At 42.9% G+C, this 48,595-nt stretch carries 46 protein-coding genes and 2 pseudogenes; 5 read left to right on the top strand and 43 right to left on the bottom strand.

What is annotated here, in order from left to right; translation table 11 throughout:
* Window positions 1–72: 72 nt before the first annotated feature.
* The 19 genes and pseudogenes from OCV99_RS14600 to OCV99_RS14510 all read right to left on the bottom strand — a co-directional run bounded on the left by OCV99_RS14600 (window position 73) and on the right by OCV99_RS14510 (window position 15,812).
* Window positions 73–672 (bottom strand): hypothetical protein, encoded by a 600-nt coding sequence (locus OCV99_RS14600; RefSeq protein ID WP_158371522.1) that lies wholly within the window; start codon window positions 670–672, stop codon window positions 73–75.
* A gap of 84 nt (window positions 673–756) precedes the next feature.
* Window positions 757–1,683: a sensor histidine kinase gene (locus tag OCV99_RS14595; protein WP_158371520.1), complete on the bottom strand. Its 927-nt coding sequence runs from the start codon at window positions 1,681–1,683 to the stop codon at window positions 757–759.
* Window positions 1,674–2,336 carry a response regulator transcription factor gene (locus OCV99_RS14590; RefSeq protein WP_009319962.1) on the bottom strand — a complete coding sequence of 221 codons (663 nt, stop codon included), beginning with the start codon at window positions 2,334–2,336 and terminating at the stop codon, window positions 1,674–1,676. The genes OCV99_RS14595 and OCV99_RS14590 overlap by 10 nt, the downstream gene beginning before the upstream one ends.
* 200 nt (window positions 2,337–2,536) lie before the next feature.
* A pseudogene (locus tag OCV99_RS14585) lies at window positions 2,537–2,683 on the bottom strand (peptidase P60); the annotation flags it as partial.
* A gap of 43 nt (window positions 2,684–2,726) precedes the next feature.
* Window positions 2,727–3,356, bottom strand: coding sequence for a DUF6040 family protein (locus OCV99_RS14580; protein ID WP_262575817.1), 630 nt, complete (start codon window positions 3,354–3,356; stop codon window positions 2,727–2,729).
* A gap of 13 nt (window positions 3,357–3,369) precedes the next feature.
* Window positions 3,370–4,611, bottom strand: a complete 1,242-nt coding sequence (locus tag OCV99_RS14575; RefSeq protein ID WP_262575816.1) for a relaxase/mobilization nuclease domain-containing protein — start codon at window positions 4,609–4,611, stop codon at window positions 3,370–3,372.
* Window positions 4,560–4,940: a plasmid mobilization protein gene (locus tag OCV99_RS14570; protein WP_158371518.1), complete on the bottom strand. Its 381-nt coding sequence runs from the start codon at window positions 4,938–4,940 to the stop codon at window positions 4,560–4,562. The genes OCV99_RS14575 and OCV99_RS14570 overlap by 52 nt, the downstream gene beginning before the upstream one ends.
* 515 nt (window positions 4,941–5,455) lie before the next feature.
* Window positions 5,456–5,590, bottom strand: a complete 135-nt coding sequence (locus OCV99_RS14565; RefSeq protein ID WP_262575813.1) for a hypothetical protein — start codon at window positions 5,588–5,590, stop codon at window positions 5,456–5,458.
* A gap of 126 nt (window positions 5,591–5,716) precedes the next feature.
* Window positions 5,717–5,902, bottom strand: coding sequence for a hypothetical protein (locus OCV99_RS14560; protein ID WP_262575811.1), 186 nt, complete (start codon window positions 5,900–5,902; stop codon window positions 5,717–5,719).
* A 14-nt stretch (window positions 5,903–5,916) separates the two neighbouring features.
* Window positions 5,917–6,168, bottom strand: coding sequence for a hypothetical protein (locus OCV99_RS14555; RefSeq protein ID WP_262575809.1), 252 nt, complete (start codon window positions 6,166–6,168; stop codon window positions 5,917–5,919).
* On the bottom strand, window positions 6,165–7,109 hold the full coding sequence (locus OCV99_RS14550; RefSeq protein ID WP_262575807.1) for a ParM/StbA family protein: 945 nt from the start codon (window positions 7,107–7,109) through the stop codon (window positions 6,165–6,167). The genes OCV99_RS14555 and OCV99_RS14550 overlap by 4 nt, the downstream gene beginning before the upstream one ends.
* Before the next feature lie 251 nt (window positions 7,110–7,360).
* Complete coding sequence (locus tag OCV99_RS14545) at window positions 7,361–7,675, bottom strand: helix-turn-helix domain-containing protein (RefSeq protein WP_019162573.1); 315 nt, start codon at window positions 7,673–7,675, stop codon at window positions 7,361–7,363.
* Window positions 7,676–7,754: 79 nt separating this feature from the next.
* Entirely contained in the window at window positions 7,755–8,711 is a 957-nt protein-coding gene (locus OCV99_RS14540; protein ID WP_118338537.1) for an ORF6N domain-containing protein, read from the bottom strand.
* A gap of 176 nt (window positions 8,712–8,887) precedes the next feature.
* Window positions 8,888–9,235 carry a TnpV protein gene (locus tag OCV99_RS14535; RefSeq protein ID WP_026649314.1) on the bottom strand — a complete coding sequence of 116 codons (348 nt, stop codon included), beginning with the start codon at window positions 9,233–9,235 and terminating at the stop codon, window positions 8,888–8,890.
* 391 nt (window positions 9,236–9,626) lie between these two features.
* A complete protein-coding gene (locus OCV99_RS14530; RefSeq protein ID WP_158371514.1) occupies window positions 9,627–11,195 on the bottom strand; it encodes an SIR2 family protein in 1,569 nt (522 codons plus the stop codon).
* An 89-nt stretch (window positions 11,196–11,284) separates the two neighbouring features.
* Window positions 11,285–11,499 (bottom strand): annotated as a pseudogene (locus OCV99_RS14525) (DUF3791 domain-containing protein).
* A 388-nt stretch (window positions 11,500–11,887) separates the two neighbouring features.
* The gene (locus tag OCV99_RS14520; protein WP_158371512.1) at window positions 11,888–12,874 is read right to left on the bottom strand and encodes a DnaJ C-terminal domain-containing protein; all 987 of its coding nucleotides are present in this window, start codon (window positions 12,872–12,874) and stop codon (window positions 11,888–11,890) included.
* Between the two features lie 173 nt (window positions 12,875–13,047).
* Window positions 13,048–14,838, bottom strand: coding sequence for a flavin reductase (locus OCV99_RS14515; protein ID WP_158371509.1), 1,791 nt, complete (start codon window positions 14,836–14,838; stop codon window positions 13,048–13,050).
* A 68-nt stretch (window positions 14,839–14,906) separates the two neighbouring features.
* Complete coding sequence (locus OCV99_RS14510; RefSeq protein ID WP_227192849.1) at window positions 14,907–15,812, bottom strand: C39 family peptidase; 906 nt, start codon at window positions 15,810–15,812, stop codon at window positions 14,907–14,909.
* Between the two features lie 104 nt (window positions 15,813–15,916).
* Here OCV99_RS14510 and OCV99_RS14505 point away from each other — a divergent pair, with 104 nt between their 5' ends.
* Window positions 15,917–16,852 carry a D-2-hydroxyacid dehydrogenase gene (locus OCV99_RS14505; protein ID WP_158371506.1) on the top strand — a complete coding sequence of 312 codons (936 nt, stop codon included), beginning with the start codon at window positions 15,917–15,919 and terminating at the stop codon, window positions 16,850–16,852.
* 54 nt (window positions 16,853–16,906) lie between these two features.
* Here the strand turns inward: OCV99_RS14505 and OCV99_RS14500 are convergent, their stop codons facing one another.
* Genes OCV99_RS14500 through OCV99_RS14455 form a run of 10 tightly spaced genes read right to left on the bottom strand, consistent with a single transcriptional unit; the run spans window position 16,907 to window position 27,596 of the window.
* Entirely contained in the window at window positions 16,907–17,365 is a 459-nt protein-coding gene (locus OCV99_RS14500; protein WP_158371504.1) for a signal peptidase II, read from the bottom strand.
* On the bottom strand, window positions 17,366–17,656 hold the full coding sequence (locus tag OCV99_RS14495) for a hypothetical protein (RefSeq protein WP_158371502.1): 291 nt from the start codon (window positions 17,654–17,656) through the stop codon (window positions 17,366–17,368). It lies immediately after the preceding gene.
* 20 nt (window positions 17,657–17,676) lie between these two features.
* Complete coding sequence (locus OCV99_RS14490; protein ID WP_158371500.1) at window positions 17,677–19,380, bottom strand: S8 family peptidase; 1,704 nt, start codon at window positions 19,378–19,380, stop codon at window positions 17,677–17,679.
* Window positions 19,381–19,435: 55 nt separating this feature from the next.
* Window positions 19,436–20,872, bottom strand: a complete 1,437-nt coding sequence (gene clpX, locus OCV99_RS14485) for an ATP-dependent Clp protease ATP-binding subunit ClpX (protein ID WP_158371526.1) — start codon at window positions 20,870–20,872, stop codon at window positions 19,436–19,438.
* Window positions 20,873–20,910: 38 nt separating this feature from the next.
* Window positions 20,911–22,857, bottom strand: coding sequence for an NAD-dependent DNA ligase LigA (gene ligA, locus OCV99_RS14480; RefSeq protein ID WP_158371527.1), 1,947 nt, complete (start codon window positions 22,855–22,857; stop codon window positions 20,911–20,913).
* Between the two features lie 10 nt (window positions 22,858–22,867).
* Window positions 22,868–23,695 carry a pseudouridine synthase gene (locus OCV99_RS14475; protein WP_158371499.1) on the bottom strand — a complete coding sequence of 276 codons (828 nt, stop codon included), beginning with the start codon at window positions 23,693–23,695 and terminating at the stop codon, window positions 22,868–22,870.
* Window positions 23,688–24,857 carry a DHHW family protein gene (locus tag OCV99_RS14470; protein ID WP_158371497.1) on the bottom strand — a complete coding sequence of 390 codons (1,170 nt, stop codon included), beginning with the start codon at window positions 24,855–24,857 and terminating at the stop codon, window positions 23,688–23,690. Before OCV99_RS14470 ends, OCV99_RS14475 begins: the two co-directional genes overlap by 8 nt.
* Before the next feature lie 8 nt (window positions 24,858–24,865).
* Entirely contained in the window at window positions 24,866–26,272 is a 1,407-nt protein-coding gene (locus tag OCV99_RS14465; protein ID WP_158371496.1) for an MBOAT family O-acyltransferase, read from the bottom strand.
* The gene (locus OCV99_RS14460) at window positions 26,262–26,777 is read right to left on the bottom strand and encodes a DUF4358 domain-containing protein (protein ID WP_158371494.1); all 516 of its coding nucleotides are present in this window, start codon (window positions 26,775–26,777) and stop codon (window positions 26,262–26,264) included. Before OCV99_RS14460 ends, OCV99_RS14465 begins: the two co-directional genes overlap by 11 nt.
* Window positions 26,778–26,786: 9 nt before the next feature.
* The gene (locus OCV99_RS14455; RefSeq protein WP_158371493.1) at window positions 26,787–27,596 is read right to left on the bottom strand and encodes a GDSL-type esterase/lipase family protein; all 810 of its coding nucleotides are present in this window, start codon (window positions 27,594–27,596) and stop codon (window positions 26,787–26,789) included.
* A gap of 181 nt (window positions 27,597–27,777) precedes the next feature.
* Here OCV99_RS14455 and OCV99_RS14450 point away from each other — a divergent pair, with 181 nt between their 5' ends.
* Window positions 27,778–28,260 (top strand): DUF5721 family protein, encoded by a 483-nt coding sequence (locus OCV99_RS14450; RefSeq protein ID WP_158371491.1) that lies wholly within the window; start codon window positions 27,778–27,780, stop codon window positions 28,258–28,260.
* Window positions 28,261–28,338: 78 nt separating this feature from the next.
* Here OCV99_RS14450 and htpG read toward each other — a convergent pair whose 3' ends face one another.
* The 3 genes from htpG to OCV99_RS14435 form a co-directional block, all read right to left on the bottom strand.
* Complete coding sequence (gene htpG / locus OCV99_RS14445) at window positions 28,339–30,414, bottom strand: molecular chaperone HtpG (protein ID WP_158371490.1); 2,076 nt, start codon at window positions 30,412–30,414, stop codon at window positions 28,339–28,341.
* Window positions 30,415–30,587: 173 nt separating this feature from the next.
* Window positions 30,588–34,088: an FtsX-like permease family protein gene (locus OCV99_RS14440; RefSeq protein WP_158371488.1), complete on the bottom strand. Its 3,501-nt coding sequence runs from the start codon at window positions 34,086–34,088 to the stop codon at window positions 30,588–30,590.
* 15 nt (window positions 34,089–34,103) lie between these two features.
* Window positions 34,104–34,808, bottom strand: a complete 705-nt coding sequence (locus tag OCV99_RS14435; RefSeq protein WP_158371486.1) for an ABC transporter ATP-binding protein — start codon at window positions 34,806–34,808, stop codon at window positions 34,104–34,106.
* A gap of 120 nt (window positions 34,809–34,928) precedes the next feature.
* Here OCV99_RS14435 and OCV99_RS14430 point away from each other — a divergent pair, with 120 nt between their 5' ends.
* A complete protein-coding gene (locus OCV99_RS14430; RefSeq protein ID WP_158371484.1) occupies window positions 34,929–35,435 on the top strand; it encodes a GNAT family N-acetyltransferase in 507 nt (168 codons plus the stop codon).
* Between the two features lie 80 nt (window positions 35,436–35,515).
* On the opposite strand, the gene OCV99_RS14425 is transcribed toward OCV99_RS14430, so the two are convergent.
* The 6 genes from OCV99_RS14425 to OCV99_RS18285 form a co-directional block, all read right to left on the bottom strand.
* Window positions 35,516–36,049, bottom strand: a complete 534-nt coding sequence (locus tag OCV99_RS14425; protein ID WP_158371482.1) for a nitroreductase family protein — start codon at window positions 36,047–36,049, stop codon at window positions 35,516–35,518.
* 38 nt (window positions 36,050–36,087) lie between these two features.
* Entirely contained in the window at window positions 36,088–36,999 is a 912-nt protein-coding gene (locus OCV99_RS14420; RefSeq protein WP_158371481.1) for a hypothetical protein, read from the bottom strand.
* A gap of 186 nt (window positions 37,000–37,185) precedes the next feature.
* Window positions 37,186–38,190, bottom strand: coding sequence for an aldo/keto reductase (locus tag OCV99_RS14415; RefSeq protein ID WP_158371479.1), 1,005 nt, complete (start codon window positions 38,188–38,190; stop codon window positions 37,186–37,188).
* Between the two features lie 122 nt (window positions 38,191–38,312).
* Window positions 38,313–38,657, bottom strand: coding sequence for a hypothetical protein (locus OCV99_RS14410; protein WP_262575798.1), 345 nt, complete (start codon window positions 38,655–38,657; stop codon window positions 38,313–38,315).
* On the bottom strand, window positions 38,635–38,757 hold the full coding sequence (locus OCV99_RS14405; RefSeq protein WP_262575797.1) for an AAA family ATPase: 123 nt from the start codon (window positions 38,755–38,757) through the stop codon (window positions 38,635–38,637). The genes OCV99_RS14410 and OCV99_RS14405 overlap by 23 nt, the downstream gene beginning before the upstream one ends.
* A 41-nt stretch (window positions 38,758–38,798) precedes the next feature.
* Window positions 38,799–38,939, bottom strand: a complete 141-nt coding sequence (locus tag OCV99_RS18285) for a DUF1648 domain-containing protein (RefSeq protein WP_262575795.1) — start codon at window positions 38,937–38,939, stop codon at window positions 38,799–38,801.
* A gap of 278 nt (window positions 38,940–39,217) precedes the next feature.
* On the opposite strand from OCV99_RS18285, the gene OCV99_RS14395 reads away from it, so the two are divergent.
* Both OCV99_RS14395 and OCV99_RS14390 read left to right on the top strand, forming a co-directional pair.
* Complete coding sequence (locus OCV99_RS14395; protein ID WP_158371478.1) at window positions 39,218–39,784, top strand: TetR/AcrR family transcriptional regulator; 567 nt, start codon at window positions 39,218–39,220, stop codon at window positions 39,782–39,784.
* 2 nt (window positions 39,785–39,786) lie between these two features.
* Window positions 39,787–40,320, top strand: a complete 534-nt coding sequence (locus OCV99_RS14390) for a flavodoxin domain-containing protein (RefSeq protein WP_158371476.1) — start codon at window positions 39,787–39,789, stop codon at window positions 40,318–40,320.
* 554 nt (window positions 40,321–40,874) lie between these two features.
* On the opposite strand, the gene OCV99_RS14380 is transcribed toward OCV99_RS14390, so the two are convergent.
* The 5 genes from OCV99_RS14380 to OCV99_RS14360 form a co-directional block, all read right to left on the bottom strand.
* Window positions 40,875–45,800, bottom strand: coding sequence for a DUF6273 domain-containing protein (locus OCV99_RS14380; protein WP_158371474.1), 4,926 nt, complete (start codon window positions 45,798–45,800; stop codon window positions 40,875–40,877).
* Window positions 45,797–45,955: a hypothetical protein gene (locus OCV99_RS14375; protein WP_262575793.1), complete on the bottom strand. Its 159-nt coding sequence runs from the start codon at window positions 45,953–45,955 to the stop codon at window positions 45,797–45,799. Before OCV99_RS14375 ends, OCV99_RS14380 begins: the two co-directional genes overlap by 4 nt.
* Window positions 45,956–46,091: 136 nt before the next feature.
* A complete protein-coding gene (locus OCV99_RS14370) occupies window positions 46,092–46,739 on the bottom strand; it encodes a helix-turn-helix domain-containing protein (protein ID WP_262575792.1) in 648 nt (215 codons plus the stop codon).
* A 13-nt stretch (window positions 46,740–46,752) separates the two neighbouring features.
* Window positions 46,753–47,301, bottom strand: coding sequence for a helix-turn-helix domain-containing protein (locus OCV99_RS18280; protein WP_334307877.1), 549 nt, complete (start codon window positions 47,299–47,301; stop codon window positions 46,753–46,755).
* A gap of 246 nt (window positions 47,302–47,547) precedes the next feature.
* The gene (locus OCV99_RS14360) at window positions 47,548–48,489 is read right to left on the bottom strand and encodes an NmrA family NAD(P)-binding protein (RefSeq protein WP_158371471.1); all 942 of its coding nucleotides are present in this window, start codon (window positions 48,487–48,489) and stop codon (window positions 47,548–47,550) included.
* Window positions 48,490–48,595 lie beyond the last annotated feature (106 nt).

The raw sequence follows: 48,595 nt of genomic DNA, 5'->3' as shown, positions 1-48,595 counted from the left end.
GCCAATCACTAACATATCTGCAATTTTCAAGGTTCATCTGAGCCTATTTTTTTAACTCAGTTTTTTCATAGATTACTTGACACTACCTTTTTCTATCGGATAAAGAATAACGCTATCTATCTTTTCTGGTTCAAAAAAAGTTACTTTAAGTATCATACGATAAGGAAATGTCTGGTCTTTACCATTCAAATAAAACACATTTTCCCCTTTTTTCAAAAACACGCCATTTGTCAACCATGTTTCTTTGTAGTTTTCTTCAGAAGTTTGAGACAAGTAGAAAGAAGATAAAGGCTCTAATGTAGTTTTAACACCATTCTTTTCTTTTAATTCGCAACAAAACAATGCCCCCTCTTTTCCATATGTATCATAAGTATATTGCAAAGAAACATCTGTATCTTCCTTTGATGTAATAGAAAGAAAAATAGATTTATTTTCTGGGAGAATATTATCTGGTTCAGTCATACTCTTTATTTCCATTTCAACAGTTCCATCTTCTGAAATTTCTAATTTTTGAGGGTTTTGCAAGTCTTTTTGGTTATAAATAACCTTATCACTTGCTGTGCTCTTCGTTTGTTTATTTTCGTCAGTACTGGAGCTTTCATTCTGGCAACCGGTAAAAGCCAATAATAAAACGAACATTGTCAGAAATACCGTCGATTTTTTGATTCTCATGATTTCACCTCCTGACTTACATGATAAAGCATAAAAATCACAAACCAGTCACAAAAAGAAAAAATCACAAAACTGTGATTTTTCTTAATCCCGATTTGGAAGATATATTATAAACTTGCTTCCTTGTCCAATTTGTGACTGTACTTCAATATATCCATTTTGTAGCGTGATGATTTCTCTAGCTAAATATAAGCCAATACCGATTCCCTCTTTATCATGTACCTCTGGTTCTCGATAGAACCGAGTAAAAATAGTCGCTTGTCGCTCTGGTGCAATGCCTTTTCCTGTATCCTCAATGCTGATTTTTGTAAAAAGTTCTTGCCTGCACACAACAACATGAATATTTCCGCCAACTTCTGTATATTTTACTGCATTATCTAAAATATTAAAAATTGCTTCTGCGGTCCATTTTTTATCATGTTTTAGCATTAGCTGTTCATCATACTGCACATCAATCTTAATGTTTTTCTTATCTGCCTTTATTACTACGTTACTGATCGCCATAGCGAGAGTATCGGCAAGAAGGACATTTTGTTTTTGGATTTTAATTGTTCCAGTTTCAAGCCGTGACATTTTTACCATGCTTTGCAGAAGAAAATCCAACTTATCTATCTGACCGTTCATTTTTCTCATGTATTCTTGATTTTTCTTAAAATCTGATTCATCCGTCATTATCTCTAAATAGAGTTTTATATTAGCAATCGGTGTTTTTGTTTGATGAGAAATATCAGACACTAGCTCTTTCAGTTTATCTTTTTCTTCTGAAATCTCTAAATTTTTATGAGTATACAGATGGGAAAGACGAACCAGTTTCTCATAATTTTTTTCCCACAAATCATCGTTTTCATAGGGAGTTGTTTTTAATTCTCCATTTTTTAACATATAGTTTATAGTATTATCCAGTTTCTCTGTATATTCATAAACATCATGTTTCAAACGAACATATTTCCAAAGTGCAAAAGTAGTGATAAACACTAACGAAAAAAATATTATAAAAATCATTACTTCCATATATAACCCATTCCATATACATTTGAAATATAAGAGTGTTCCTCGGTTTCAATCTTTTTACGCAATCTGTTGATATTTACTGCAAGAGTATGCTTGTCTGTAATTTGTACTCCCTCGTCCCATAAAGAATCTAATAAAACGGAATAGGTAAGTAGTTTCCCTTTATTCTCAATCAGTTTTTTTAAAATACGATATTCTGTGGGGGAAAGTAAACATTCATTTACTCCTTGTTGAACGATACCAAGTTCAAAATCTACTTTTAGAAAGCCATCATCATAAATATTCGCTTCTTGTGACTTTCTGGATAAGATTACATACACTTTTTTCAGCAAAATTCTCATAGAAAAGGGTTTTGTCACATAGTCGTCTGCTCCAAGTTCATATCCATTTAAAATATCAGTTTCCAAATCCTTAGCGGATAAAAATAAAATCAACGTATTACTTCTAGCTTTTAACCATTTACAAAATTGAAATCCATTACCGTCTGGTAAATTTATATCCAAAATTGCCATGTGAAAGGTATAACTATTTGCGTAGTTTTTTGCTTCTTCACAAGTTCTAGCTCCCATAACCCGATAACCATTTTTTTCCAAAGAACAACAGATAGTATTATTTAATTCTATATCATCTTCCAACACAAGAATTGTATGCAAATATATCACTCCTCGTACATATCATAATATCTTAATTGTAATAAAAATCATAAACAAAATCCATATATTTTTGTGGGTTGAGTTAAAATAAAGTTACTGTGATCAGCATATCTGAATACAGTAACTTTGTTTTTTTAGTAGCTTTGACCTTTTTCAATTAGTTTCAGCTTGTGATAAGTCCATATATTTTCCAATAAGGAATAGCACCATTGCACAAATCCACTACAATCAAAGAAAGTGTCGGAGTTACTGCCACCATACACATACTTCCAACCTTGATATTTCAACGCTTCATTCGTAATCGCCTGGGCTGTCGCATTATCAAAATGTGCCACGTTCAGATATTGAATTCTTTGTTGTTCAGCTCCTTGTCTATTTAGTAGCATGGATTCAATTGCATGTCAGGGACGCTCGGTACACTCTGAGCAACATGATTCCCATATTGACAAACACAAATAACAGGATCAAATTCACAGGTAGATACCCTCTGATTACATCTCCAAGCACTGCTATCCCTGAAAGGCTTCCAATCAAAAACATTTGTGAAATTTCGTTCCGCATTTTTTTGTATTGTTTTATTGTTTCCATAATTATAACCATTAAGATTCCCACTATGAAAAGCACAGCTACGATTGCCAGAATCCCGATAACCCATACTTCTCCACCTGCATATGCTATTTTCTGGTTAAATCCATTATCATAAGTTGGATATACCAGCCATTTACAAAATCGAACATACCACATGAATGGAGTCATGAAAAAATCTATGAAATCATGTTGAAAAGCACCATTCTGTAGAATTGCAAACAGAACTACCGTAATGTATCCCATTCCCCAGAAATACTCCATAGCCTTCATGTTTTCCGTTCTGTCCTTTACTTCTTTTTTCGCTTTACGAATTTCCAGCTCAGCACGTTTCTTTTCGTTACGGGCTTTGAATTCTGCCTGCTCCATCTTTTTCTCTGCTTCTTTCTGTTTCTTCTGTGCTTCATCTACCGCTTCAACAGATGATTTATTCACCTGTATCTGTAATTTAGAGTTCTGGTCCCGAACGTCTCTTATTTCTTCTTCGAGCTGCTCTTGCTCGCTCCTGCTCATTAATCCATTTCTGTTTCTCAGATCGTCGTTGCTCTGCTGAAGCGATTGATTCAGCTTCTGCTTTTCGGACAGTTCGGTTGTCAAACGATGAATTTCGTCGTTTAATTTCCGAATTTCGTCTTGCATTTCGTGATTCTCGAAGAATAGCTTCTGTTTTTCCATTTTCAGCTTGTGTGTCCTTTCCTGAAATTTCTGGATAAACTCGTTCATCTTCTGATTTCTCACCTGTAAATCGTCTCTCTCTTCCGTCACTAGCTCCAGTGATGCCGCCTGCTCCTTCGCAAGCTGCTTCCACTTGTCGGTAATATCCGGCAAGCTCTTCATCTGCTCCGTTTGTTCGTTCTGCTCCGGCTCGTACCCTTTCGTAATTTCTATCAAATTCATTCTCTAAGTCCTCCTTACTGATATCCAGATGGAATGTTTTTGACAGATTGCTGTCTCGCACCTTCTTTCCATCCTGGTTCTGAAAAGTAATGTGCTTTCGTTTCTCTGTCCAGTTTACGTTCCATCCAAACTGTTTCATTTTTTCTATAAACTTTTCTTTGCTGATACAATTTTCCATTGCCTTTAATACTGCCATTGCACAGTCCGCTACAAAACTGTCCTTTACCTGCTGACGGAACAGATTATATTTGTCTTTGCTCCATGCAATAACTTCCCCTTTTTCAATCTGGTTTCCATCAAAGTGCTTTCCTTTCTCGGCAACTGTCAGTCCACGTTCCCGGCACATCTGGTTGGTAAGCTGTTTCATACGTTCCAGATCCTTTTTGGTGTTATGCAGTTTTCTTCCATCTTCATAACTCACTGAATTAGTAACCAGATGGCAGTGGATATGATCTTTATCCTTATGCACAGCCACTAAGGTCTGGAATCCACTGAACCATTTTTCTGCAAACTCTTTTCCAAATTCAAATGCCTGCTCCTGAGTAATCTGCTCGTCCTTATGCCAGGAAATAATGTTGTGGGCATACATTCTCCCAGAATCTTTATCCCACACATTCTTTTCCTCTAAAAATGTTCTGTACACCAGATCATAATTGATCTCGTCATGACAATATGGACCTGTTACATAGGTAAATAATTCGTTGGTCTTGTCCTGTCGCAAAACATATTCGATACAATTTCTCATTGCTCCATGTGTATTTGTCCGCTTATTAATCGTCTTATTAATAGCCATATCTTTTCACTCTCCTTCCGGTACTTAAGAATATTTTTATTCAGGAAATACAGCGTACTGTCATTTGGAACTTCTCCATCTATATGCAGCTTTCTTGCAATCTGATTGATATTTGTAGTAGCTCCCCGGAGCTGACTGAGAATATCTGCAAACATCTGGTTCAATCTTTTTAGTTCTTCCACTTCCTCTGTAGAAGCTATCTTCAAATCTGCGATTGCTTTTATTACAACTTCCTGCTGTGTTCTTCCGGATTCCTTTACTTTGCTTTGAAGCAGCTCATATTCTGCTTTATTCATCCGTATGGTTACTGTATGATTTCGTTTTCTCATAGGCCTTTATTTCCTTTCTCTGCTTGATTTCTGCTCTATATTTACAACCACAGCGTTATGTCTAAATTAACAGAGGATTCCATAAGGGGATGTGTAACGTTCCCCTTTGGCAGATGCAAGACAACGTCTTAGCCAATCCGTGGCAATCTGAGAAGAAGTATCCAGTGGATATTTCTAACACAGAATTACCACCATTGGCGTGCCGGGGTTCCAAGGGGCGGAGCCCTCTGGCAAGTTTAGGAACAGCCCAAAGGCTGTCTCCGGTGCAGGGTGGCTTGCCACTTTGCGAAACTTGCCTGTCGTCTCCCCACCACTGAACCGACACCCACCAAGCCATATTTTCCACCCTACGTTATCAGATCAAAATGGAGATGACGGTGGTTTTGTGGTGCAGGGACAGACTGTGGAAGAAATAGAAAAGCTCCCATTTCGATAGATTTTCTCTTTCTGAAACAGGCTGTTCATGCATCACTCCGATGCGAAGTATCGGACAATCATGTGCCGTATCCGGCACTCTATTCTTTTCTTCGCCTTGCTTGTTCAATCCACCCATCTGCCAGCGCTTTTCTGTTATATTTTCCTGTTATTTCTGTCTTTCTTTTTCTGGATCTCTTTCCATTTCTGCTAAAAGACATAAAAATAGCAGTCATAAACATTTCTCCAATTCATAATGTCTGAAATGCCATCACTGCCATTGTCTTTTTCTGCTATTCTGTTTTTGTAAAGCTATTCCTTACTGTCAGTCTATTTTCCTGTTACTGCTATTTCATAACCATCTAAAAACTGTCCGCAAAATCCAGTGCTGCATCCATATCAGCTTCTTTCTCCCAGTCCAGATTATCTTCTGCGATCTCTCCTTCCGTTTTCTCCATTGTTAGTGTTCTGTCCAGCAGATTAATTTCTCCTACCGATTCTTTTACAAACGGTACAAGCATTTCCATCAGATTCTTCGCTATAGCCATCGGAACGGATTCTTTCACTCCATCCCGGACTGCTGTTTCCACTCTTTCCAGAAAGCATCTTCCTTTTCTCTGGTTTCCAGATACGGATCTGCTTCATTCCTGTACTCTCTGGAAAAATAATCGTTTAAAGCAACTACAACTGCTCTGGTGTACGATTTATATTTTTTCCTGTCCATCGTCTGCAAATATTCCCATGCCTGCCTGTCCTGTTCATCACAAAGATTCAAACGGATATTTGTGTTGATGATTTTCCGTTCTTTTCTCATACAAGCATCCCTCCGTTTCTCTGGATTTTCCTTACGGTCATTGCTTCATAGCCTTTCGCTGTGGCACAGATGTCCCGTACAATTGTCACCCTGCTCTTGTCATATTCTCCAAAATTCTGGATCATACAACCTCCACCGCCGACCACATACAGACGCATCAGTTCTGGATTATATTCCCGTTCTCTCAGCTTATGAAAGATTTCTTTCGTATAATCTCCGGCAGCTTTACGAATGACTGTCAGATATTTCTCACCAATATCTGCTGTCCCGGTACGAATCACCTGCTCAATCACCAGATCATCCACCACTGTTCCCAGTTCTTTCAACAAAGATTCCCTGACTGCAAGCACACACTGGTGCGTTCCATATTTCTCTGTAAAGCATTTCTTCTCTAATGGACGGGAATTATTGATATACATGATGTTCATAGTCCCGTTTCCAATATCCACAAGCATGTTGATTCCTTTGAAATCCTGTAAACGGTAAAAAGCTGCTGCAAATCCCTGTGGGTAAATATCAACTTCTGCAAACTCCACATGATATTCTTTATTGCGGAATGTAAAATCCACACATTCATTCTGGAGAAGATATTTCTGGAAATCTTCTTTCTGTGTAGCTACCCAGGTAAGTGGAAGTCCGGCTGCAATGTGTACCTTTGCCCGATTCATACCTTTCCCATCCAGTTCCCTTGCGACAGCTGCCAGTGTCAGCACATAATAGTCCTCGTCCTGCGTTTTCTCTGCACAGAACTCCTTGTGTTCCTCTCCGATCTGGTAATACATGCCATTGTAAACAAGAAGATTATTCTGAAAGATTGGCTCCTTGTCATATCTGGCTACACCGGATGGAAAGCATCTGGTAGCTGTTTTCATGTTTCCATAACCATGATCAATCCCGATCACCATAACTGTTTCATTTCTGTTATTTTTCATCATTCTCATAATCATACCTCATTCTTTCTTTTCTTATCCAATCCTATTAATACTTACGTGAATTGATAAGATGGATATTTTATTTACTGGTTCTTTAATAATTCATATTTAATAACATGGATTATTAATAGCAACGGTTTGTCCAGTATGGGATTTACCATATCTGGTTTTCCTATTTTCTGATGTCCGGAGATAGAAATTTCCTATGACCTGATTGTCCAAAATTGGACTATCCACCCTTAGGCACTTCTCTTCTCCACTTAATCATTTTCTTCTCCTAATGGAACTTCCCGGATAATATATTCGGTATCGCCATAAAAGCCATACTCATTACGCAATCTATGACGTTCCACATATCCATGATGCTCTAATTCCTTAATTGCAGAACGAACAGAATCAATCCCATCTCTGCTCAATGTTGCCAGTCCTTGCATATTGTAATTCCAGTCATCTGGCAAACTTAACATCAGCGATAATAGACCTTTCGCTTTCAATGTCAGATTCTTATTCTTGAAATGATGATTACTCATTACCGTAAAATTCTTAGTTCTCTCTACACGAAAAATCTGTGCCATGCTCCCCACTTCCTTTCCAGACAGAAAAAGACGCAAGCCATATTCTTATGACTCACGCCTTTCTGCATAACTTACTTTTCTATTCTTCTGTTTCCAATTCCAATCTCTGTAAAATATCTCTTACAATACCTGCATCTTCAATCAGATTAATTCCAAAACATTTTTTACCTGCATCCTTCAAAGACGCACCCACATGATATGCTTTCGTTTTATCAAGAATTAAAAAACGATCATGAAACGCTCTTGTGTACTTCACATCCAGTTTAGGATACTGTGCATTAAAGTTATCTACATCTGTTTGAGATAATTTTGTCCGTTGCTGTGTATAAACTGTCACCGCCACATTTTCTTTCTTCTTTGACAAAATATTTAATGTTCCTACATCCACATATCCATCTACCAGAACAATTTCCATTTCTGCTTTCTGAATCAGTCCTATCAATAAGCTGAATGCATCATATATCTGACCATCAAAAAATATCTTTTGATTAGACTCCTCATGATCTGATATGTACTCAAAAATCTGCTCCAGTTTTTCATCTGTCTTTTTCTGATATTCCAGTTGTTTTAGCTCAACGTTACTAATCCTTTCAAACAAAAGTGCATTGTTGGCTATAAACCGTCGCATTTCTACAAATGCACGCATAATACCTATACTTACATTAATTGCCACCTCGCTATGCAATACACTTGCAAGCATGGATATTCCCTGCTCTGTAAATACATACGGTAATGTACGTCTGCCACCATAACCATTTTCTGTTCCACTGCCATTTGAGGTGCCAAATTGGCATTTCAAGTTTTCATATTCATCTTTTGTAAGCTGAAATCGAAAATCTTCTGGAAATCTGGCAATATTTCTTTTAACGGCTCTGTTTAACGCTCCCGTTTCTACCTGATAAAGCATTGCCAGATCACTATCCACCATGACTTGTTTGTTTCTTACTACATAAATCAGATTTTCAACGTCCGGTGGCATGATTTCAACTATTTGTGTTTCCACTGGTTCCATTTCTCTTACTTTCTGATCCGCCATTCCATCTCCTCTATAACTTGAAATGCCAAACTGGCATTTCAAGTTACTTTACCGCACAATCATTTCTTATGAGTTTCCAAAATCCATGTTCCCATTTTACCCTATTTTTCTCATTCTGCCTACTGCTATTTTTCATACAATAATGAGGTCGCAATCCACGACCTCATCACCTTCATTTAAACATAAATCAATTCCTTGAGAATAATCTCTTCTGCAATTGCTTTGTGTTGATTAGCAGCTCTTACCCAGGCAATCTGATCTTTCTCTTTATCCGGCAATGGTTCTTTTTCTTCTAACTGTTTCAGTATTACCTCTTCCCGTTCTCTGGCTGCCTTGTCCACTTCCAGAAGATGCTCTCCAATGGTATCCTGTAAAAGCATCACCTGATAGGTTGAATTTCGATAGTTTTTCAGATAATCTCTGCGAAGAAAACCATACTTGCCAAGTTGCTCCATCTGCTCACCGGATTTATAGGTGAGATTCGGGATCAGATATCCATTTACATTTGTATACGTTAATTCCATTTTATTAGCACTCTCCATTTCTCATCATTTTTTGACCACAAATTTACGACATTTACGACAAATCTGACACTGCTTTACAATACCAGACAAAATGGCTGATGCCCCGGAAAGCCTGTAAAACAGGCACTTCCGGGATACACAAGACAGGACAAAAATCGACTTCCATTATCAAGAGGTGAGTGCTAATTTCTGTACTTTTCCTGTATAGTCCTATATATGTCTATAGGTTTCCTCCTTACCAAAAATCTGGTCGTTGACAAAAAATAATTTTCCTCATATAATAAACATAGGTTTATAGTGCATCCGTGCTGGTGTCTGTTTACAGATGCTATGTTGCCTGTATTCCAGCTGTCCGAGCCTCCGTGATGGTGTCTGCTTGCAGATGCTTGAATCACGGGGTCTTTTTTTGTCCATATTTCAGAAAATCATATATTCTAATCATTCTATGAAGATTACTGCGATTTGGACTATCCAAAGAACTTAAAATATTACTGTTTTCTGTAAAGATTGCTTCCAGAATATCCTGATACTGATTAACATCTATTTTTTCTTCTGGCAAACAACCTAATAGACGAACAGCCCTCATCAAATTACCTTTTTCCGCTATCCACAATTCCCAAGCAGTTCGCCTTCCAATTGCAGAGCGATTGCGCTTAATTGTTGACTCTGTAACGATTTCACTATACGAATGCGGTGCTTTTTCTTCTGCTAATTCGCTTTTTATATTAGATTTTGAAATATAGTACCACACAGGCAACTTCCAAGAATTCTGTTTTGCAAGCTCTGGATAAACAAATTCCAGCAGTTGTTCGCATGAATATAGTGAATCATGCAGAATAATGTTTCTATACCACTGCTCAGAATTTACTGCTCTTGCCAAGCCATACACACCTGTTGAAGCTAAACCAATTGTCAAAGCAAGCATATTTTCATCAATACGACCATCTTCCAGCGAGGCGACCTGCATAGTCGGTCCCGGTTGCTGTGTCAATGCAAAAGTATAAAGCTCATCCTTAAATCTGCGCAGCAATTTAACCGGTAAAGCTGCTTTTTTTACAGACAAAGCATCATATAGTAAACTAAAATCCGAGAGTGTAATTTTAGTCATTTCCAGCAATTTACCGTGTATAACCATCGAATGAGAAGCTATCTCACTTCCAACAAAATTCGCCTTATATTCAACAAACACAAATCGTTTTTGTAACATTTCTATTTTATCCAATGGCAAGCATTCCACAACGTCGCTAAGAATTGCCTGAATATCTGAATCTGAGATAGAATACCCCATAAAAATAATCGGATATTCCATGAAAATCGTCATCAATTTAGCTGCAAGATATTTACCTTTATCACGAAACTTCTGATAGTCCGCTTTGTTAATAACTATAGATTCCGGTATTTGTACAGATCCATGAATTTTATAAATTTCCGCAATTCCTTGCAATTGTGAAAACACCAGTTCATTCTGTCCCACAAAAGTTTTATAACCTTCAAAAATATTCTCGAAAAAGCAATCATAATTTGTTGTAATAACGCCGGATAAATTATCTTTTGCAATGTTTTTGAGTTTTTCAACTTCCTCCGCATAAGCAGGCTCAACTGTAGAAAGCGAAGTAATATATTCACTTATTTCCGCTTTAAAAGGAGAAACACCTGTGGCAACTGCATTATTTACCCTTTCCGAATCAGAACGTATTCCTTCTTCATTGTTAAACCAGGCATCATTAAAATCTTTCTCTATATAGCTTGCAACTAATGGAAGCTTTTCTGTTGTGTTATCTGCTTCACTCGCTTTATTCTCATAGTATCTATAGGCAAACTGATCTTTCTTTACCTTTTCAGCAAAATGTGTCAACAAGCCAATCCAATCTGGTAACCCGTAATATCTTCGAGTAATACCAGAACCGGCAAACAAAAATGGGGTTGTATTAAATCTTGCGACAACTTCTTGTAGTGTCATAAAGCACCTCCCTGTGTTTAGATATTCACATTATTTTTAGTGTTTCTAAATTGGGGACTCACTGAGATCCAAAATTTAGAAATAAGCTACTATTCCATATTCCGACTATATTCCTGTTTCAGTTCTTCTGCCAAATACGCATCGCTCATGCAGTGCATATCCGATATGCCGTCCCGAATCAGCGGATAAACCTCTGAATGATAAAAGAAATCCAGCGCCGCATCCAGCGAAAGTCCCTGCTGCTTTGCAAAACACTCAATGACACGGCTGTATTTTTTTGAAGCAAAATCGGGTTTGCCGTCATAATCTTTCACTCCCTTCAAAATGCAGCAGAGATAATGCTTTCTCTGTACGAAAACAAATTTGCAAGTCCAGCTTCTTGACTCTCATCAAATTCGTATCTGGAAATAATGCCGTCTTTTCCTTGACGTTTAAATTTCCCACACCCTTTTCTTTCATCACATCAAGAAGCTCATTCATTAGAATTTTTTATTTTTTCATCCTTCATCATAAACGAACCCTCCCCTGCTTTATTTTATGTTGTATTAACCCCCTGTCATCATGCGTAAATCTTTGTATTCATTATCATACCATAGAAATGCATTTTAAACAATCTAACCCGTCTCAGAGCCGCCGGTTCCTCCAGACACAAAAAGACGCAAGCCACATTTCTATGACTCACGCCTTTCCGCTTATGCCGCGCTATCCTTCTTACCGCAGGCTCTCTCATATTCCCTAAGCTTTCTTCTTGCCGTCTCATTCAAGTCTCTCGGAACCTGAATCTGAACGGTCACATACTGGTCGCCGCGCAGGTTCGGGTTCTTCATAGAGACGATTCCCTTCCCTCTTAATCTGATTTTTGTGCCGGACTGCGTGCCCTCTGCAATCTTGCAGACTACGTTCCCATAAAGAGTCTGCACAATGGCTTCGCCTCCGAACACTGCTGTTGTAAAGGGAATAAAGGCTGTTGTATAAATGTCCATTCCCCGTCTCTCATAGCCTGCCTTATCAGCCACTTTTACTTTCAGGAGTAAATCTCCCGGCTTTCCTCCGCCGCTTCCGGGCATTCCTTTCCCGCGCAGCCGGATACTCTGTCCCGAATCAATTCCTGCCGGAATCTTCACTTTCAAAGACGAAACAGCACCACCTGCTTCGTCGCCATGGTTAAGCCGGATAACTTTCTCACAGCCAAAAGCCGCTTCATCAAAACTTACGTCAATGTCTGCCTGTAAGTCTGCCCCGTCCTGCCGGAATCCACGTCTTCCAAATCCACTTCCCCCGAAACCGTCGCTGTAAAAGCGGTCTTCTCCGAAATGACTTCCCTGAAAGCCGAAAATATTTTTTAAAATGTCATCCATATCATCGCCTTCAAAATGATACTCTCTGTATCCGCCGCCAGAATCCGAATTATTCCAGGAACCTGCATTCTCCCGGTATCCTGCCTGGGTATCCTGAAAAGCTGCATGCCCAAACCGATCATACAGCTTCCGTTTTTCCGGATCGCTCAGGATATTATAAGCTTCCGTTACCTCTTTAAATCTTTCTTCCGCCTTTGCATCTCCTGCATTGCTGTCAGGATGGTATTTCTTAACAAGCTTTCGGTAAGCTTTCTTTATCGTATCAGAATCTGCGCTTTGGTCTATTCCTAAAATCTCATAATAATCTCTTTTTGTTCCCATTTCTGCGCCTCCTATCAACAAAAAAATCCCGCGTTTATGCAAGATATTGAATCTGTTTCTTTATTGTTCTATTTGTACTATAACACATGCATTTCTTTGCGTCAAGAAGAAAAGCATGAAACCGCTTTCTCCGGCAGTCTCATGCTTTTTGTCTGATTGTTTGTTTATATTTTCTATTTTATCGGTTCAAAGTCGGCAGCTCCATGCTTACAGAGTGGACAAATAAAGTCTTCCGGCAGCTCATCTCCCTCATAAACATATCCGCATATCTTGCAGACAAAGCCCTTCTTGCCTTCTGTCTCCGGCTTCGGCTTTACAGAACTCTGATAATAGGAATATGTCATGGTCTCTACATTGGAGATAACTCTCGCTTCCGTAATGCTGCAGATAAACATGCCATGAGTATCCAGGTCAATATACTGCTCTACCTTCAGCGACATGAAAGAATTGATATATTTGGGAAGGAATACCAAGCCGTTATCAGAACGGAGCACTTCATATTTTGCAAACTTGTCCGCCGTTCTTCCGCTCTGGAATCCGAAATTCTCAAACACATGGAAAGGAGCCTCTGTTGACAGGCAGTTCACGTTCAGGATCCCTGTCTGCTTAATAATGTGGTGAGAATAATTTGCCTTATTAATGGTAACTGCAATCCGGTTCGGTGTGCTGGTAACCTGGGAAATGGTATTTACAATTAATCCATTATCCTTCTTGCCATCATTACAGGTTACTACATACAGCCCGTACCCTATTTTAAATAGAGCTGACAAATCATTCTTATTGGCAGTCTCTGTATGCTGGGCAATATAATCGCGGCACAGTTCATCCGCAAGTTCTTCAATCTGTGCCCTGCTGTCCTCATTCAGCGCGGACATAATACGCACAGTAGTATCGGCATAACTTATGTTCTTGCTGCCTTCCAGCATTTTCTTCATAACCTTAGCAGCAAGCGGAGACCAGGAACCATTTTCCATAAATGCTACCGTACGTTTCTGATAATTGCGCTCCGTCAGATGATTGATAAATTCACGCATAAACGGAAAAATGTCTGCATTATAGGTAGTGGTTGCCAATACAAGCTTATTATAGCGGAATGCATCCTCCACAGCTTCCGCCATATCGGTACGGGCAAGGTCGTGGATGACAACCTTCGGGCATCCCTTCCCGCGAAGCTTATCAGCCAATGCATTCACAGCCGCCTTCGTATGTCCATAGACAGAAGTATATGCAATTACAATTCCTTCCGATTCCGCCTCATAAGAAGACCATGTATGGTAAAGCCCCAGGTAATATCCCAGATTCTCTTTCAGAACCGGTCCGTGAAGAGGACAAATCATCTGAATATCCAGCCCCGCTGCCTTCTTCAGCAGATTCTGCACCTGCATACCATATTTCCCAACAATTCCGATATAATAGCGGCGCGCCTCACATGCCCAGTCTTCTTCCACATCCAGAGCGCCAAATTTCCCAAATCCGTCTGCGGAAAAGAGGACTTTATCACAGGTATCATAAGTTACCATGACCTCCGGCCAGTGAACCATAGGAGCAGCGACAAATGACAGGGTATGCTTGCCAAGAGACAGGGTATCTCCTTCTTTAATCACAAGGCTCCTGTCAGCGTAATCTTTTCCGAAGAACTGCTTTATCATAGCAAATGCTTTCGCGCTTGCAACTACCGTCGTCTGCGTATATACTTTCAGAAAATCAGCAATATTAGCAGAATGATCCGGCTCCATATGCTGGACAATCAGATAATCCGGCTGGCGGTCACCCAGAATCGCACCAACCTTGTCCAGCCATTCATGCTTAAACCGGGCATCTACGGTATCGATTACGGCTATCTTCTCATCCATAATCACATAAGAATTATATGCCATCCCATTCGGAACGTCGTACTGCCCTTCAAACAGATCAATTTCATGGTCATTAACGCCTGCATATTTAATGTCGTTTGTAATCTCCATCTTTACTATCTCCTTTACATTTTTCAGCTATGCTTAGTTTATCATGGTTTTCCCAAGTCAACAACTACCTATTTTGAATAAATCCAGATTGCGGCAATCTGATCTGCAATATCCGCATAAACCCAGGGTTTTTCCGTATTCTCTATACTAAAGGGATCTTTCACTGTAACCATCTCACCGTTCATCCCCGTCAGCACAATAAAATGGCCTGCATCCGTAAACTCCCCCTGGGTAACGCTGCATATAATCGGATGACCTGCCGCCAGCTCCTGTGCAATCAGTGCGTCGTCCCTCCCCGATTCTGTAACGGAAATTTCCCAGAAAAGGGATGCCCTGTTCATAAATTCCCAATAAGTATTTCCCTCTTCATCTACATACCCCTGCTGCTCACTATATTGCGCCAGCTTATATGGCGTAGCGGTAACATCTCCTGTAAGGCCCGCTATTACCATAGCCATACAAGTAGGCCCGCAGCCGCTGGCGGCAATAGTACTGTTTCCATAGGACTGGTATCCCCATCTTTCATCCCACTGAAGCAAAGAAGGAATCTCGCCCGGAGTAATTGCATCTGCAATCTTTTCTGCAGGGGGATTGTCCTTCTTCTCAGCGTAATCTCTTACAAAATCTATCGTCTCATCATTTTTATGCAGCAGTTCCAGAATTCCCTGCGGAGCGCCTGCCGCCGCTGCTGACTGCCATACTTCTGCAAGTTCATCCTCTTTCTTTTCCTCCGGCGTCTTCTCCGGCTCTTCCTCTGCTTTCTTCGGCGTTTCCTCCGGAATCTCGTCCGTGGCAGCTGCTGTCTGTACGCCTTCCTCCGGTTTCTCCGTAACCAGCTTGACTGCATAGCTTCCCGCCAATATCAGCAAAACTGCCGCCGCCCCCAGGATACAGCGCCGCTTTAATACCTGACGCCTTCTCTGCACTCCCCGCGCATGTCTTATTGTATTTTTATGCGTATCTTTCTCTCTCACAAAAATCTCCCCTTGGTTTCCGTAGATTTATTTTCGAATTTATTATACAATATAACTTAACAGTTGCAAAACTGTCAATATATGCCTATTAAGGAGGATGACTTATGAAAATCGTATTTCTAGATGCCAAAACCATCGGCGATGACATTGATTTGTCCGGATTTGACGCACTCGGCGATGTGATAAAATACCCGTTTTCTTCTTCTGAGGAAGTGCCGGAAAGAGTCCGGGACGCTGATGTCATTATCGTAAATAAAATTCAGGTGAACGAATCCACCGTCGGCCAGGCAAAGAATCTGAAGCTTGTGTGCGTGACCGCTACCGGAACAAACAATCTGGACAAGCCCTGGCTGGATGCGCATGGCATTGCCTGGAGAAATGTTGCCGGATATTCTACGGAATCCGTAGCCCAGCATACCTTTACCATGTTATTCTATCTTCTGGAAAAATTAAGATATTATGATGATTATGTCAAAGAAGACCGCTATACCAACGACACTGTGTTTACCCATTTTGCCGAACATTTTTACGAACTGAACGGGAAAACCTGGGGAATCATCGGGCTTGGCAATATCGGACGCCGGGTTACCGAGATTGCCAGAGCTTTCGGAGCCAATGTTATCTACACTTCACCTTCCGGCAGTGCGCCGCAGGACGGCTACTTACAGACCGATATGGATACGCTTCTTGCGTCGTCGGATATTATCTCCGTCCACGCGCCACTGAACGAATATACGGAAAATCTGCTGAACCGGGAGGCTTTCCGTAAAATGAAGAGGGAATGTATCTTCCTGAATCTCGGAAGAGGTCCGATTGTCGTGGAAGAAGATCTGGCAGACGCTCTGAATGCGGGCGAAATCGCCGCCGCCGGGCTGGATGTCCTCTGTACAGAGCCTATGAGCCCTTCCAATCCTCTCCGGAGAATCAAAGACAGCCGGAAGCTATTCATCACTCCTCATATCGCATGGGCGAGTATAGAAGCGCGCACCCGGCTTATGGATATTATCCTTGGACAAGTCAAAGAATTTTTCCAATTATAAATCAGAACACGCGCCGCCTGCGCAAAAATTTCCACACAGACGGCGCGTCTTTGTTTAATCAAGCAGCTCTCCCAGCCCCACAAGGAACGCTCCCAAAAAAATAGCCAGGTCTCCCAGATTATATGTAATCTTAGTAATCTTCTTCCACTTTGTGCGAAATCCCAGATAATCGACCACCTTTCCTCTCACGATCCGGTCAAATATATTGCTCCATGCTCCTCCGGTAAATAAAACCATTCCTGCCTTATGGAGCCATCTTCCTTTCCTGCTCCATAGAACTCCATCGTAAAAGAGCATCAACATTCCGCAGACAGAAGATGCAGTCTTCACTACCTTTGGATACTTTTCCAGCAGACGAAGCACCGCACCCTTGTTATATACCTTCCGTATAATAACCACGCCGCCCAAAATCTCCCGTTCCTCACCGGGACTGATTTTTTCTTCTACTGCCTGCTTTAACAAAATATCTGCCGCAAAAATACACAGAGTCCCTATCAGCAGCCATACGATCATTTATTCTTCTCCTCTGATCCGGGTTATCTCTTCTTCTTTCTTCTCAATCTCTTCATCACGCTTCTCAATAGACTCACAGAAGGTGATCAGATCCATATCCGGAATCTCGTTTTTCTGGAATTTTTCATAAACAGCTTTTCCAATATCCTCAAAATCACGGTCATTACTGCGCTTTAATGAGCGAATATCACTCTTCAATTTCTGAATTTCAATCGTATCTTCTGTCTTTTTTCCCAGACTGCTTGCTGCATCTGTAATTCTTTTTCCTAAATCTTCAAAAAAATCTGCCATAGCCTTTCTCTCCTTTGTCTTTAAAGTTCTCTGATTCTCTGTAGGGTGTTGTATACATCCAGTGTGCCGAATCCCCACTCCCGGTTCGGATATTCCATATCCGGTCTCTGATTTGCCCCCAGAATGAATAAATTCTTAATCTGAATCGTATCTGCTCCCACATTTCCGCTGTGATAGACAATCCACTCCATCATAAGCGCAGAAGCTCCCGCTGCAATAGCAGCCGCAGCACTGGATCCGGATTTTCTGGCAAATCTTCCGCCGGGGAGCGCTCCTGTCACACCGGTTCCCGGTGCCGCAATATCCGGTTTAATCCTTCCAGTTCTAGTATATCCTCTGCCGGAGTTAATATCAACACTATTCTCATTTCCATTATAATATGCCACCGACATTCCTGCACTAACAGTTGACGGCGATGTCAGTGTCGTATCCGGTTCCGGCTCAAGGAAAATCACTGGTCTGGACAGAAATTCTTCCACCGGCAGCCAGATGTGGAATTCCCCGCCGGCAAGGCGGATAGGCTCAACAATCAATTTCCAGATTCCCTCTGCCGGACTGCGGAACCGAAAAAAGATTAACTGGGAATTATTTCTTTCCACCAGAATCCTGAAATCTACATAGACCTCTGTATTTTCAAACAGGAAGCGGAACACTGTATCTGTTCCCTGCCTGACGGAAATTCTGGGAACAATCTCGCCTGAAGGGGACACGATAGACAGTGTCAGAATATTAGGAAGATCCGTCCACAATTCCATCGAAAACCCATCCTCTCCAGATCCAACCTGAATCTCTACCTCTTTTCTGTCCTCCATCCTTTCTATCCTGCCATAATAATGGTGTCTCTGGTTTGCCTCATTTCCTACACCTGTGACTACCATTCTGTTCAGAAACGCCGAGTATATTTCCAGCATAACATCCAGGGGTGTGGTTCCATTCTGTCCGCCAAAGCTGGTTCCCAGCGCGACACAGATTACCAGGGGAAGTCCTCTTTCCTCTGCCAGTCTGTGCAAATACCGGATTCCCAGCATAATATCATTTTCCTGGTAACAGGGCACATCCCGGGGAATTGCATAGAATTCCCGAAGATATTCCTTCGCCTGTTTTAATTTCACAACGGCAATCTCCGATTCCGGTGCCGCTCCCAGAAATTGACTGGAAATATCCGCATTCCCCGCCGCCAGGCTGGCAAGGAATGTGCCATGTCCATTTTCATCTTCTACGGGTATCTGCTCTAATGGATCTGCTGTCCGCAGCGCCTGATTAATCATCTCTTCCGTATAGCTGCTTCCGTAAGCAAACCCTTCCGGCGGCTCTCCTGTCTGCACCGTCTGATCCCAGATTCCGGCAATTCTGGTCGTACCGTCCAGGTTACGAAACACAGCATTTTGATAATCGATTCCCGTATCTATAAATCCAATCATAACACCCCGTCCCATTAACTGTAAAGTAGGATAATTCTGAACCGGAGTAATTCCCGCCTGATTCATAGCCGCCATGTCAAGCAGCGCATAACACTGCGGAACAGAGGCATAGGAAAACCTTTCAAAATTCACCGGATCTGCCAGCGTCTGATCTGCATATAAAATTTCATATCCTACTCCCGTCTCCTGCATACAGAGCTGTTCCCTTGACAAATTAAGCCGCACGCGTCCGCCTCCCACAGGCATAATAAAATCCCTGTATTCTTCCGACAGAATACGTAATCTGCATACTTCAGAATCCATAATAAAACCTCATACACTTTCTTTCAGTATATGAGGTTTTACACATTCTATGCTATTATCCTTCGATTCTTGCCACTTCCTGGCCCCGCAGGGTAATCACCGGTCCTCCGGTTCCTTCTATGTATTCTTTTGTTATCGTTACCTGTCCTATATTATCATCCTTGGGGATTTCGTACATAATATCGAGCATAAACTCTTCAATGATCGCCCGCAGCGCTCTGGCCCCTGTATCCTTCTTCATTGCCTTTGCCGCAATAGCATGGAGAGATTCTTCATTAAAGTCAAGCTTCACTTCATCCAATGCCAGAAGCTTCTGATACTGCTTTAAAATCGCATTCTTAGGCTCTGTCAATATTTTAACCAGCATGTCTTCATTCAATCCCTGCAGCGTAAAGATAATCGGCAGACGGCCGAGGAATTCCGGGATCATCCCAAAATTCCGAAGGTCTTCTATGGTTACTTTCTCAAGAATTTTCTCATCCTTATCATATTTATCCTTCAAATCTGCATTAAACCCGATGGTTGCCTGCTTTGTCAGGCGCTCCTTAATAATCCCTTCCAAATCCGGGAACGCCCCTCCGCAGATAAACAAAATATTCCGGGTATTGACAGTTGTGAGAGGCACCATGGCGTTTTTGCTGTTGGCGCCTACCGGCACCTCCACTTCACTTCCTTCAAGGAGCTTTAACATTCCCTGCTGCACAGACTCGCCGCTTACATCCCGCTGGTTTGTATTCTTTTTCTTAGCAATTTTATCAATCTCATCGATAAAAATAATCCCCTGCTCTGCTTTCTCTACATCATTGTCTGCCGCCGCAAGCAGTTTGGATACAACGCTTTCAATATCGTCACCAATGTACCCTGCCTCCGTAAGAGACGTAGCATCCGTAATTGCAAGCGGCACATCCAGAAGCTTTGCCAGTGTCTTAACCAGATATGTCTTACCACATCCGGTAGGTCCGATCATCAGCATATTCGATTTCTCAATCTCAATATCATCCATCGTATCTGTCGCTACCCTCTTATAATGGTTATAGACAGCCACCGACATTACCTTTTTCGCATGTTCCTGCCCTACCACAAAGTCATCCAGCTTTGCCTTAATCTTATGAGGAGCCGGAATATCCTTAATATCTAAAACAGGCTTTCTCTCTTCCTTTTCCTTTTTCTTCTTAATCTTCTGCTTCTTGGGAACTGCATTTTCCAGGTCAGACATATTAAAAATCTGCACTCCGGGCATATTCATCAACTGGCTGAAATCCACCTGTCCGTTCATCATTGTATCGAAACTCTTCTGCATACAATCCGGGCACACAGAAATATGATTCGGAAGATCTATCATCTTTCCGGCCACACTTTCCGGACGATGACATATGAAACACACTTTTTCATACTCATCCTCCTTATCCTTCTTTGTCTCTTCTACTTCTACATCGCTGACCTTTTCAACTTCCGTCTCCTCTGTATCAATGATATGATCTTTTTCTGACATATTAATCTTCACTCCACTTTGTTTTTCTGCCCGGCACGCTATCCTTCCTGCGCCTCGAGCATTTCCAGAAATTCATCTTCTGATATAACAGGAATTCCCAATTCTTTTGCTTTCTTATTCTTTGAAGAAGAGGATTCCTTATTATTATTAATCAGATAGTTTGTTTTTGATGTTACAGAACCTGTCACTTTCCCGCCCTTGCTCTCAATCAGCTCTTTTGCTTCGTTCCTGTTTGCAAAATGTGTTACATTTCCGGTAATCACAAAATTCTTGCCCTTGAAAATCTGCCCGTCGGTATTGACTTCTTCTCTGGCAATCGTAAGCTCTTTCAAAAGCCTCTGAAAGGCTTCCCGATGTGACTCCTCTCCAAAATAATCTACATATGCCTTAGCAATCACATCTCCGACACCGGATATTGCATTCAGTTCTTCCACCGTTATATCCATTACTCTGTCCGTATCATAACCAATCTCCCGGCAGATCATCTTCGCATTGGCAAGCCCGATATTCGCAATTCCGAGACTATAGATGACCTTCGGCAGCGTAGTCTCTCTTGCTTTTTCTACGCTGTCCATCAGATTGAGGTAGGACTTTTCTCCAAATCCTTCCATCGTCTGTATTTCTTCTCGGTAACGGTCCAGATGGAAAACATCCGCATACTCGTGAATGAATCCTCTGGCAATAAACTTTTCTAAGGTTGCCTCCGAAAGTCCCTCAATGTTCAGCGCATCCCTGCTTACAAACAAAGCATATGCCTTAATCTGCTTCGCCTGACATTCCGGATTCATACAATAAAGCGCTTTTGCATTGCTGACTTTGCGAATCCTGGTCTTTCCTTTGCAGACCGGACAGACTGCCGGAATATCCTTCACGCCGCTTCTGGTTAAGTTTCTTGCAATCTGTGGGATAATCATGTTCGCTTTATAGACCTCGATGGTATCCCCGATTCCAAGCTCCAATTCTTCCATAATACTGATATTATGGACACTGGCCCGGCTTACGGTTGTCCCTTCCAATTCTACAGGTTCAAATATGGCAACCGGATTAATCAGCCCTGTTCTCGACGGACTCCACTCAATTTCTCTTAACACGGTTTCCCGTGTCTCATCTTCCCATTTAAATGCGAAAGAGTCCCGTGGAAACTTAGATGTCCTCCCTAAAGACTGTCCATATGCCATATCATCATATATTAGCACAAGTCCATCCGATGGAAAATCATTTTCTTTAATTTTTTCTGAAAATTTAATAACTTCCGCTTCCAGTTCCTCTTTTTCCACCACGTAATGCTCTACAACCTCAAATCCCTGGGACTTCAGCCAATCGAGCTGATATGCACGGGAATTGTGAAAATCCACGTTCTCTGCCTTTACCAGAGAAAAAGCATAGAATTTTACATTTCGCTTCGCCGTAATTTCATTATTCAATTGTCTGACAGAACCACTGCACAAGTTTCTCGGATTCTTATATTTTGCATCGGTTTCTGCAATTTCTTCATTAATTTTCTCAAAATCCTTATAGCCAATAACTGCCTCTCCCCGAAGAACCAGTTCCCCTTTATATGCTATCTGAAGCGGAATATTTTTAAAAACTTTTGCGTTATTCGTAATAACTTCTCCCACCTCGCCATTGCCTCTGGTAACTGCCTTCACAAGCTGCCCGTCCCGGTAAGTCAGCACAATCGTAAGTCCGTCCATCTTCCAGGAAATAACCACTTTCTGATCTCCGGCAAATTCTTTCAGTGCTTCTACATCCTTCGTCTTATCCAGCGACAGCATCGGGCTTTCATGCCTCTCCTTGGGAAGTTCACTCAGCACCTCATAACCCACATTTACGGTAGGACTATTTGAAAGTGTGATTCCAAGCTCTTTCTCCAATCCACACAGTTCATCATAAAGAGCGTCATACTCATAGTTTGTCATAATCTCTTCTGCATCCTGATAGTACGCTTTGCCCGCTTTATTCAGCAATTCTACCAGCTCCTGCATTCTTTTGGTTTTATCTTCCTTTTTCATACCCAGCTCCTGTTTTCCTGCATCCTTCATATGATACTTCTTCTCCTACATTGCGCGAATCACGGATTAATTCATACAGCTCATCCAGCTCACTGTCCGTTAGCTTCCTGTATTCACCCGGTTTCAGATTGCCAAGTTCAATATTCATAATTCTCACCCTCGTAAGTTCCGTCACCCGGTATCCTAACGCATCGCACATCCTTCGGATCTGCCGGTTTAGTCCCTGTGTCAGAACAATCCGGAACTTATATTTACCGATTTTCGATACCGTACAGGGTCTTGTCACTACATCCATGTTTTTTTCTTTATCAACGATATGCACGCCTGCCGACATTGCTTCCAAAAAAGCAGAAGTCACTTCTTTGTTTACTGTGACACAATATTCTTTCTCATGGTAATTTCCCGCCCGCATCATTTTATTAATAATATCTCCATTATTTGTCATCAGAAGCAATCCCTGGGAATCCTTATCCAGCCTTCCCACATAAGTGACTCTTACGGGATAATTTAAAAAACGGATAATGTTATTCTTTATCCGTTTCTCTTCTGTACATATAATTCCTACCGGCTTATTTACCGCAAGAACTACCATCTCATCCTTTTGCCCGATTACTTTCCTGCCAATGGTAACCCGCTGCCCCGGAAAGACTTTTTCCCCGCAGACCGCTGTTTTTCCATCAATTCTTACCTGTCCGGCTTCTATCAGCCTGTCCGCCTCCCGCCGGGAACAATATCCGGATTCGCTGATATATTTATTCAGCCGGACAGATTCCTTCTGTCCATAATACTCTTCAGCCATCTTATTACTCATTTTCCAATACTCCGCTTATATTATTATCTTCCACAAAAGTGTTCATATTATACAGGAACAGCACCTGTGTAATACCATAATTGCTCATAATATCGTTCACATTACCATAATAATATCTGGGATCGACGACTACAATCTCCCGGTATCCATCCGCCAGAAACGGAAGAAAGCAGTTAGCATAGGAATCCTTCAACACCAGCAGAACTTCCTGCGACTCCGACGTGGTACGAATATCAATCAACGGATAATTTCCGCCCAGGAACATGGCATATTTATCCTTTTCCTTCAATTTTGAGCTGTCGTACCATGTGGCAGTTTTCGTCTGCTGCTGAACATACTGAAGCACTACCTCCGGCATCTCATCTGAATAATAAAAATACATCGGTTCTTCATAACCTGTCTCATAGCCGCTCATCGAAGATAAAGTTCCGTTAAATCCTCCGGCAGCAGCATAAGGCTTCATTCCCTCTGCCTTTTTCGTGTCAAGCCCTGCTGCCTGTGCAAATGCCTGATACCCGTAGAATGCTCCCAATGTGGTCCAATGATGGTCGGTGTGATAGTAAATATCCTGTTCTTTATGCTTCACAAGATTCTTCTTCATGTCTACCCAGTTGGTCTCTCCCTCCAGCTTCTTCTGCACATAGGCAAGCTGCTCATCCTGATTCCTGACGACTGCCAGCGCCGGGAGCTTATCCTCCCACACATTTGCCGCATTAGGAACCAGGCACATATATACAGGAATATTCTCATGTGCCGCGTGAAATGTATGAATTGCCTCCAGATTCTCTTCCAGACTCTCCTTGTCAGGCTCTTTAATTTCTTCCAGAAGACAGTGATCTTTTCCTTTATAGACCCCATTAGACTTCCGCTCCCCTTCAAGATAGGAAACCTTCGTCTTAAGGACCACCCAAAACTGGCGGAAAGCAAATTGATCTGACTGCCAGCTCTCAAACTGCTTCATATACTTTCCGCTGGAAACCGCACCAAGCGAAATATCCGGACGCTGCGTCAGGGAACGGTTCTCCTTCTCCGAAAACTCCTGATCAGGTATAAGTATATTTATCGTCAGAAACAACACTAACACTATGATAAAGGAGACTCCAGCTATCTTGTGCACTCTGCTCTCTCTTTTTCTTTTCTTCCTCTCTTTTATCTCTTCCATACGCGCCTCTAAAATCTAAAGTATAAAAATGGATTATAGGTCTCCGTTACCAGAAAGGCAACACATATCATAAATAAAATGCCATAAACCAGCACATTCACAACTGCTTTTTTCTTTCCCAGCTTACGCATAATACGCCGGTAACTGTTATGGAGTACCGGGGTGGAGGCAAGAATAAGAGCAATCCACACCACCCAGTCGGACTTCAGCAGATAGAACGCCTCTCGGTCCGCCAGACCTTTTCCGCCAATCCCGAACATCAGTCCCAGATACTGCACTGCAGCTCCAAGGCTCTCTCCCGCAAACAATGTCCAGCCAATCATAACCAGTACGATACTATACACATGTCTTGCCCAGCCGGGAAGCCTTTCCAGAGCATTCTTTAACACATATTTTTCTATTAACAGTATCACTCCATAATATAGCCCCCATGCCACGAAGTTCCACGCCGCCCCATGCCACAGACCTGTCAGAAGCCAGACAACCAGGAGGTTGCGGATATGCTTTCCTGTACTTACCCGATTACCTCCCAACGGGATATATACATATTCTTTAAACCATGTACTTAAAGAAATGTGCCATCTGCGCCAAAATTCCGTAATACTCTTTGAAATATAAGGGTAGTCAAAGTTCTTCATGAATTCAAACCCGAACATCTTGCCGAGGCCAACTGCCATATCCGAATAACCGCTGAAATCAAAGTAAATCTGGAAAGTGTAAGCTGCAATTCCAAGCCATGCAGTCAGCACAGAAACCTCCGCGTGAGGAAGTGAAGCAACCTCAACATAAACCTTTCCAATCACATTTGCCAAAAGCACCTTTTTAGTCAGGCCGCGAATAAAAAACAAAACGCCTCTTCCAAACTTATCCAGTGATTCTTCCCGATACTGAAGCTGCTCATCCACATCCTTATATTTGACAATCGGTCCTGCAATTAACTGCGGAAACATGGTTACATACACCCCAAAATTCAAGAGATTCTTCTGAACCTCCACCGTACCACGATATACATCAATGATGTAGGACAGTATCTGAAACGTGTAGAAAGAAATGCCAATCGGCAGAGCCAGCTCATAGTAAGGGATATTCACCGGCAACACGGCATTCAGGCTGTCTATCAAAAATCCATAGTATTTAAAAAATCCTAGAAGAAGAAGGTTGACCGTCACATTAAAGACAAGATTCCTCCTTGCCGCCTTCTTATTCTCCAGGTTCTCTGCAATCTCAAGCCCCGATACATAATTAAATAAAATAGAAAATATCATCAAAAAAATATATACAGGTTCTCCCCATGCATAGAATACCAAGCTGCACACAAGAAGCACGGCATTCTTAAATTTGCGGGGCATAACATAGTAAAATAATAATGTAATTGGCAAAAAAACAAATAAAAACGTAACACTGCTAAATAACACGATTTCTCTCTTTTCCTTTTTTTAATGCATCTGCATATGCCTTCCGGAACTTCTCCGCGTTTTCCGAAATAACCATAAGCACATATTTTCCTCTTTTGTCTGTTACCGCCTGCTTTAAGAGTCTGGTCTGCTCTGCTCCGTACCCCTCAAAATTATTAAGCTGTCCGGAAATCCGATTGTCAATGCTCTCCATAACTTCATCCATCTGCGCGTCCTCTTTCACCCGCACAAGAAGAAGTTCTTCCACACCCATCGCATCACCGGAAGTATAGAGCATCACGCCGTCATAATCTTTTTCCCGGAGTCCATAACATTTCCTTATGACTGCAGAGTCCGCCTTCTCCATCCCACTGATATCAGCTGCCTTCAGGACTGCTTTCTCTACCGTCCCGAAAGGCGTCTTGCTGTCGCGTCCCATAAAAATCAGAATTCCTATATAAATAATCAGCACGGCAACCATGCCATATTTGCATACCGTTATCCACTTCTTTTTTCTCTTCCTCATAGCCACCCTCTAAAGTCCCGCTACCTGAATCATATGTATCGCCCATTTTCGGTGATATTCCGGTCGGAAATGAATTCCATCCTGCTCATACAATTCATCGCTGAGCAATTCACTGTTATCAATAAATGTTACCCCTTCTTCCTCACAAAGCTGCCTTAGCACTTCATTAAACTGGGGAATCATCTGAAAAACAGGCTCACTCTCCAGCACCCAGTTCTGCACAGCCGTAACACCATTGACATAAATCTTTGTATTTGGAAGTCTTTCTTTGATTCCATCAAGCAGCCCTTTGTAATTCTCACGAAACATCTCCGCATTTCCCCCGGTTGTCTGTACATCGTTGGAGCCAAATGCAATGAAAAGATTCTGCGGGTTCAGTCCCACTGCCTTGTCTACCAGCTCACCCGCATTAGGAATGGAAACCCCTATCTTCGCCACCACCACTGATTCATCCAGTATTTCATAAGCTGACAGCTCTTCCGCAATGGAATCCCCCAGCACTACGGAACCCCGGAAATGTTCCATCGGCACAATATCTTCCCCGGAAATGGCGTCATCTGCCGCATCACTACTCTGTCCGCCGCCATCTTCACCCGAAGCATCCTCTGAATCCGGGACTCCCAGAGCCTGTATCTTCGCATCAACCTCTGCCGTATCAGCCTCTTCCAATTGCTTCAGGATTTTAACCCCCTCCGAGACATCCACCTCTTCCACCGTCGCTTTTTTGTACACGAAAAAACAGATAATACTAATGATAACGACTACAATTACCACAAAAATTATCTGCCTGACCTTCCCGCTATCCGCTTTTACTCTCATTTTCCTGCTACTCCCTCTTATGCTGTATGCATATATATTTTATTGTAATGTTTTCCTCGAAAAATGTCAAATAGCTTATATGCATCTTTACAAAATATGATATAATATGTTACGATTTACAGCCACCTTGGAATAAAAAACAAATTCGTCGTGCTTACACGTAAAGAAAGGAATACCCATTATGATAATGCTTAAAATAGATGTTAAAAAATGCATGACAGAACTTCTGCTGCGAAGTACTTTCGACTCATTCTCCTTCATCGAAGGAACAATTACCACCTTCTGCCAGTTCACCATTGACGGTTTTTTGCATAAATCCTTTTTTGAGGAAGCGCCTGAAAAAGAATATGCTGACTGGAAAGATTTGCGGGAATACTGTTTTTCTATCATCAAAGGAAAGCAGACACCTTTGGATTTCAAATTCATCCTTTCCCTTCCCGAAGAAGGGATTGCTTCCCTGATTTCAGAAAATTCTCTTGATTTCCGTCCGGCGGACGTACAGGGGCTGTATCTGAACTTCCGCTATGACGGCATGAACCTCACCTGCATCACCGGGACATCCTTTAAATCTTTCTCCATGGACAAATCCCTGGAACAAAGATGGGACAAATGGGTGCAGAATTTTTTTACGGAGAAAGGAATTGATTGGGATTTAAGCTCTTAGCATTTCAAAAAAAGGTGATATGCCATCACCCTTTCGAGGGTAAGTATATCACCTTTTTCCTTCTTCACTATATGATTTTTATTTTGTTAAAAGCATCATAATCTCATTGCTTCTCTTTACGAACGCCGTCATTTCTTCCGGACTCAATGGCTTATGTGCCAGCATTGCAAGATCATAAAGCTGTTTGCAGATAACAGAAACATTCTCATTGTCTTTATGTTCCACCACAAACTGTACCAGAGGATGATTTGCATTCAGAATCAACGTACTTTCGCTGCCGAACATAGCCGGATCCATGCCCGCCATGCCGTACATCTTCATCATCTCCTGCATACGCCTGTTCTGTTCAGACAACGTAATCATAGAAGCAACATTATCATCCTTTAATTTCTCAACCTTTACATCCAGCTTGTCATTTCCCAGTTCTTTGCGGAAAATCTCAATCAGGCTGTCTGTGGTTGCCTTAAAGGTCTCCTTCTCTTCTTCTGCAATCTCTTCCTTCACAGAATCTGTCACATCTGCATCAATACGCTGGAAACGAATATTGGGATTTCTCTGCTCCAACTGTGTAATAAACGGGGAATCAATATTATGTCCCAGTATGACAGCATCCAGCTCCTGCGCTTTAAACATATTGATATACTGGCTCTGCTGCTGTTCATCCGTAACATAGTAAATCGTGGTCTTTACTTCTTCTACGTTGTTTTCACCATTCTCTTCACTGTTGTCACTGCCGTCTTCCTTTTTCTCTTTCGGGTCAATGACCGTTCCGCCATTCTCTTCGACACATTCTTTTAAAGTCAGATATTTATGGTCAATATTCTTGAACAGAATGTAATCCATCATCTTATCACAGAATTTCTCATCCTTCAGGCATCCGAATTTGATAAATGGACTGATGTCATCCCAGTATTTCTCATAATTCTCCTTATCTGTCTTGCACATGCCGCTCAGCTTATCTGCAACCTTCTTGGAAATGTAATCTGCAATCTTATTCACAAATCCATCATTCTGTAATGCACTTCTTGATACGTTAAGCGGAAGATCTGGACAATCAATGACACCTTTTAATACCATAAGAAACTCTGGAATGACTTCTTTGATATTATCTGCAATAAACACCTGGTTGTTATATAATTTAATCGTACCTTCAATAGAATCATATTCCGTATTAATCTTCGGGAAGTACAGAATCCCTTTTAAGTTAAACGGATAATCCATATTCAGATGGATCCAGAAAAGAGGCTCTTTGTAGTCCATAAATACTTTTCTGTAGAACTCCAGATAATCTTCCTTCGTGCATTCGTTTGGATGTTTCGTCCAGAGCGGCTCCGTATCGTTCAGTGCAACCGGGCGCTTGTTGATCTTTACCTTCTCTTTGGCAGGAGATACTTCAACCATCTCCTTCTCACCGTTCTCATTTTCCTTCTCTTCCATCTTGGCTTCTTCGTGAATATGCTCTACCACCACGTCATCATCGCGAAGATCCGCCTCGTCAATAGTCTCATATTCCTGTTCGGCATTCGCCTTGGATACATAAATCGGAACCGGCATAAAGGAACAGTATTTCTCCAATACTTCTCTTGCCCGGTATTCATTAGCAAATTCCAGACTGTCTTCATTCAGGAACAGGGTTATCTCAGAACCCACGCTTTCTTTGCTTCCATCTGACATCTCGTATTCTGTACCGCCGTCACTCTCCCAATGTACAGGAACCGCGCCTTCTCTATAGGAAAGGGTATCAATATGAACCTCATCCGCCACCATGAATGCTGAATAGAATCCCAAACCAAAATGACCGATCATATCATCTTCTGTCGTTTTGTCCTTGTACTTCTCCAAGAATTCTGTCGCACCGGAAAATGCAATCTGCGTAATGTATTCTTCTACTTCTTCCGCCGTCATGCCAAGACCGTTATCAATAAATTTCAGCGTCTTCTCCTCCGGATTCACAACTACCTGTATCTGAGGCTTATAGTCTTCCGGCATCTCATATTCGCCCATCATGTCCAATTTCTTCAGCTTCGTGATTGCATCACACCCATTAGAAACCATCTCACGGAAGAAAATATCGTGATCGGAATATACCCACTTTTTAATAATCGGAAAAATGTTTTCACTGCTGATTGATAAAGAACCTTTTTTCGTTGCCATGTATACCACTCCTTATTTTTATTATTTTCTATTGCTTTTATCACAAAGTGTTCTTTTTTCTCGCTAGAAGATATGATAATACCTTGAATTTCAAATGTCAATAGAAAATTAGCACTCTTTTCGCAAGAGTGCTAACAAATTTCTTAAAAGAATAAAATTTTAATAAACTCTACTTACTCCACGCTCTTCAAAGATTCTACCATATCGATCTTCTTCAATTTGAAATACATGACTCCATTTACAAAGAAAGAAAATCCCAGCGTAAACAACATACTATAGATATAACTTGAAAAGTCAATGATTCTCCCAAACATTGCGGAATCTACTTCTACCGTTTCGATGATAAACCGATGCAGCAAAATTCCAATCACGATACCCGCCGCCATACCAACAAAAGTAAGAATGATATTTTCACGGTATACATAGGCGCTCACCTCTCCGTCATAGAACCCCAATACTTTCAGGGTTGCCAGCTCTCTGCGCCGCTCTGTAATATTGATATTATTCAGATTATAAAGCACTACAAACGCAAGCATTCCTGCAGACACAATCAGCACAATCACCACCAGGTTCAGGCTCTTTAACATGTCATTTAGCTGCTGCTCAATATCGTGAAGATAGCTGACATTCAGCACCGCGTCCTGCTTCAGTATCTTCTCACCGGTTTCCTCCATCTTGGCATTGGTCTCTCCCACCGTCTTAAAATAGATACAGTTCACAGTGAATTCTTCATCATAGATTTCTTCATACAAATTCCTGGACATATACATATAATGTCCCATATAATTTTCACATATATTTGCAACCTTTACTTTATGGTTCCCGAAATCCGTATCCTCAATCTCAATGGTGTCTCCCTCTTTCACATCCAGCATCTTTGCCGTCTTCTCACTCAGAATGACGCCGTCATCCCCAAGTGTATATTCCTCTTTGCCCACACGGTCATGGAATTTTACAAATTCATCTATCTGCCCCAAATCTTCCGGAACTGTCTGGTACGCTTCCCTCTTATTAGAATCATGAACCAGCGTCACCGTACGCATATTTACATCCAAAGACTCTTTGATGCCCTCTTCTTCCTCTATATAAGCAGACAGATTTTCCTTCTCTTCCTCCGTCACATTTTCCTGAAGGTATGCCATACCGTCATAAATTTGAATTTCCTCATACTGGATGTCCGCAATTTCGTAGATAGAATCCTTCAGTCCAAATGCAAACAACATCAGACCCATGCACCCGCCAATTCCAAACACCGTCATAAAGAATCGTTTCTTATAGCGGAAGAGATTACGTATCGTAGATTTCCACGTGAAACTCAAATGTTTCCAAATAAACGTAATTCTCTCCATAAATACACGTTTTCCACTCTTGGGTGACGGTGGCCGCATCAAAACTGCCGGCTGCGCCCCCAACTCTCTATAACACGCAGCTCCGGTTGCCGCCAGCGTACATGCCGTCGCAGCAACAGTAGCCATAACTGCATAATACATATTATATGGAACCAGGATATCATTCATATAAGGATAAATAATGCCATACGCATATATGATGATATAAGGAATCACTTTCTCTCCAACCAGGATCCCCAAAACACTGCCTCCAAGCGCGGCGGCCAACGCATACCCCAGATATTTAGACGCAATGGCAAACCTACCGTATCCCAACGCTTTCATCGTACCAATCTGCGTCCTCTGCTCTTCTACCATACGCGTCATGCTTGTCAGGCTAATCAGCGCTGCCACTAAAAAGAACAGTACCGGGAACACTCCTCCGATTGCCTTCATACGGTCTGCATTCTCCCCATAGCCGGAATACTCCGGCAGAACACTTCTGTCATATACATACCAAACAGCTTCTCCTACATTAGATAATTCTTTTTCCGCATCTGCAATCTTCTGTTCTCCACCTGCGATTTCTTCTTCTGACTCTTTCTTTCCTTCTTCATACTCTCTTTTCGCATCCACCAGTTCAGGTTCTTTTTCCGCAATTTCCGACTTCGCCTCTTTCAGCGTATCTTCCTGTGTCTTTAGCTCTTTCCGTCCGTCATCCAACTGCATTTGCCCATCCTGAAGCTGCCGGTATGCATCGTCAAGCTGTTCCTCCCCGGATTGCAGCTGCGCTCTGCTTCCATCCAGCTCAGCCTTTGCCGCAAGAAGCTGATTATACGCTTCATCCAACTGTGCCTTCCCGGCATCCAACTCGCTCTTCGCCCCATCCAGTATACCTCTTGTCGCATCCAGCTGCGCTCTGCTGTCCGCAAGAATCGCCGCTCCGCTATCCAATTCCTGCTGATAACCGGTTATCTCAGCCTCTCCCTGCCGATAAGCTTCTTCCGCCTCATCCAGCTGCTGCTTCAAAAGTTCTGCCTGCTGCTGCACTTGGACATCTTCGCTTTCTGCCATCTGATAATAAGTATCCCAACCCGCATCCAGCTCAGCCCTCTTAACTGACAGACTTTCTCTTCCTGCCTGAATCATCGGCTCATAAATAGCCTTCTGCTCCTCATAGGAGGCCTTTCCCTGCTGATATTCCGCTTCCCCTGCCGCATATGCTTCTTCCGCCTGCTGGTATTCCTGAGCTTTCTGTTTGTATACAGCTAAATTAGAGTTGTATTCTTCCAGTCCCTGATTGTAAGACTCCATCCCCTGACTATAAGCAGCCTTCCCATCCTCAAGCTGTCTTCTGCCGGATTCATACTGCTCCTTCGCATCATCCAATTCCTTCTGTTTTTCATCTAAAGTCGTTTTTGCCTCTGCAAGAAGATTCTCTCCTTCTGCAATCTGTTGCTTTGCATCCTGAAGCTGATTCTCGCCTTCCGTAATCTGATTCAGGGCATCTGCCAGCTTATTCTCAGCTTCCCACTTCCCATCAGTCAACTCTTTTCTTGCTTTGTCAAGTTCAAGATTTGCATCGTCCACAATTTCATTTCTTCGTATTTCTCCCCGCAGCCCTGTAATATCTTCAATATTTTGAATAACCTCATCAACCCGCTCTTCATAGTCATCACTGAAGGCCTCCAGCTCATCTGCTCCTTCCACCAATAAGTAAGCTTCCGTATAAACTTCCGATTTAAAAGTCTCTTCCGGTACAATCACAAATGCACTGACACTCCCTGTCCCGATCATAGCGCTCCCACGATTCAGAGAAATATAGCAGGAACTGCTTGCCTTCCCTACCACTTTCCATTCATCCGTTTTGAGAGTATCCTTAATGGACGTATCTGTACCGGATTCTACCCATATAAGATCGCCAACCTGATAACTGCTTCTGTCATCCACCAGACATTCCCCTTCATTTACGGGCATCCTTCCTTCTTCCACATCCACCTCATTCATCGTCGGAAGCATGGACATAATATGTAAAACCTTCTGATTCTCTTCTCCTTTACTCAATGCATCGACGCTATATCCGCCTTCTGCCAACTCTACACCATCCACCTCTTCCAAAGCCTCCAGGTCACTCTCTGTAATTCCCAGTGTGCTGATTACTTTGATATCCATCAGACGGTGTTCATCAAAATACGAATCTCCGGTATACAGCATATCTGGTTGGGCAGAACGGATACCCGAAAAAAAGGCAACTCCCATCGCCACGATTAAAAAGATAGATAAAAACCTGCCCGGGCTTCTGCGGACTTCCATATAGAAATCCTTTCGCATTATTTTATTATTCATACTCTTGGCTCCTTTTTACCACTCAATCGTCTCAACCGAAACCGGATGTCTGTTCACAATAATTTCTGCAACCTTTCCATTTTTAATCTTAATTACCCGATCAGCCATGGGAGCAATTGCCGAATTATGTGTAATCAGAATTACCGTCATCCCTCTTTCCCGGCAAGTATCCTGAAGAAGCTTCAGAATAGACTTTCCGGTATTATAATCCAATGCCCCTGTCGGCTCGTCACACAACAAAAGCTTCGGGTTCTTCGCAAGCGCCCTGGCAATCGACACACGCTGCTGCTCTCCTCCTGACAGCTGCGCCGGGAAATTGTCCAGGCGATCCTTAAGCCCCACCTCTCTGAGAACCTCCGCAGCATCCAGCGGTTCCTTACAGATCTGAAGGGCAAGTTCGACATTTTCAAGCGCTGTCAGGTTCGGCACCAGATTGTAGAACTGGAATACAAATCCAATATCATCTCTCCGGTATGCAGTAAGCTGCCTCTGGCTATAAGCTGATATATCCTCTCCATCCACTTCCACAATTCCGTCAGTGGCTGTATCCATTCCTCCCAGAATATTCAGAACAGTTGTCTTCCCCGCTCCACTCGGTCCTACTACTACAGCAAATTCTCCCTTTTCTATCTCAAAACTGATTCCATCCGCTGCTGCAATATCCACTTCACCCATATGATATACTTTCGTTACATCTTCCAGCGTTACAAATGCATTCATAGAAATCCTCCAAAAGTTGTATAATATTCATAAATATTCATTGTTTCCGTGCCTTATTTCTTATATAATAACATATGTAAGAATTATTTTGGTATAATTTATAAGAATTTTAGAAGGGAGATGGGGAAAATAAATACAGCTACAATCATTCCGGCAAAAACAGACGCAGAAATACAGGATATTGCCGTATTAGCAGACGAAATCTGGCATCAGCATTTTACAGACATTATAGGAGAAGCCCAGGTAAATTACATGGTAGAAAAATTCCAGTCCTACCCGGCACTCAAAGAGCAAATTGAAGAGGGATATGAATATTTTAAAGTATACAGCGGCCATACTTTTGCCGGCTACACAGGAATACACGAAGAAGATGGCGCTCTGTTTCTGAGCAAACTGTATCTTCATAAGAACTTTCGCGGACAACACTTAAGCACGGAAGTCTTCCGGTTTCTTACGGATCTGTGCCGCGAACGGAAATTATCCAAAATCTGGCTCACCTGCAACAAACATAACGAAAATACCCTGAATGTCTATCATCATTGGGGATTTATAACGGTCCGGGAACAGAAAGCAGATATCGGAAACGGATTCTACATGGATGATTATATTCTGGAATATAATCTTTAACCAGGGAGACCGGCTAAACAGGCCGGTAACCCTGGTTTTTTCTACAATCACTTTAAACATCTATATGCTCTTTGAAGTCTCTAATCTGCAAAAACAGTAATCTCTTCCGCCGCTTTTCTCTTCGGCTTCACCGGATCTATATCCGGATACCCGACACTGATTACGGATACAATCTCCTGGGTATCATCAATATGGAAAAATTCTCTGATTGCCGCTTCATCATAAAGTCCCATAACGAGCGTTCCCAATCCCAATTCCTTCGCTTTCAGACAAAGATTTGCCACCTGCAGTCCATTATCAAAATACTGAAAGCCTTCTTTTAAATGAGTCGAATAACTGCCATCCCTCTCAAATCCGCTTCTTCCTTTCACAACCGCAGAAACAATAAGTACGGGAGCATCCTTCACATTCTTCTGGTTGAAATCAGGCAGACACTCTGCCAACTGCGCCTTCTTCTCTCCATCAGCCACATAATACCGGGATACCTGACTGTTCTTCCATGACGGCGCCAATATCGCTGCCTCAATCAATTCCTTAATAACTTCCCTTGATACAGGCGTATCTTTATATTGTCTGATGCTCCTCCTGTTTTCTAAACATGCTTGTAATTCCACAGAAACTCCTCCTTCATTTTATAATGGAGAACGCCTTCTTATTCTTCAGCACCTGTTTCTCCCTGAACTATTGCCGCATAATCTCCAATACTGACATTCATTCCATTTTCAAAGCTTAAATCAAGCCCATCTTTCATCTGTTGAATTCCCTGCTGAATCGTCTCATCATTCAGGTCAATCATTGCCATCTCTTCATCTGTCAATCCCTGCATCTCCTGAACCAGAGCAAGACAGCACTGTGTCCTCTCTTCCTCGGATGCAGCCTCCCATTCTGTTTTCGTCCAATTCAAATACTCATTATCATAGACAGTTCCCGTAGGCTCATAAAGCTGCTCTATCGTATCCTCCGTCGCAAAGAAAGCTTCCATTAATTCTGTGGTATCATCTTCATTAAACTCATATAGCTTCTCATCTTCATCATAATCAATTCTGACCTGATGTACTTCCCCATCGCCAAAAGTCTGCTCGTCCATTGCATCTTTCAGCGCCTGCAAAACAATCCCTCCTATGTCAGAGGTATCTTCCGCACTTACAGCAGCTTCCATAGTCTTTTCATAAAAAATATCGAACACATCCGACGGATATACGGTTACATCGACAGTATAGTTCCCGTCGTCATCTTTTTCAGACCCTGTAATCTCATATTTTGCTGATGCCAGCACATCCTTAACAGCCTGTGGAAAATCATCTGTAAAACTTCCTCCCAGAACTTCTACTTCTGCAAACATCTCCATCATATCATCAATATTGGTGTCATATTCTTCCTGGACATCTTCCTTATCTCTTCCCAGTAATTCTGCATAATCATCGATATCTCCCTGCAGCTCTGCCCTAAGATATGCATCCACCGCCGCTTCAGCATCCAGCTCTTTCGCCCCACACCCTGACAACATAGCCAGCGACATCATGAGCGTCAATAAAATCATAATCCCCTTCTTACATTTTTTCATTCTCTTTTCCTCCTTTTCCATCACTTTTACAGCGGCAATACAAAAAACCACCGTTAGTTTTCAAATATTTTATCACATTATCCCCTGTAAATCTATCTTATTCTGACATATCACTGTGATTTCTTACACGCAAAAAAGAGAGCTTGAAGGGTAAAAACAGCTGTATTCTGCATAAGCGCCTTCTTTTTACTTCTTTTCATCCAACAGCATGACACCATCTGCAGGATTTCGGTCAATAGCGCCTACAATCCGGTGGGGAAAATAGGGCTCTTCCAGCCAGGCAATATCCTCTGTCGTCAGCTTTACAGCCAACGCTCCCACTGCATCGTCAAAGTAGTTAGCCTTCGTCGCTCCGATGATGGGAGCTGCGACACCTTTGGCCCAGTGCCATGCGATAGCAATCTGAGACATCTTTACACCATAACGCACCGCCAGTTCATGAACCCGGTTCACAATCTGCATATCCTGTTCTTGGGTACGGTCATATTTGCCCATGGCTACCCGGTCGGTACGGCTGCGAAGCGTATCCGCTTTCCACTCTGGCCGAGCCAGGTGTCCTGCTGCCAAAGGACTGTAGGGCATTAGAGACACACCCATCTGTTTACAAATGGGGATGAGTTCCCGTTCATCCTCCCGGTAGAGAAGGTTATAATGATTTTCCATGGCTTCAAACTGCGCCCAGCCGTGGTTGTGAGCTGCGAGCTGCATATTATAAAATTGATATCCGTACATAGCAGAAGCGCCCAGCGCCCGCACTTTTCCGGCTTGCACCAACTCATTCAGAGCTTCCATCGTTTCCTCAATGGGCGTTTCATAATCAAAGCGGTGAATGATGTACAAATCCAGATAGTCTGTTCCCAGCCGCCGGAGCGTCCCGTCGATTTCCCGGCGGATAGCCGGGGCAGACAATCTGCCGGGGTTGAAATAGACCTTGGAAGCAATCACAACCTTGTCACGGGCAATATTCTTTTTCAGCGCCCGCCCCAGATATTCCTCACTGGTTCCGGCAGAGTAACCGTTAGCCGTATCGAAAAAATTAATGCCAAGATCCAGAGCGTGCCTGACAAGCTGCTCCGTGCTGCTTTCATCCAATGTCCAGTCATGCATGGCTCCTGCCTTGCCGAAGCTCATACAGCCAACGCATAGTTTAGAAATTTGAATGTCCGTATTTCCTAAGTTTGTATATTCCATATTCGATCCCTCCAATTATCCGGCAGCCTTTTAGATGCAATCCGCCATCACTTCGCAATCCTTTTGATAAAAAGAAATCCCATAACAAAGAATGTCACTGTATCCTTCCGACTGAAGCTCTGCTATATTTCTTCTGCCTTCGTCAGATATCCCGTAAAATACAGAAAATTCCATAGATTCTCTCCACTCTCATACATATCTGCATAAGTAATCTCTTCATGTATAGGAATGTCCATTGTCTTTCCATCCAAAAGCATCTCAAGCTGTACCCGCATCTCCCGGTCAGCCCGTCCAACCATATCCTTAATAATCTCATTTGAACTGGTGTTAATCCAGTATGGACGCGGAAAAGCATGATGCCTGCCAAATTCTTCCGCAATTTCTTCTTTGAACTTGTAATATGCAGACTCAAAAGTACTCTGTTTTGCCGATTTCAGCGTCAAATTAACAACCGGGTATTTCCCCATCAAGCAACTCTTTTATGAGCATCGTTTTGTCTACATAATGATAATCATTTGTGATTAATTCTTCAAAATTATCCACACCGATTGGCATCGCTTTTCTCATATCAGATCACCTCTACTCGTTATCCAACTCTGAACATTTCATCAGTTTTCTATACAAACGAAGCATAAATAACATATAATTGTAATTATCAATAATAAAACGTGGAAAAGGAAAATCTTTATTTTACTCCCAAAATCATCTGCTATTCCGTTTGTAAAATGAACGGGAATAATTCCCGGCAAAAAAATATACTTATTTCTGCTCTCACTACATTTTACTACCTTTTTTCATCATCTTCAACAAAAATCCTACGCCAATAAAATACATTTTTACCTACTTTTCCACTACAAGTATCCATACCCCGAGGAAGGAAGCCACTCTGCCACATCAGTATATCCTTTTCTCTTCCTTTTTTTCTCTTAATCTTTGTACAAAAAAGAGCTCTTGACAATTTCTATTTCTTTATTTATAATTAGCTTATATAACTCATTTATATAAACTAATTATAAGGAGATAACGAATGCCAAAGCAAAGAATCACGAAAGAAATGGTTGTCAATGCCGCCTTTGAAATTGCAAGAAGCAGTGGGATGGAACAAGTTATGGTAAAAAATATCGCGGACAAAATCGGATGCTCTGTGCAGCCCATTTATAGTTACTGTAAAAATATGGATGGCCTGCGGCAAGATGTAATTCTGCAAGTCAATCGTTTTATACAAGAATATGTAGCGGCTCATATTAACAAAGACGATTTGTTCCGCAGTACAGGAAAATCATACATTCAATTAGCCAAAGAAGAACCTCACCTATTTAAGATTTTTATTTTACACCAACGCCAGGGAATCTCCTCGCTGGATGATTTATATCAAGCAGAAACCAATCCACAGCTTGCCGAAATCATTGCCGACAAATTACACATCAGTACAACACATGCCAGACAACTGCATTTAAATATGTTGATTTATACGATTGGCATCGGTACGATTTTCTCAGTAACAACACCGGGCATTTCAGCGGATGAAATATTTGCACAGCAAGAAACTGCCTATGAAGCATTTTTAAAACAGGCATTGGAGGATAATCATTAATTATGACAAAAGGAATTATCATTTATCAGTCAAAATATGGTGCTACAAAAAAGTATGTTAAGTGGCTTCAGGACATGACCGACTTCCATTGTGCGGAAATATCAAAAACATCAATGAGTGAAGTCTCACAATACGGAACCATCCTATTATGCGGCGGCGTATATGCTTCCGGAATAGCAGGATTATCGTTTTTAAAGAAGAATATCGAGAAACTGAAAGATAAAAGAATAGCTGTATTCTGCGTAAGCGCCTCTCCCTATGACGAAAATGCCTTGAAAGAAATCAAGGCACATAATTTAACGGGCAGATTGAGCGATATTCCGCTTTTTTATGGAAGAGGCGCATGGGATGAAAGCAAAATGAAATTCATGGACAGGACCTTATGTAAAATGCTGAAAAAATCCATAGCCAAAAAGGATCCCGATACATATGAGCCGTGGATGAAGGCTCTTATGTGCGCCGACGGAAAAAGCTGCGATTGGACAGATAAAAACTACTTAATCCCACTCATGAAGTATTTGCGAGAAACCATATAGGTTTGTAAGAAATTTTTCTATTTCTTTTCATCAACCGTTGATATTGGAGCTGTTTCATCTAATTCTGAAAACTTTGAGTTTTTTTGCATTCATTGCCTTAAAAAATGTATTTTGAGTTATTTCTTCTGCATAGGACTAATTTTTTATAATTGTCATAACATATGAATATACTTGCAAATAGTATGAATGATACAGTTTTTCGTAATCCAGAACTGCTCACCTCCTTCTTCTCATAGGTTAGTCGAAGAAAAGATAGTTTCGTTACAAATATTTTTAAATTTTCATAGAACGGAGTTCTCTCCGTTTTCTTCGTTACCCTTTCATCATAACGCGTTCTGAATGATATGCAAGTCACAAAAAATCGCTATCTGTGCGTCATTTGCGGATTTGCGCGAAAAAATGGCAGCCCATAAAGGACTGCCATTTTCGTATATCAAATTACCTCATCACCCAATCCAATAATAATAACACGTCCGATTGGGTCATTCCCATTCTATGGCGATTGTATCATCACTCCACTTCATCCTTAAAATGGTTTGCCGCATACCGCAGGATTATCTGCTGCGCTTTTTCTTATGGGTGTAAACGGTTGTACCGGTCAAAGCCGCGCCAGCCACAAGCATTAGGAAGATCCACAGTGCAATATTGCTGTTATCGCCCGTCTTCGGACTATTGCTGCTTTTGCCTACATTGCCGCTTTTGCCTGCATTGCCACTTTGTTTACCTGAACCTGTAGGAGCGGCTGTTTTGTAATTCGGGTCGGAAGCGCCGCAAACCGTGCACGTTCCATCTTTGTAGCTGTGCGTAAGTTTTGAAATAGTCTCTCCCTTTTCAAGAACCTCACCGCAGTCCTCGCAAACCTTATCTCCGGTATAGCCTTCGGTGGTACAAGTGGCTTCTTTTTTGTTTTTCAGCTCTGCTTTCCCGTGTCCTCTGGCTTCGATAACCGTTTCTTTCTTTGTAATCTCCTGTGTCAGTTCTTCATCGCGGAAATATTTGCCACAGGTCTCGCAGTACCAGTATTCATTATTTCCCTCATCGGTGCAAGTAGCGTCTTTGCCGGAAATATGCTTGCCCTGATGGTTGTGGACAGGCTCAAGCTTTTCCTCCGCCACGTATCCGCATACGGTACAGTGCCTGTCGGTCTCCTCGGTGGCGGCCTCTACATTCCAGGTATGGTTCTCGCCCGCGTCCTTTGTACCGCAAACGGTGCAGACATGGTAATGTTTCTCCGCATCTGCATGTTCTTCCAGATAATCGGCCGACCAGGTATGATCCACCTTCGGAATCACCTTCCAGGTATTCAGGTCGGTAATCTCTACCGTGCAGCTTTCGTCCTCAAAGAATTTGCCGCAGGAGCAGCTATAATATTCTTTGCTGCCATCTTCCGTACAGGTGGCATCTTCCCCGACAACATACATACCCACATGGACATGTCCAAGCTGTGCCTCTGCCACGTATCCGCATACAGTGCAGTGCTTGTCGGTTTCCTCGGTGGCGGCCTCTACATTCCAGGTATGGGCCTCGCCTGCGTCCCTTGTGCCGCAGACGGTACAGATATGGTAGTGTTTCTCCGCATCTGCATGTTCTTTCAGATAATCGGCTGACCAGGTATGATTCAGCTTCGGAATCACCTTCCAGGTATCCAGATCGGTAATCTCTACTTTACAGTCCGCATCCTCAAAGAATCTTCCACAAGAGCAGCTGTAATATTCTTTGCTGCCCTCCTCGGTGCATGTGGCATCTTTCCCGGCAACATACTTGCCCACATGGACATGCCCAAGCTTTTCCTCCGCCACGTATCCGCATACAGTACAGTGCTTGTCGGTTTCCTCGGTGGCGGCCTCTACATTCCAGGTATGGGCCTCGCCCGCATCCTTTGTACCGCAGATGGTGCAGACATGGTAGTGTTTATCCGCATCTGCATTTTCTTTCAGATAATCGGCTGACCAGGTATGATTCAGCTTCGGAATCACTTTCCAGGTATCCAGATCAGTGATTTCTGTTGTGCCCTCGGCATCGCTAAAATGCTTACCGCAAGTATCGCAAGTCCAGTACTCCGTATTGCCCTCCTCGGTACAGGTCGCAGCTTTCGCCGGGGTATGGGTCAGTGTATGGCCGGTTGCGGAAATGACCGTATCGGCAAGTATGATTTCTGTCTTACCATCGGCATCGCTGAAATATTTTCCACACGTTCCGCAAGTCCAGTACTCCGTATTGCCCTCCTCGATACAGGTCGCGGCTTTCGCCGGGGTATGGGTCAGTGTATGGCCGGTTGCGGAAATGACCGTATCGGCAAGTATGATTTCTGTCTTACCATCGGCATCGCTGAAATATTTTCCACACGTTCCGCAAGTCCAGTACTCCGTATTACCGTCCTCGGTGCAGGTGGCGGCTTTCGCTTCGGTCTTCACCGCATTGTGTCCGAGCATCGAGCCTGCTTTTTCACGGGTATCTGTCTTGCCGCAACGGTCGCATTCTGCCGTTTCTGTTCCGTCTGCCGTACAGGTAGCATCGTTGTTGTACACATAGTTTGTGAAGCTGTGATTATCCGGGTCGACGTCGCCGTATTGCCTTCCGCAGTCGTCGCACACCACCGGATCTGTACATGTAGCTGTTCCGCCCGCATGGGTGTGTTCGCCGATACGGACATATTTGTAATCGTAAAGTGTGCTCATTGCATCGGTGTCAAAATTCACAGTCGTATCATAAGGAGATTCTGCTCCTTTATTAAAATGTACGGCGGCTGAACCGTCATGGTTCGCATCATCCACCTTTAACTCCACGAGCTTTCCGGAAGCGGGAGTCATACTGAAGGCGATGTTATCTGTATTACCAGTGCTGTAATTGTAAAATCGTATTCCGCCATCAGCAGTTATTTCGGATGCCTCCACATTCAACTGGCAAACCACGATTGCGGGATCGCTGACAGCGGCTGCTCTCGATATGTTAACTGTTGAATTTTTTGCATCAAGCGTTTTGTCTACGACTATTCCTTCACAAGTGCCACCGACAGCTATTACGGTACTGTCTGCGACCGTCATATTGCCCTCTACACAAATCATCGCAGTATCTGTGGCGCTTTCCGCCGTAACATTACTGCCGTTTCTGATTACAACATCCCCTTCATAGGTATAGATTACATAACTTCCGTACTCTCCTATAACAGTTGCTTTTACTGCCGAATTATCAATGAGAATACCGCCGTCAGCAGCCCATATTGCGTTTCCATCGCCTGTCGTTGCCGTCACATCGCTGCCACCTGTGATTTCGATGAAATTAGCATACATAGCCGGATTGTATGAGGTTTCTCCGTTTGCAGTTACGACGGAGCCGTCAATCTTGATTCCTCCGGGGGAATAGAAAGCGTTTCCATCGCCTGTCGCTGCAGTCACATCGCTGCCACCCGTGATTTCGATGCCGGTTGCTGCCCACAGCGTCGGATAACCAGATGACGCTGCTTGTACTGTTACGTCAGAATTATTTATTTTAATCCCACCGCTAGTTATATAGAAAGCATTCGTTTCTGAACCCTTTGTTGTAGCAGTAACGGTACTGTTGACAATGTTCAGATCTATATCACCCTGGTTCGGATCGTTTTGAGTGTCTATAACAATCGCTGTGTAATTGGCCGCATTTATCTCTACGTTTGCTTCCTCTATAGTCACATTGTCATAGGTAGAGATACCAACCGTGTAATCGCCCAAGGCATTGATTGTCAGCTTGCCGTCTCCGGTGATAATCAGCTTGTCTCGGTAATATATCCTATTCCCTGAAACAGTTCGTCTAGATCCCTGTAAACGAATAGCGTTGTACTGTGGCGACTCGATAACGCTGTCTCCCGCAACATTGATAGTCAAAGTTTTTTGTTCATTGCCATATGTCATAATTCCCGCTATTTTGGCATTGTCAAGCGTCAAGGTACATGTAGACGCGTCGTACGATACCGTTCCGCCGTCTCCAAGGACGTCGCTGGCGTTCATGTTTGTAACTCGGATATTGTTGTATCCCGATTCGGCATATATATACAGATCATATTCTTCAAAAACAGGCAGCACTTCTATTTTAGCCGTGTCAGATACCGTTTCGGCGGTCGTGCCGCCTAATGTATTCGTTACAACGCAATAGTAGTATGTCGTCCCTTCCGCCGATATATCGGGCGTATAACTGCTATTCGTTTCTTCGTCAAGCTTTGTGCCGCCGGAATTGCTGTCAGTCATATTGCTGTACCACTGATAGCTGAGCGTACCGCCATCGGAAGCGCTTGCTTCTACGCTGATTGTATGCACCGTATCGCCGATAATATAAGTCTCGTCCTGCGGCTGAGACGTTATCGCAGGTGTTCCGGCAATATTACTAGAGACGGTAAGGTCAACCGGCTGAAATGCGCTGGCATAGTCGGTTTTATAATCGCCGTTATATTGCTCGCTGAACACCTTGAGGGTATAGCTGCCCGGTTGAAGATCAACGGGTATGATGACACTTGCTGTACCGCTTTCGCTGTTCCTAGCAATATTTCCGTAGTAAAGGACAGTATCGCTGCTGTCGCAAAGCAGGACGGAAACATATTCGTTGTCGCCTGTCTGCGCACCAGAATAAGTAATCTGTACGTTGTCGCCCGCCGATGCGGAAACACTTGCCTGCCCGTCCACATTGGCTGAAAAACTGCGACTTTCGTCCGGTAACGTCAGTTTCCAGTCCGTTCCGGTTGTGCCGACTGCTGTTAGGTTGCCATCCACCGCCGTATCCGCTTTGCCGCCGACTGTGGCAGATGAGAAGAGAACAGCGTCCAGCTTCAGATTAAAAGCAGGGCGTGCGGCGTAATTGCTACTTGCAATGGTCTTAGACACCGCGCCACCATCAATCACAAGCCCCACATCATCACTCTTGTCGAAAGCAGGCGACCGCAGCCACCAGAACCATGAATCTCCATTTTTATACGTTGCTTTTAATTCATCCGCTCCATCATATGAACTTAAGTAATCACTGGCTTCTCTTGCCGATAAGAAGAATACCTGATCTTGATCTAACTGGCTCTCTCCCCAACCAACGCCATATAAGGATTCAACATTATCTGTTTTTGTTAACGCCTTGATTCCGGTCTGTTCCCCTGTTGCAAAAGAACTTTTCACAAAGTTCTTACACCACTCCTGCGCGTCACTGTTCTGCCAGATGTTGGTCTGTCCTGCAGCTTCAAACTGAATATCCTTCAGCAGATATTTTGACAGCAAAAACATTCCATCGCTACCGGTATTATCGTTTTCAGCGTCGAGTACCTGCCACTGGATGGCATCGCCTTGCGTATATCCGTTTATCTCGCTGTCGCAGGTCCCGTAATAAACGCTGTCTCCCTTTTTGATGGCACTTGTGCCAAGTTGTATGGCTTTGCCTGTGTCTGTTTCCACTGCAAATGCTGCTGCCGGCAATAGCCCTGCCAGCAGGCAAAAGCAGAGCAATGCCGAAAATAATCGTTTTTTCATGTTGTGTCCTCCTTTTTTGCTCTTGGCTTTGGTTCTTTTGGATTTCCTGCCAGAGCATCTTGATTCATTCCTGCATACCCCATCAGAGATCCGGAGAATTGGTGATAGTGGCTGCCGGAGCCGCAATCAATGCTGGCCGGTTTGACCTGTTCCACTTCTCACCCTCCCCCTTGGTTAGCGGCGGTTCTATGCTCGCACTTATATTATACAGAAAAGAAAAAGGGAAGACTATTACCCATTTTGACCCCCAAAATGGGTGACCCCCGAAATCCTTTTCGGGGGTCACTTTGCCTATAAAAGCATATACTTTTTGAGGTCTTTTCGGTTCTCCACATTCAATTTACGCATGGCCTCGGAAATGTGGCTTTTGACCGTATTTACTGATATTTTCAGGTGTTTTGCGATCTCCTGTGTCGTCCAGTCACGGGCAGCAAGCATGGCAATCGCAAACTCCGTGGTGGTTAAATCGTCCGCCACATCATGCCCTGTTATGGGGTTATGAACTCTACGCCAGCCCGAAGAGAAACGATAGGTAATGTCGATAATCCTCTTAAAATCTTTCGGCCATTTTGGTTTAATGACCGCTTCCAGCATAGCCCCCAAAAGCCCGTGGTGTTCTCCAAAGCCCTCGATCAAATCATCGAGGCGGGCAAGCTCCCACGCAGCCAGAAGATGGGCCTTCGCTTGGTCAGGCTGTTTCATGCTCATGTAGTCCATGACCGCTGCCAGATGCAGGTAGATAGCGGGAATCGGGTAGCTGGATGCGCCCATAGCCAGGGTAGCCGTCACCAATCCCGCGCTTTTGGCGTATTCTCCTTTCAAATAGAGATAATGGGCCTGCACATACAGGGCATAAGCGCGAACTCCCGGCGGCAGCAAAGGCAGGAAGCTGTCGGCCTCCGGCATTTTCTCCGGCAGCGGCAAATGTAAAAGCACCATCCCCATTGACGCGCTAAAGGCCGACGCCGCCCGAAACTGGGACGACTTTTCCCCCGCAGCGGCGAGGGAAGCGTTCAGCTCCCCCCAGGGCAAAACGCGTCCGCTGTATCTGCCCCATAGGGAGATTGGCATAGGCATAGATCAGACAGGCAGAGAACCGCGCTCCCATGTCGGGGCTGGTGAGATAGGCTTCCGCCTCTTTTGCCGCCGCTTCCGGCTGTCCGCTGAAATAGTGATACTCCGCCATAGCGATGTCCCGCCGTGGGCCTGCCGCCATCGCTTCCACCGTTTCCCGACAATGTCCCGGCGCAAAAGCCGTATTCATTAAGGGCATCAGATTTGTGTAGTCAATCCCGCCCGCGTCTGCTTCTTTTGCAGAGGGTTTTGTCTGCCGTCTGGTCCGGCGCGGGTCTTTGGGTTTTTCCGCGTCGGCAGGAACCGCCCAGGCATTTCCGATTTTCTGTGCGCCGGGGATACGTCCCTCCGCGCAGTATTGGTTGATCCTCCGTTCCGACACGCCCCATTTTTCCGCTGTTTCCCGGAGAGAAAGATATTGTTTCATGCTGCCACCGCCTTTATATCTGCAGATTGTTTTCCGCTTGTTTTCGCCCTCTATTATATTACGAAATATCGTATACTTTCAAGTTTTGTGCGGCGCTTTTTTGTGTATTTCAATCTCACTTCTTTTCAAATAATAATTTTCTCTACTTGATACGAACGTAGTAATACTGTTTACAAAATCCCGTTATGGACAAGAGCCTTTATACTGTGCCGTTTTCAGAAGATTCCAAAAAGCCGGACTCCACAATTAATCCTCTGTTGATGTACGGCTTCCAATAAGATGATCGTCCATATGCTCGAAAATTTCTCTTACAGTAAGAGGCTTTCTTCCTGTAAGCTTCTCAAAATCATCTGTCAACACCGCCATTTGGTTTTGACGAATTGCCCTTCCAAATGTAACCATTCCATCTGAACAGAATGGAAAATTTGTAGCAGTCTGAGCCCACATATCATCCGTTGTTCTTGGTACGCCAATTGAATCGAAAAATGCATACTGTTCATCATCGCTGATTGCTACATATTTTACATCATGTCCAGTAACATCATTAGCGATTGCAATGTATTCACCAATTGTAAGAAGTTCTGCTCCATTGACATCAATTACCCGATCCTGCCAGTCAGACATTGCGGCATATGCGCAAGCAACTGCACAATCGTCTCTTGAAATGTAAGCCATCTTTCCATCTGCCATATTATTTGCAAGTACATTATCTGTATTGGTATATGCATTGATGTAGTTTGAAACCATTGCCTCTGCATATTGGGAATCCCTTAAGAACAGATAGTGAATTGGCTGTTCTTTAACATAAGCTTCAAACCATACATGGTCATTTACCTCATATGTATCAATATCGGGCTCTCCGGCGCCTACAATTGATGTATACACCAGGCGATTCACACCGGCCTTAACCGCTGCATCAAGCGCTCTCTTCTGAGCTGCTCTTCTCTTTGGTCCTACGAAGGGCATTGAAATAAGCACCATTGTATCTATTCCTGTGAAAGCCTTTACCAGCCCCTCTTCATCGTTGAAGTCCGCAATCCTCTTCTCAACATCTACATCTTTGTACTTTTCAAGTCCTTTTTCTGTTGGCGCTGCAAACACAAGATTCTCGTGCGGCCATTTCTCTAAAAGAACCGCAGCTGCCTTTCCCCCAAAATTACCGTCTACACCGTTAAGCAAAATCTTCATTTTGAATACCTCCTAAGTATTTGTGGTAGTGTCAAAAACTACCTGTTTTTTTGTACTAAAATCTAATAAAAACCTTGATTTTTAGGGAAATCTGCAATAAAAAGAG

The organism is Dorea acetigenes (assembly GCF_025567385.1).
Taxonomy (GTDB): Bacteria; Bacillota; Clostridia; order Lachnospirales; family Lachnospiraceae; genus Claveliimonas; species Claveliimonas acetigenes.
This window is presented reverse-complemented; position numbering and strand designations above follow the sequence as displayed.

Coding starts and splice junctions, on each gene's coding strand:
- OCV99_RS14600 (WP_158371522.1), bottom strand. CDS start 672: ATGAGAATCAAAAAATCGACGGTATTTCTGACAATGTTCGTTTTATTA.
- OCV99_RS14595 (WP_158371520.1), bottom strand. CDS start 1,683: ATGGAAGTAATGATTTTTATAATATTTTTTTCGTTAGTGTTTATCACT.
- OCV99_RS14575 (WP_262575816.1), bottom strand. CDS start 4,611: ATGGCTATTAATAAGACGATTAATAAGCGGACAAATACACATGGAGCA.
- OCV99_RS14570 (WP_158371518.1), bottom strand. CDS start 4,940: ATGAGAAAACGAAATCATACAGTAACCATACGGATGAATAAAGCAGAA.
- OCV99_RS14565 (WP_262575813.1), bottom strand. CDS start 5,590: ATGACTGCTATTTTTATGTCTTTTAGCAGAAATGGAAAGAGATCCAGA.
- OCV99_RS14560 (WP_262575811.1), bottom strand. CDS start 5,902: ATGGCTATAGCGAAGAATCTGATGGAAATGCTTGTACCGTTTGTAAAA.
- OCV99_RS14555 (WP_262575809.1), bottom strand. CDS start 6,168: ATGAGAAAAGAACGGAAAATCATCAACACAAATATCCGTTTGAATCTT.
- OCV99_RS14550 (WP_262575807.1), bottom strand. CDS start 7,109: ATGAGAATGATGAAAAATAACAGAAATGAAACAGTTATGGTGATCGGG.
- OCV99_RS14545 (WP_019162573.1), bottom strand. CDS start 7,675: ATGGCACAGATTTTTCGTGTAGAGAGAACTAAGAATTTTACGGTAATG.
- OCV99_RS14540 (WP_118338537.1), bottom strand. CDS start 8,711: ATGGCGGATCAGAAAGTAAGAGAAATGGAACCAGTGGAAACACAAATA.
- OCV99_RS14535 (WP_026649314.1), bottom strand. CDS start 9,235: ATGGAATTAACGTATACAAATGTAAATGGATATCTGATCCCGAATCTC.
- OCV99_RS14530 (WP_158371514.1), bottom strand. CDS start 11,195: ATGACACTACAAGAAGTTGTCGCAAGATTTAATACAACCCCATTTTTG.
- OCV99_RS14520 (WP_158371512.1), bottom strand. CDS start 12,874: ATGGGAACAAAAAGAGATTATTATGAGATTTTAGGAATAGACCAAAGC.
- OCV99_RS14515 (WP_158371509.1), bottom strand. CDS start 14,838: ATGGAGATTACAAACGACATTAAATATGCAGGCGTTAATGACCATGAA.
- OCV99_RS14505 (WP_158371506.1), top strand. CDS start 15,917: ATGAAAATCGTATTTCTAGATGCCAAAACCATCGGCGATGACATTGAT.
- OCV99_RS14500 (WP_158371504.1), bottom strand. CDS start 17,365: ATGATCGTATGGCTGCTGATAGGGACTCTGTGTATTTTTGCGGCAGAT.
- OCV99_RS14495 (WP_158371502.1), bottom strand. CDS start 17,656: ATGGCAGATTTTTTTGAAGATTTAGGAAAAAGAATTACAGATGCAGCA.
- OCV99_RS14490 (WP_158371500.1), bottom strand. CDS start 19,380: ATGGATTCTGAAGTATGCAGATTACGTATTCTGTCGGAAGAATACAGG.
- clpX (WP_158371526.1), bottom strand. CDS start 20,872: ATGTCAGAAAAAGATCATATCATTGATACAGAGGAGACGGAAGTTGAA.
- ligA (WP_158371527.1), bottom strand. CDS start 22,857: ATGCAGGAGCTGGTAGAATTGCTGAATAAAGCGGGCAAAGCGTACTAT.
- OCV99_RS14475 (WP_158371499.1), bottom strand. CDS start 23,695: ATGAGTAATAAGATGGCTGAAGAGTATTATGGACAGAAGGAATCTGTC.
- OCV99_RS14470 (WP_158371497.1), bottom strand. CDS start 24,857: ATGGAAGAGATAAAAGAGAGGAAGAAAAGAAAAAGAGAGAGCAGAGTG.
- OCV99_RS14460 (WP_158371494.1), bottom strand. CDS start 26,777: ATGAGGAAGAGAAAAAAGAAGTGGATAACGGTATGCAAATATGGCATG.
- OCV99_RS14455 (WP_158371493.1), bottom strand. CDS start 27,596: ATGAGAGTAAAAGCGGATAGCGGGAAGGTCAGGCAGATAATTTTTGTG.
- OCV99_RS14450 (WP_158371491.1), top strand. CDS start 27,778: ATGATAATGCTTAAAATAGATGTTAAAAAATGCATGACAGAACTTCTG.
- htpG (WP_158371490.1), bottom strand. CDS start 30,414: ATGGCAACGAAAAAAGGTTCTTTATCAATCAGCAGTGAAAACATTTTT.
- OCV99_RS14440 (WP_158371488.1), bottom strand. CDS start 34,088: ATGAATAATAAAATAATGCGAAAGGATTTCTATATGGAAGTCCGCAGA.
- OCV99_RS14435 (WP_158371486.1), bottom strand. CDS start 34,808: ATGAATGCATTTGTAACGCTGGAAGATGTAACGAAAGTATATCATATG.
- OCV99_RS14430 (WP_158371484.1), top strand. CDS start 34,929: ATGGGGAAAATAAATACAGCTACAATCATTCCGGCAAAAACAGACGCA.
- OCV99_RS14420 (WP_158371481.1), bottom strand. CDS start 36,999: ATGAAAAAATGTAAGAAGGGGATTATGATTTTATTGACGCTCATGATG.
- OCV99_RS14415 (WP_158371479.1), bottom strand. CDS start 38,190: ATGGAATATACAAACTTAGGAAATACGGACATTCAAATTTCTAAACTA.
- OCV99_RS14410 (WP_262575798.1), bottom strand. CDS start 38,657: ATGGGGAAATACCCGGTTGTTAATTTGACGCTGAAATCGGCAAAACAG.
- OCV99_RS14405 (WP_262575797.1), bottom strand. CDS start 38,757: ATGAGAAAAGCGATGCCAATCGGTGTGGATAATTTTGAAGAATTAATC.
- OCV99_RS14395 (WP_158371478.1), top strand. CDS start 39,218: ATGCCAAAGCAAAGAATCACGAAAGAAATGGTTGTCAATGCCGCCTTT.
- OCV99_RS14390 (WP_158371476.1), top strand. CDS start 39,787: ATGACAAAAGGAATTATCATTTATCAGTCAAAATATGGTGCTACAAAA.
- OCV99_RS14380 (WP_158371474.1), bottom strand. CDS start 45,800: ATGAAAAAACGATTATTTTCGGCATTGCTCTGCTTTTGCCTGCTGGCA.
- OCV99_RS14370 (WP_262575792.1), bottom strand. CDS start 46,739: ATGGTGCTTTTACATTTGCCGCTGCCGGAGAAAATGCCGGAGGCCGAC.
- OCV99_RS18280 (WP_334307877.1), bottom strand. CDS start 47,301: ATGAAACAATATCTTTCTCTCCGGGAAACAGCGGAAAAATGGGGCGTG.
- OCV99_RS14360 (WP_158371471.1), bottom strand. CDS start 48,489: ATGAAGATTTTGCTTAACGGTGTAGACGGTAATTTTGGGGGAAAGGCA.